Annotated in this window: 51 protein-coding genes and 1 pseudogene (1 of these 52 cut by a window edge); 19 read left to right on the top strand and 33 right to left on the bottom strand. The window is 66.3% G+C overall.

The features are described 5' to 3' along the window. The 3 genes in view from IOC61_RS10550 to pilM are tightly spaced (each overlapping or abutting the next) and all read right to left on the bottom strand, a layout consistent with a single transcriptional unit that may run on beyond the window. Window positions 1-267 carry the 5' end (the start) of a type 4a pilus biogenesis protein PilO gene (locus tag IOC61_RS10550; protein ID WP_195688765.1) on the bottom strand. It extends 357 nt beyond the left edge of the window, so only the first 267 of its 624 coding nucleotides appear in the window; its start codon is at window positions 265-267; its stop codon lies off the left edge, out of view. Then, the gene (locus IOC61_RS10545) at window positions 264-851 is read right to left on the bottom strand and encodes a PilN domain-containing protein (protein WP_195688764.1); all 588 of its coding nucleotides are present in this window, start codon (window positions 849-851) and stop codon (window positions 264-266) included. The genes IOC61_RS10550 and IOC61_RS10545 overlap by 4 nt, the downstream gene beginning before the upstream one ends. After that, complete coding sequence (gene pilM, locus IOC61_RS10540; RefSeq protein ID WP_195688763.1) at window positions 848-1,909, bottom strand: type IV pilus assembly protein PilM; 1,062 nt, start codon at window positions 1,907-1,909, stop codon at window positions 848-850. The genes IOC61_RS10545 and pilM overlap by 4 nt, the downstream gene beginning before the upstream one ends. Before the next feature lie 272 nt (window positions 1,910-2,181). Between pilM and IOC61_RS10535 the strand changes: the two genes are divergently transcribed. Together IOC61_RS10535 and IOC61_RS10530 are read left to right on the top strand one after the other, a co-directional pair. After that, window positions 2,182-4,698, top strand: coding sequence for a penicillin-binding protein 1A (locus tag IOC61_RS10535; protein ID WP_195688762.1), 2,517 nt, complete (start codon window positions 2,182-2,184; stop codon window positions 4,696-4,698). Between the two features lie 110 nt (window positions 4,699-4,808). Next, entirely contained in the window at window positions 4,809-5,573 is a 765-nt protein-coding gene (locus IOC61_RS10530; protein ID WP_195688883.1) for a DUF481 domain-containing protein, read from the top strand. Window positions 5,574-5,646: 73 nt separating this feature from the next. Here the strand turns inward: IOC61_RS10530 and IOC61_RS10525 are convergent, their stop codons facing one another. Continuing rightward, window positions 5,647-6,915: a malic enzyme-like NAD(P)-binding protein gene (locus IOC61_RS10525; protein ID WP_195688761.1), complete on the bottom strand. Its 1,269-nt coding sequence runs from the start codon at window positions 6,913-6,915 to the stop codon at window positions 5,647-5,649. 188 nt (window positions 6,916-7,103) lie between these two features. Continuing rightward, window positions 7,104-7,316, bottom strand: a complete 213-nt coding sequence (gene rpmE / locus IOC61_RS10520; protein ID WP_132042781.1) for a 50S ribosomal protein L31 — start codon at window positions 7,314-7,316, stop codon at window positions 7,104-7,106. Window positions 7,317-7,497: 181 nt separating this feature from the next. Between rpmE and IOC61_RS10515 the strand changes: the two genes are divergently transcribed. From IOC61_RS10515 to tatC, 13 genes are all read left to right on the top strand, one after another. Beyond that, complete coding sequence (locus IOC61_RS10515) at window positions 7,498-9,732, top strand: primosomal protein N' (RefSeq protein ID WP_195688760.1); 2,235 nt, start codon at window positions 7,498-7,500, stop codon at window positions 9,730-9,732. Window positions 9,733-10,007: 275 nt separating this feature from the next. Next, window positions 10,008-11,693, top strand: coding sequence for an arginine--tRNA ligase (gene argS / locus IOC61_RS10510; RefSeq protein ID WP_195688759.1), 1,686 nt, complete (start codon window positions 10,008-10,010; stop codon window positions 11,691-11,693). 3 nt (window positions 11,694-11,696) lie between these two features. Then, complete coding sequence (locus tag IOC61_RS10505; RefSeq protein ID WP_195688758.1) at window positions 11,697-12,443, top strand: SPOR domain-containing protein; 747 nt, start codon at window positions 11,697-11,699, stop codon at window positions 12,441-12,443. 147 nt (window positions 12,444-12,590) lie between these two features. Beyond that, window positions 12,591-13,124, top strand: coding sequence for an ATP-dependent protease subunit HslV (gene hslV, locus IOC61_RS10500; protein WP_195688757.1), 534 nt, complete (start codon window positions 12,591-12,593; stop codon window positions 13,122-13,124). A 10-nt stretch (window positions 13,125-13,134) separates the two neighbouring features. Next, window positions 13,135-14,457: an ATP-dependent protease ATPase subunit HslU gene (gene hslU / locus IOC61_RS10495; RefSeq protein ID WP_195688756.1), complete on the top strand. Its 1,323-nt coding sequence runs from the start codon at window positions 13,135-13,137 to the stop codon at window positions 14,455-14,457. A gap of 266 nt (window positions 14,458-14,723) precedes the next feature. Continuing rightward, the gene (locus IOC61_RS10490; protein WP_195688755.1) at window positions 14,724-15,107 is read left to right on the top strand and encodes a gamma-butyrobetaine hydroxylase-like domain-containing protein; all 384 of its coding nucleotides are present in this window, start codon (window positions 14,724-14,726) and stop codon (window positions 15,105-15,107) included. A gap of 93 nt (window positions 15,108-15,200) precedes the next feature. Beyond that, window positions 15,201-15,968: a bifunctional demethylmenaquinone methyltransferase/2-methoxy-6-polyprenyl-1,4-benzoquinol methylase UbiE gene (ubiE, locus tag IOC61_RS10485; protein WP_195688754.1), complete on the top strand. Its 768-nt coding sequence runs from the start codon at window positions 15,201-15,203 to the stop codon at window positions 15,966-15,968. 7 nt (window positions 15,969-15,975) lie between these two features. Beyond that, the gene (locus IOC61_RS10480; RefSeq protein WP_195688753.1) at window positions 15,976-16,614 is read left to right on the top strand and encodes a ubiquinone biosynthesis accessory factor UbiJ; all 639 of its coding nucleotides are present in this window, start codon (window positions 15,976-15,978) and stop codon (window positions 16,612-16,614) included. Beyond that, window positions 16,614-18,236: a ubiquinone biosynthesis regulatory protein kinase UbiB gene (gene ubiB / locus IOC61_RS10475; protein WP_195688882.1), complete on the top strand. Its 1,623-nt coding sequence runs from the start codon at window positions 16,614-16,616 to the stop codon at window positions 18,234-18,236. Before IOC61_RS10480 ends, ubiB begins: the two co-directional genes overlap by 1 nt. A 42-nt stretch (window positions 18,237-18,278) precedes the next feature. After that, complete coding sequence (locus tag IOC61_RS10470; RefSeq protein ID WP_195688752.1) at window positions 18,279-18,614, top strand: phosphoribosyl-ATP diphosphatase; 336 nt, start codon at window positions 18,279-18,281, stop codon at window positions 18,612-18,614. Window positions 18,615-18,679: 65 nt separating this feature from the next. Beyond that, window positions 18,680-18,952, top strand: a complete 273-nt coding sequence (tatA, locus tag IOC61_RS10465; protein WP_195688751.1) for a Sec-independent protein translocase subunit TatA — start codon at window positions 18,680-18,682, stop codon at window positions 18,950-18,952. A 6-nt stretch (window positions 18,953-18,958) separates the two neighbouring features. Continuing rightward, a complete protein-coding gene (gene tatB / locus IOC61_RS10460; protein ID WP_195688750.1) occupies window positions 18,959-19,381 on the top strand; it encodes a Sec-independent protein translocase protein TatB in 423 nt (140 codons plus the stop codon). Next, entirely contained in the window at window positions 19,378-20,145 is a 768-nt protein-coding gene (gene tatC / locus IOC61_RS10455) for a twin-arginine translocase subunit TatC (RefSeq protein ID WP_195688749.1), read from the top strand. Before tatB ends, tatC begins: the two co-directional genes overlap by 4 nt. Before the next feature lie 144 nt (window positions 20,146-20,289). On the opposite strand, the gene elbB is transcribed toward tatC, so the two are convergent. After that, window positions 20,290-20,952, bottom strand: coding sequence for an isoprenoid biosynthesis glyoxalase ElbB (elbB, locus tag IOC61_RS10450; RefSeq protein WP_195688748.1), 663 nt, complete (start codon window positions 20,950-20,952; stop codon window positions 20,290-20,292). Between the two features lie 203 nt (window positions 20,953-21,155). On the opposite strand from elbB, the gene hemB reads away from it, so the two are divergent. Beyond that, window positions 21,156-22,166, top strand: a complete 1,011-nt coding sequence (gene hemB, locus IOC61_RS10445) for a porphobilinogen synthase (RefSeq protein WP_195688747.1) — start codon at window positions 21,156-21,158, stop codon at window positions 22,164-22,166. A 67-nt stretch (window positions 22,167-22,233) separates the two neighbouring features. Here hemB and IOC61_RS10440 read toward each other — a convergent pair whose 3' ends face one another. The 9 genes from IOC61_RS10440 to rho form a co-directional block, all read right to left on the bottom strand. After that, entirely contained in the window at window positions 22,234-24,357 is a 2,124-nt protein-coding gene (locus IOC61_RS10440; RefSeq protein WP_195688746.1) for a PhoX family protein, read from the bottom strand. A 138-nt stretch (window positions 24,358-24,495) separates the two neighbouring features. Next, the gene (locus IOC61_RS10435; protein WP_195688745.1) at window positions 24,496-25,008 is read right to left on the bottom strand and encodes a DUF3087 family protein; all 513 of its coding nucleotides are present in this window, start codon (window positions 25,006-25,008) and stop codon (window positions 24,496-24,498) included. A 317-nt stretch (window positions 25,009-25,325) separates the two neighbouring features. Next, window positions 25,326-26,390 carry a 3-deoxy-7-phosphoheptulonate synthase gene (locus IOC61_RS10430; RefSeq protein ID WP_195688744.1) on the bottom strand — a complete coding sequence of 355 codons (1,065 nt, stop codon included), beginning with the start codon at window positions 26,388-26,390 and terminating at the stop codon, window positions 25,326-25,328. A gap of 322 nt (window positions 26,391-26,712) precedes the next feature. After that, the gene (locus IOC61_RS17800; protein ID WP_267491293.1) at window positions 26,713-26,841 is read right to left on the bottom strand and encodes a hypothetical protein; all 129 of its coding nucleotides are present in this window, start codon (window positions 26,839-26,841) and stop codon (window positions 26,713-26,715) included. An 80-nt stretch (window positions 26,842-26,921) separates the two neighbouring features. Beyond that, window positions 26,922-27,050, bottom strand: coding sequence for a hypothetical protein (locus IOC61_RS17795; RefSeq protein ID WP_267491292.1), 129 nt, complete (start codon window positions 27,048-27,050; stop codon window positions 26,922-26,924). A gap of 115 nt (window positions 27,051-27,165) precedes the next feature. Beyond that, complete coding sequence (gene folM, locus IOC61_RS10425; protein WP_195688743.1) at window positions 27,166-27,879, bottom strand: dihydromonapterin reductase; 714 nt, start codon at window positions 27,877-27,879, stop codon at window positions 27,166-27,168. Then, a complete protein-coding gene (locus tag IOC61_RS10420; RefSeq protein ID WP_195688742.1) occupies window positions 27,876-28,655 on the bottom strand; it encodes an NAD(P)H-flavin reductase in 780 nt (259 codons plus the stop codon). The genes folM and IOC61_RS10420 overlap by 4 nt, the downstream gene beginning before the upstream one ends. A gap of 18 nt (window positions 28,656-28,673) precedes the next feature. Then, window positions 28,674-30,161, bottom strand: a complete 1,488-nt coding sequence (gene ubiD / locus IOC61_RS10415) for a 4-hydroxy-3-polyprenylbenzoate decarboxylase (protein ID WP_195688741.1) — start codon at window positions 30,159-30,161, stop codon at window positions 28,674-28,676. Between the two features lie 202 nt (window positions 30,162-30,363). After that, window positions 30,364-31,623, bottom strand: a complete 1,260-nt coding sequence (gene rho, locus IOC61_RS10410; protein ID WP_132042821.1) for a transcription termination factor Rho — start codon at window positions 31,621-31,623, stop codon at window positions 30,364-30,366. A gap of 436 nt (window positions 31,624-32,059) precedes the next feature. Here rho and IOC61_RS10405 point away from each other — a divergent pair. Then, window positions 32,060-33,034: pseudogene (locus IOC61_RS10405) on the top strand (exopolyphosphatase); the annotation flags it as partial. An 8-nt stretch (window positions 33,035-33,042) separates the two neighbouring features. Here the strand turns inward: IOC61_RS10405 and tilS are convergent. The 18 genes from tilS to rpsB form a co-directional block, all read right to left on the bottom strand. Beyond that, on the bottom strand, window positions 33,043-34,320 hold the full coding sequence (gene tilS, locus IOC61_RS10400) for a tRNA lysidine(34) synthetase TilS (protein WP_195688739.1): 1,278 nt from the start codon (window positions 34,318-34,320) through the stop codon (window positions 33,043-33,045). A 22-nt stretch (window positions 34,321-34,342) separates the two neighbouring features. Then, entirely contained in the window at window positions 34,343-35,296 is a 954-nt protein-coding gene (gene accA, locus IOC61_RS10395; RefSeq protein ID WP_132042827.1) for an acetyl-CoA carboxylase carboxyl transferase subunit alpha, read from the bottom strand. Between the two features lie 163 nt (window positions 35,297-35,459). After that, a complete protein-coding gene (dnaE, locus tag IOC61_RS10390) occupies window positions 35,460-38,963 on the bottom strand; it encodes a DNA polymerase III subunit alpha (protein ID WP_195688738.1) in 3,504 nt (1,167 codons plus the stop codon). 175 nt (window positions 38,964-39,138) lie between these two features. Further along, the gene (gene rnhB, locus IOC61_RS10385; protein ID WP_195688737.1) at window positions 39,139-39,777 is read right to left on the bottom strand and encodes a ribonuclease HII; all 639 of its coding nucleotides are present in this window, start codon (window positions 39,775-39,777) and stop codon (window positions 39,139-39,141) included. After that, a complete protein-coding gene (gene lpxB / locus IOC61_RS10380) occupies window positions 39,774-40,988 on the bottom strand; it encodes a lipid-A-disaccharide synthase (protein ID WP_195688736.1) in 1,215 nt (404 codons plus the stop codon). Before lpxB ends, rnhB begins: the two co-directional genes overlap by 4 nt. A 2-nt stretch (window positions 40,989-40,990) precedes the next feature. Continuing rightward, window positions 40,991-41,758: an acyl-ACP--UDP-N-acetylglucosamine O-acyltransferase gene (gene lpxA / locus IOC61_RS10375; protein WP_195688735.1), complete on the bottom strand. Its 768-nt coding sequence runs from the start codon at window positions 41,756-41,758 to the stop codon at window positions 40,991-40,993. Further along, window positions 41,755-42,198: a 3-hydroxyacyl-ACP dehydratase FabZ gene (gene fabZ, locus IOC61_RS10370; RefSeq protein WP_132042837.1), complete on the bottom strand. Its 444-nt coding sequence runs from the start codon at window positions 42,196-42,198 to the stop codon at window positions 41,755-41,757. The genes lpxA and fabZ overlap by 4 nt, the downstream gene beginning before the upstream one ends. Before the next feature lie 100 nt (window positions 42,199-42,298). Beyond that, window positions 42,299-43,336, bottom strand: a complete 1,038-nt coding sequence (lpxD, locus tag IOC61_RS10365; protein WP_195688734.1) for a UDP-3-O-(3-hydroxymyristoyl)glucosamine N-acyltransferase — start codon at window positions 43,334-43,336, stop codon at window positions 42,299-42,301. A gap of 18 nt (window positions 43,337-43,354) precedes the next feature. Then, on the bottom strand, window positions 43,355-43,834 hold the full coding sequence (locus tag IOC61_RS10360; RefSeq protein WP_195688733.1) for an OmpH family outer membrane protein: 480 nt from the start codon (window positions 43,832-43,834) through the stop codon (window positions 43,355-43,357). A gap of 60 nt (window positions 43,835-43,894) precedes the next feature. Next, the gene (gene bamA / locus IOC61_RS10355) at window positions 43,895-46,240 is read right to left on the bottom strand and encodes an outer membrane protein assembly factor BamA (RefSeq protein ID WP_229333017.1); all 2,346 of its coding nucleotides are present in this window, start codon (window positions 46,238-46,240) and stop codon (window positions 43,895-43,897) included. 89 nt (window positions 46,241-46,329) lie between these two features. Then, window positions 46,330-47,688, bottom strand: coding sequence for an RIP metalloprotease RseP (rseP, locus tag IOC61_RS10350; protein ID WP_195688732.1), 1,359 nt, complete (start codon window positions 47,686-47,688; stop codon window positions 46,330-46,332). A 48-nt stretch (window positions 47,689-47,736) separates the two neighbouring features. Continuing rightward, complete coding sequence (ispC, locus tag IOC61_RS10345; RefSeq protein WP_195688731.1) at window positions 47,737-48,936, bottom strand: 1-deoxy-D-xylulose-5-phosphate reductoisomerase; 1,200 nt, start codon at window positions 48,934-48,936, stop codon at window positions 47,737-47,739. Window position 48,937: 1 nt separating this feature from the next. Beyond that, window positions 48,938-49,738 (bottom strand): phosphatidate cytidylyltransferase, encoded by an 801-nt coding sequence (locus IOC61_RS10340; RefSeq protein ID WP_195688730.1) that lies wholly within the window; start codon window positions 49,736-49,738, stop codon window positions 48,938-48,940. Continuing rightward, complete coding sequence (uppS, locus tag IOC61_RS10335) at window positions 49,731-50,519, bottom strand: polyprenyl diphosphate synthase (protein WP_195688729.1); 789 nt, start codon at window positions 50,517-50,519, stop codon at window positions 49,731-49,733. Before uppS ends, IOC61_RS10340 begins: the two co-directional genes overlap by 8 nt. A 58-nt stretch (window positions 50,520-50,577) precedes the next feature. Continuing rightward, window positions 50,578-51,135 (bottom strand): ribosome recycling factor, encoded by a 558-nt coding sequence (gene frr / locus IOC61_RS10330; RefSeq protein ID WP_195688728.1) that lies wholly within the window; start codon window positions 51,133-51,135, stop codon window positions 50,578-50,580. Between the two features lie 4 nt (window positions 51,136-51,139). Then, window positions 51,140-51,901, bottom strand: a complete 762-nt coding sequence (pyrH, locus tag IOC61_RS10325; protein ID WP_195688727.1) for a UMP kinase — start codon at window positions 51,899-51,901, stop codon at window positions 51,140-51,142. Window positions 51,902-52,013: 112 nt separating this feature from the next. After that, window positions 52,014-52,883, bottom strand: a complete 870-nt coding sequence (tsf, locus tag IOC61_RS10320; protein ID WP_132042855.1) for a translation elongation factor Ts — start codon at window positions 52,881-52,883, stop codon at window positions 52,014-52,016. Between the two features lie 162 nt (window positions 52,884-53,045). Further along, window positions 53,046-53,795, bottom strand: a complete 750-nt coding sequence (gene rpsB / locus IOC61_RS10315) for a 30S ribosomal protein S2 (protein ID WP_132042857.1) — start codon at window positions 53,793-53,795, stop codon at window positions 53,046-53,048. A gap of 318 nt (window positions 53,796-54,113) precedes the next feature. Here rpsB and map point away from each other — a divergent pair, with 318 nt between their 5' ends. Together map and IOC61_RS10305 are read left to right on the top strand one after the other, a co-directional pair. Beyond that, a complete protein-coding gene (gene map / locus IOC61_RS10310) occupies window positions 54,114-54,905 on the top strand; it encodes a type I methionyl aminopeptidase (RefSeq protein ID WP_195688726.1) in 792 nt (263 codons plus the stop codon). Window positions 54,906-54,909: 4 nt separating this feature from the next. Then, on the top strand, window positions 54,910-57,591 hold the full coding sequence (locus tag IOC61_RS10305) for a [protein-PII] uridylyltransferase (RefSeq protein ID WP_195688725.1): 2,682 nt from the start codon (window positions 54,910-54,912) through the stop codon (window positions 57,589-57,591). The last annotated feature ends 80 nt before the right edge of the window (window positions 57,592-57,671 follow it).

Here is a 57,671-nt window from a genome sequence, read left to right as displayed (position 1 = left end):
CACCTGCTCACGCAAGGGGTCGAGCCTTGAGGCCAGCGCCGCTTTGTTTCGGTAGGCGCGAATCAGCTGTGGCTCTTCGGCCTTGAGCTGCTCGAGCCGCTCCTTGGCGGGCGCGGCCAGATACCAGTGCATGGCGAACAGGGTCACGCCCAGCATCAACAGGCAGAGCAGTAGCTGCAGAGACCAGGGCCATACCCCGGCCTCCTTGATATCGAGCTCGCGCCAGTCGAGCTCGCGCAGCCGACGCATCTCGGCATTGAGGTTCATGGCCTCTCCTCCTCGGTTCCGCCGGATGACGTTTCCGCGTGCGTTGCGGGCATGCGCTGGCTCATGCTGAGACTGAAGCTTCTACGCTCCCCGCCGCCCTCGGCCTCGACTCCCGAGAGCACGGGCTCGGTAAAGGATGCCGCCGCTCCCAGGCGTCGCAGCTGATCGGACACCTGGCCATTATCCTCGGCTCGCCCCGAGAGACGCAGGCTATCACCCTGCCGGCTGAACTGGGTGTAATGCACTCCCTCCTCGAGACTGGTGATCAGGTCGCTCATCACATGAACCGTCTGGCTGCGTCCGTTCTGCAGCTCGGTAAAGACCCCAACCTTCTCGACCACCTGATCACGAATCTTCTCCAGATCGCTGACTCCACCGATCAACGAGTCGAACTGGCGAGTCTGAGTCTCGATATAAGCATTGCGCTGGCGCTGGACCTCGGCCTGCTGCTGGTAGTACCAGGTCATGGCGTAGCCTCCGGCTACTCCCAGCAGAGCCGCCACCCCCAGCGCCATATAGAAATGCTTGCTGCGCCGCGCCCGTTTTTCCTCTCGCCACGGCAGCAGATTGATCTCGATCGTCATGAGCGCGCCCTCAATGCCAGTCCACAGGCCGTCAGCATGGCCGACGCCTCTCCGGAAAGGGTCTGCACGTCGATGCGGCTGTGGACCTTCATGCGCGCCAACGGGTTGGCGATGGAGACCTCCATGCCGCTCTCCCGGGCCAGGCGCTCGGCCAGCCCCGGCAACACGCTGGCGCCTCCGGCCAGCACCATATGACGCACCTCCTGCTTGCGGCCGGCGGTATAGTAGAGTTGCAGCGAACGCCCGACCTGCTGGGCCAGGGTGTCGATGAAGGGGGTGAGGACACTGTGCTGATAGTCTTCCGGCAGGCCACCACGCTTCTTGGCCAGCCCCGCCTCGTCATAGCTCAGGCCGTAACGATTACGGATCTCCTCGGTCAGCTGACGGCCACCGAACACGGTGTCACGGCTGTAGACGATGCGCCCCTGACGCAATACATGGAAGGTATTCATGTTGGCCCCGATATCCACCAGCGCCACGCTGTCCTCCTCCCCGATATCCGCCGGCAGCTGGCGGCGCAACTCGGTGAAGGCTCGCTCCATGGCAAAGGTCTCGACATCCACGGCCGCCGGCGTCAGGCCTGCCTGTATCACGGCATCGGTCAGCTGGCTGACCTCCTGCTGCCGGCAGGCCACCAGCAGGATGTCCTGCTGGTCGGCATAGCGGGCATTGAGCCCCAGGCGCTGGAAATCGTAGGCGACATCACTGAACGGAAAGGGAATATGCTTGTCTGACTCAAGCTCGATGCGTGACTCGATCTCGTCACTGCTGAGCGATGCGGGCAGCGTCAGCGTCTTGGTGATCGCTGCGCTGGCAGGCACTGCCACCACTGCCTGGCGGGTATGCGGCTTCGCCTGATGAACGGCTCGGCCAAGGGCGTCAACCACTTCGTCCATATCCTGGATGCGACGCTCGATCACGGCGCCCTCGCGCAGCGGCCTGACTGCATAGCTCTCCACTTGATACGTGGACCCGGCTCGCCTGAGCTCCACGAGCTTGACCGTGGCCGAGGTGATATCGACGCCGATCAGTCCCTTGCTTGATGCCATCAGTCGCATCTCTGTCCTGCCCTTGCTGAGTCTGCGGCTTGCTCGCCTTGACATGGTGCCTGCCTTATTACACGGCGGCAGGTCTGGATTATTCACCTCAGTCTTGTCGCATGAGGTTACATGATCTTGCCATTACTAACACGGTAAACCTTGGGCTAGCATCGTCAACGCTGGTGACCCTCGTCCGGGCTTTCTATAATGGCCCCGCAACCAAGGTCGCAACCTATGCATCGTCATCGCTTCACATCCGCTCCAGTTCCCTGCATGGACACCGCCACTTCATGACGTTTATCAGAACCCTGCTCTTTTCCCTGGTCTGGCTGACCCTCTCGCTGATTGCCGCGGCCGGTCTGGGCGTGGTGGGCGCCGCCCTCTATTTTGCCCCCGGGCTCCCCGACGTACGCCAGCTCCAGGACTTCGAGCTGCACTCACCGCTGCGCATCTATACCCGCGACGACAAGCTGATCGGCGAATATGGCGAGGAGCGCCGCCTTCCGATCGACCATGATGAAATTCCCGTGGAGTTTATCCAGGCACTGCTGGCCGCCGAGGATGACGCCTTCTTCGAACATCGTGGCGTCGACCCCAAGGGCCTGCTGCGGGCGGCCGGAGAACTGGTGGTCAGTGGCGGTGAAATCCAGTCCGGCGGCTCCACCATTACCATGCAGGTAGCGCGTAACTACCTGCTGACCCTGGATCGTACCTTTACCCGCAAGATTCGCGAGATCCTGCTCGCCCTGCAGATGGAGCAGGTACTCAGCAAGGAGGAGATCCTCGAGCTCTACGTCAACAAGATCTTCCTGGGTCACCGTGCCTACGGCATCGCCGCCGCCGCCGAAATCTACTACAACCGCCCGCTGGCAGAGCTGACCCTGGCCGAGAAGGCGATGATTGCCGGCCTGCCCAAGGCCCCCTCCAGCTTCAATCCGTTGACCAACCCGGAGCGCGCGCTGATTCGCCGCAACTGGATCCTGTTCCGCATGCGGGAGCTGGGGCATATCGACCAGGCCACCTATGATGAAGCGGTGCAGGCCCCCATCACCGCCGAACGCAATATCGCCCAGGCGGAAGTCGATGCCGATTACGTCGCCGAGATGGCCCGCCAGTATGCCGTGGAGCGCTTCGGCGAGAGTGAGGTCTACACCGGTGGATACAAGATCACCACCAGCCTGGACAGCGAGCTCCAGCCCATGGCGCGCCGCGCCCTGGCCCGTGGCCTGATCGATTACGACACCCGTCACGGCTGGCGTGGCCCGGAGGAGAAGCAACTGCCGCCGAGCCTGGCAGAGGCTCAGGATCGCACCGAGCGCAGCGGCCTGGAGGAGGAGCTCGAGGAGTCCCCCGAAGTGCTGGAGACCGCCCGGCGCGCCGCCGAGCGCAGCGAGACCCGTGTCGAGGGAATCGACGGTGACGTCAGCAACTGGGTTCAGGTGCTGGAGCGCACTCCGCGCTATGGCCTTCTTCACCCCGCCATCGTGGTAGAGAGTGAAGGCCGCCAGATGCGCGTGCTGATGCGCGAAGGCAAGCTGCGGACCATCGAGTGGGACGGCCTCTCCTGGGCCCGCGAGTACAAGAGCGCGCGGTACCGCGGCCCCGAGCCGGGCTCGGCGGCCGAGATCGCCGGCCGTGGCGACCTGGTGCGCGTGATGGAGCGTGAAGATGGCAGCCTGCGCCTGGCCCAGCGCCCCGATGCGGAAGGCTCCTTGGTGGTAATGCACCCCGACACCGGAGCCATTCTCGCCCTGCAGGGCGGGTTCGACTTCAACGCCAGCAAGTTCAATCGTGCCGTACAGGCCCAGCGCCAGTCGGGCTCCATCTTCAAGCCCTTCATCTATCTGGCGGCACTCGAGAGCGGCATGATGACCGCCGCCAGCGTCGTCAACGACGCCCCGGTGGTGATCGACGACGGCAGCAACGAGATGTGGCGTCCGGTCAACTCCAGCGGAGACTTCCTCGGCCCGATGCGCCTGCGCAATGCCCTGGCGCGCTCTCGCAACCTGGTGACCATCCGTGTGCTTCGCGAAGTAGGCCTCAACGAGACCATCGAGTTTCTCAAGGGGTTCGGTTTCGACGAGGCGCGCCTGCCCCACGGCCTCTCCCTGGCACTGGGCAGCGCCAGCCTGACCCCGCTGGAGATGACCAGCGCCTACGCGATTCTGGCCAATGGCGGCTTCAAGGTCTCGCCCTGGTTTATCGAGCGCGTCACCAGAGGCGAAACGCTTGTTGAAGAGACGCAGGCGGCCGTGGCATGCCGCGAGTGCAGTGCCGATCAGGAGGAGGTAACGTTCGACGGTGAACGCCATGCCGTCGCCGAGCGCGTGGTCGATCCCATCAACCTCTATATCCTGCGTGACATGCTGCGTGACGTGATCGAGAACGGCACCGGTCGCCGTGCCCTGGAGCTGGGCCGCGAAGATATCGTTGGCAAGACCGGCACCACCAACGGCCAGCGCGACACCTGGTTCGCCGGCTTCAACAGCAACCTGGTGGCCACGGTCTGGCTGGGCAAGGATGACAACACCACCACCGCCGAATATGGCGCCAATGCTGCCCTGCCGATCTGGATAGCGTTCATGGGCCAGGCCCTCGACGGCAAGCCCTCGGCAATGCCTGAGGCGCCTGGCGAGCTGGTCACCGCACGTGTCGACCCCGAGACCGGGCGACGCGTATCGCGCGGCGGCATCAGCGAGCTCTTCCATCCCGAGCATCTGCCTGAGCAACAACCACGCCGCGTGGAGCGCGAGGTGGAGCAACAGAGCGGCTCCCAGGGCACGGGCGTCTATGAGGCGATCTTCTAGCGCTTCGACCAACCCCGGCATTCGCTGGAAGCGGCGTGAAGGCTCCCATCCCTTTACTGCCTTACACGCCGCTCAACCATCACGACACCTGGCAATCCGAGAGATCGACCATGCCGTATTCTGCGATTCGGCCCTGCACAGCTGTATGGCTGGTGCTTTTCGGCCTGTTAGCAATCGCGGGCAAGGTGCACTCCACCCCCTTTTATGCCCCGCCCTTGCCCACCGAGGACGACGAGGCCTTCAGCGGCAGCACCGAGCTGGGCTACACCCATATGTCCGGCAACACCGACAGCCAGACCCTGATCGCAAAAGGCCGACTCACCTGGTTGACCGACAGCTGGACTCATACCCTGCGCGGCGAGGTCCGCCATGTCAGTCGTGACGGTGACACCAGCGCCGAGCAGTACCTCGTCGCCGGCCGCGAGCGCTTTAATCTCGAAGGCCCCCACTACCTCTTTGGTTTCGCCCGCGGAGAGAGAGACCGCTTCAGCGGCTATGACCGACAATTCACCACCATAGCCGGCTATGGGCGAGACCTGCTCGACGACGAGTGTCACCGACTTTCACTGGAGGCGGGCCCGGGTTACCGCTACGACCGCATCGAAGGGAAGGAGAACGCCTCGCTGGGCGTGGCATACGGCGCGATGGCCTACGAGTGGGCTTTCTCGAAGACCGCCAGCCTGGAACAAGAGCTTTCAGTGGAAGCCACCGACGACAACACCACCTCGCGCTCACTTTCGTCACTCACCGCCCGACTCAACTCACATCTGGCATTGAAGCTGTCACACGAGATCAAGGATACCTCCCGACCGCCGGCAGACGCTGAGGCGCGCACCGACCATACCACCAGCGCTTCCATTCTCTACGACTGGTAAACCAGCAGCGCCCATAGACTGACGCCGGCTCGAGGGCCGGCGTCATCATGGGCAGCGTCTAGCACGCAGGGGCTCATGCTCCGTAGACATCGTCCACGGTCTTGAGTGGGTAGTGCGAGGGGTAGGGGCGGCGCGCCACACCGGAATCCACGGCCGCCTGGGCGACGGCGGAGGTCACTCGGTCCAGCAGGCGTACATCGACCGGCGTGGGAATGATGTAGTCGCGACCGAAACTCATGCTCTCCTTGCCATAGGCCTCGAGCACATCACCGGGCACCGGCTCCCGCGCCAGGTCCTTGAGCGCATGCACCGCCGCCACCTTCATCTCCTCGTTGATGCGCGTGGCCCGAACATCCAGGGCGCCGCGGAAGATGAACGGGAAACCCAGTACATTGTTGACCTGATTGGGGTAGTCGGAGCGACCGGTGGCCATGATCACGTCATCACGGGTCTCGTGAGCGACATCCGGATGGATTTCCGGGTCCGGGTTGGTGCACGCAAATACCACCGGATTGGAAGCCATCTTGAGCAGATGGTCGGCACTCATCAGCCCGGGACCGGAGAGCCCCACGAAGACGTCGGCGCCATCGATGGCATCATCGAGGGTGCGCTTGTCGGTCTCCACGGCAAACATCGCCTTGTACTGATTAAGATCCTCACGCCCGTTGTGGATCACGCCCTTGCGATCGAGCATCACGATATTCTCGGCACGTGCTCCACAGGAGACGAGCAGCTTCATGCAGGCGATGGCCGCCGCACCCGCCCCCATGCAGACAATTTTCGCCTCGGACAGACTCTTGCCGGCAATATCCAGGGCATTGAGCATGCCGGCAGCGGTGACGATGGCGGTGCCATGCTGGTCATCATGGAACACCGGGATGCTGCACTGTTCGATTAGCGTGCGCTCGATCTCGAAGCACTCGGGGGCCTTGATGTCCTCGAGGTTGATCCCCCCCCAGGTATCGGCGATGCGCGCCACGGTATCGATAAAGGCCTGTGGGCTCTCGGCATTGACCTCGATGTCAACGGAGTTGATACCGGCAAAGCGCTTGAACAGCACCCCCTTCCCTTCCATGACCGGCTTGCTGGCCAACGCCCCGAGATTACCCAGGCCAAGGATGGCAGTACCATCGGAGATCACGGCTACCAGGTTACCCTTGCCGGTGTAACGGTAGGCATTTTCAGGGTCCCGGGCGATCTCGCGCACCGGCTCGGCCACACCGGGGCTGTAGGCCAGTGCCAGGTCCTTGGCAGTGGCGGTGGGCTTGGTGAGCTCGATGGAGAGTTTTCCGGGAATGGGTTTCGCGTGGTAGTCCAGCGCCGCCTGTCTTGCGTCAGTCATGCTCGAAGTCCATCAGGAAGGGTGACTTGTCAAACAAGTATAGAAAATTATTCCACTACTGAACAGCGCCCCACGGAGCGCCTGCAGGACGCTCATTGAGGCCGTTGTCGGCCGGCAACTTGCCGCCAAAACGCGAGAACCCGCCGGAAAGGCGGGTTCTCGTGACGGCTGACCGATATCGGTCGCGATCAGCGCTTGAGCGCGGCGCCAAAGCGCTTGTTGAAGCGCTCGACGCGACCACCGGTGGTGGCCTGCTTCTGCTTGCCGGTATAGAAAGGGTGGCACTGCGAGCAGACGTCCAGCTCCAGATCGCGACCGGCGGTGGAGCCGACCTCGAAGGTGGCGCCGCAGGAACAGGTCGCGCTGATCGTCTTGTATTCGGGGTGGATACCTTGTTTCATCTTGAGCCTCGTTGCGCTGTATGCCGCCACCTGATCCGCTGCCAGGCACCGCACACGGTTGTCTATCGATTGACGAGCAACACTATCGATTGCCAAACAATCATGGGATCACCGGAACCCCGAGTCGCCGACCGGGCGCCGGGGAGCGCCGCATACTACCAGAGTCGCCGCCGGAGGCCAATTGCCAGATTCACCGATTCCGCGAGTGCTACGCGTCGCCATTCCCTCGCCGCTGCATCGCCTGTTCGACTACCGCCCGGCCCACGACGTGCCGGCCTGCGGCTGGCAGCCGGGGCTACGAGTGCGTGCGCCCTTCGGTCGCCGCGAGGTGGTCGGCATCGTGGTGGAGTGTCGCGAGCAGAGTGACCTGCCGCTGACCGCCCTCAAGCGAGTCACTGCCTGCCTGGACGACGCCCCGCTCCCCCCGGACTGGCTATGGCTGTGCCGCTTTACCGCACGCTACTATCAGCACCCGCTGGGCGACACCCTGCACCAGGCGCTGCCGGTCCTGCTGCGCCAGGGGCGTGCGCTAACCCCCCGCACACGCGAGCGCTGGGCGCTTACCCCCGCGGGGCACGCCTCGGGGAGCGATGCCCTGCCCCGCGCCCCACGCCAGGCGGCATTGCTGGAGATGCTGCGCCAGCACCCCCACGGTCTGGCCAGCCAGGCGATCCTCGCCCAGTCATTCAGCCGCGATCAGCTCAAGGCGCTCACCGCCAAGGGGTTGGTCGAGCGCCACGAGGAGCCCCTCACCGCCGCGTCTCTCCCCGACCCTGACCATCTGCTGGCCAGCCCAGCGCTGCCGCTCAACCGCGAGCAGGCCCACGCCCTTTCGGCCCTCCACGAGCGGCTCGATGGCTACCACCCCTGCTTGCTGGAGGGAGTCACCGGCAGCGGCAAGACCGAGGTCTACCTGCAGTTGATCGAGGCGGTCGTGGGACGCGGCCGCCAGGCGCTGATACTGGTACCGGAGATCGGCCTCACCCCCCAGACCCTGTCACGTTTCCGCAAGCGCTTCCGAGTCCCGGTGGTCGCCCTGCACTCGGGACTCACCGAGCATGAGCGGCTGGATGCCTGGGAGGCCGCCGCCAGCGGCCGGGCTCCCATCGTGGTCGGCACCCGTTCGGCGATCTTCACCCCACTGGCCCGCCCCGGCGCGCTTATCGTCGACGAGGAGCACGACGCCTCCTACAAGCAGCAGGATGGGCTGCGCTATCATGCCCGGGACCTCGCCGTGGCTCGTGCCCATCATCACCGCATCCCGCTACTGCTGGGCAGCGCCACGCCCTCGCTGGAGAGCCTGGCCCGGGCGCACCGCGGTGAGTGGCGCCACCTGCCCTTGACCCGGCGCGCCACCCGCCACGCCCCCGCGCGCCTGGAACTTCTCGACCTGCGGGGTCGTCCTCGCCTGGGTGGCCTGGCCCCACCGGCGCTGGAGGCGATCTCGGAGACCCTCGACGCGGGCCACCAGGTACTGGTCTTCATCAATCGCCGCGGCTTCGCTCCCACCCTGGCCTGCCATGCCTGCGGCTGGATGGCCGAGTGCGACGCCTGCGACGCACGCATGACCCTCCACCGCCAGCCGCCGCTGCTGGCCTGCCACCACTGCGATCGCCGCCGCGTCCTGCCCGACGCCTGCCCCGAGTGCCAGAGCATCGACCTGCGGCCGCTGGGCAGCGGCACCGAGCGCACCGAGGAGACGCTCGCCGAGCGCTTCCCCAGGGTGCCGGTGCACCGCATCGACCGCGACAGCACCCGCCGACGCGACGCCTTCGAGCAGACCCTGACCGAGGTTCGCCGCGGCGATCCCTGCCTGCTGGTGGGCACCCAGATGCTCGCCAAGGGGCACCACCTGCCTCATGTCACACTGGTCGTGGTGGTCAATGCCGATGCCGGCCTCTATGCCAGTGACTTCCGCGCCCTGGAGCAGGGGGCCCAGCTGCTGGTGCAGGTAGCCGGCCGCGCCGGTCGTGCCGCCCACCCCGGTCGAGTGCTGGTCCAGACCATGCATCCCGACGATCCTCACCTGCGCCTGCTGGCCGAGCGTGGCTATGCCGCCCTCGCCGAGCGCCTCCTGGAAGAGCGACGCGCCGCCGCACTGCCACCATTCCGCTTCCTGGCCCTCCTGCGCCTGGAGAGCGCGAAGGAAGAGGCCGCCGGCGACCTGGGTCGCCGCACCGCCACCGCACTGCGGGCCTGGCTGGCCGAACGCCAGCTGGCGGTGGACTGCCTGGGCCCGGTGCCGGCCCCCATGGAGCGGCGCCAGGGCCGCTATCACCTGCAGCTGATGCTCGGCGCCGAAAAGCGTAGCGCCCTTCACGAGGCCAGCGCCTGGCTCACCGCCTGGCTGGAGGCCACTCCCGAGGCGCGTCGAGTGCGCTGGTCGCTGGATATCGATCCGCAGACGCTGAGTTGAACATGGCCATTGCCGCCATACGCAGCAAGAAGTGCCGGGGGCAGATCGAAGAGGGGAGCCGGCGCTCCAGGACCTGTCGCCGGGCAAGCTTCGAGCGAGCCCGCAGCGATTGACTCGCCAGGCTTGAGCCCCGCCCTTTAAAGCCAGCGCGCAATTGCCGATAATGGCCGGCCATGCCCGATCAGGGCCCGTTTCCATGCCCACGCCGGGCCGAGCGCCTCTTTATCGCCGGTTCATCGGCCGCTTACCCCGACGCCACAGGACACCAACGCCCCATGAAAGAGACCATCGTTGCGCTGCTCGAGGACGCCCTCGACTCCCTCAAGCAGCAGGGTGTGCTGCCCGCCGACCTCGCTCCGACCATCAAGGTCGACCCTACCCGAGACAAGGCGCATGGCGATTACGCCACCAACCTGGCGCTGATGCTGGCCAAGCCGGCCGGCCGCAAGCCCCGCGAGCTGGCCGACACCCTGGTGGCCGCCCTGCCCGAGAGCCCGGCGGTCAGTCGGGTCGAAATCGCCGGCCCCGGCTTCGTCAACTTCTTCGCCGCCACCGACGCCGCCGCCCAGGTGGTCCGCCAGGTGCTCGATTCGGGCGATGCCTACGGACGCAGCCTCGCCGGCCAGGGGCAGAAGGTGCAGGTGGAGTTCGTCTCCGCCAACCCCACCGGACCGCTGCATGTCGGCCACGGTCGCGGGGCGGCCATCGGCGACTGCGTCTGTCGCCTGCTCGAAGCCACCGGCTACGATGTGACCCGCGAGTTCTACTACAACGACGCGGGCGCCCAGATCACCAACCTGGCGCTCTCGGTACAGGCCCGCGCCAAGGGGCTCAGTCCCGAGGATGAAGGCTGGCCGGCGGACGGTTACCGCGGCGGCTATATCATCGATGTGGCCAATGCCTACCTGGGTGGCGAGACCGTGCACGCCGACGACCGCCACGTTACCGCCAAGGCCGACCCGGACGACCTGGCGGCGATCCAGGAGTTTGCCGTGGCCTATCTGCGCCGCGAGCAGGACCTCGACCTCAAGGCCTTCGGCGTGAACTTCGACGTCTACTTCCTCGAGTCCTCGCTCTACCGCGACGGCAAGGTGGAGGCGACCGTCGAGCGCCTGGTCGAGAATGGACACACCTACGAGCAGGATGGCGCCCTGTGGCTGCGCACCACCGATTTCGGTGACGACAAGGACCGGGTGATGCGCAAGACCGACGGGCAGTACACCTATTTCCTGCCCGATGTGGCCTATCACCTCGACAAGTGGCAGCGTGGCTTCACCACCGTAATCAACGAACAGGGGGCCGACCACCACTCCACCGTGACCCGGGTGCGCGCCGGCCTGCAGGCCCTGGAAGCCGGCATCCCTCAGGGCTGGCCCGACTACGTGCTGCATCAGATGGTGATGGTGACCCGCTCCGGCGTGGAGGTGAAGCTCTCCAAGCGTGCCGGCAGCTACGTGACCGTCCGCGACCTGATCGACGAGGTGGGGCGCGATGCCACCCGCTTCTTCCTAGCCGCGCGACGGGCCGACTCCCAGCTCACCTTCGATATCGACCTGGCCCGCTCGCAGTCCAACGACAACCCGGTCTACTACGTGCAGTACGCCCACGCCCGGGTGTGCAGCGTCGAGCGTCGCGCAGCGAATGACGGCCTGCCCTTCGACCATGCCCTGGCCATGGACCATCTGGGCCGTCTGGAGGAGGACCAGGAGAAGGCGCTGCTGAACCGTCTGGCCCGCTTCCCCGAGGCGGTGTCACACGCGGCCGCCGCCCGCGAGCCTCAGCAGATCGCCCAGTACCTCCTCGATCTGGCCGCCGATTTCCACACCTGCTACAACGCGGTGAAGGTCATGGTCGAGGATGACGCCCTGCGCAACGCCCGTCTGGCCTTGGGCCTGGCCACCCGCCAGGTGCTGCGCAACGGCCTGGAGCTGATGGGAGTCGGCGCCCCGGAGGAAATGTAACCCATGGCGACTCGCAAGCAGCCTGCGAAGAAGCGCGGTGCCACCAACAGCCGGCGCCAGCCCAGCAAGAAGCCCCGCCGCGAATGGCGCCTTCCCGGCTGGGTATGGGGCCTGGCCGGCCTGGTGGCCGGCTTCCTGCTCTCCCAGCATCAGCACGGCGTGGCACCCTGGCAGGTCGAGGACTCACCGCTGGCCACGGTACTGCCGCGCAGTGCCTCGCCCGAAAGCGCACCGGCAGCACCCGCGGAGCCCAGCGAGCCGCCGATGCCGACCTTCGAGTTCTATACCCTGCTGCCGGAGTCCGAGGTGATCGCCCCCGGCGGTGAGATGCCCGCCTCCACGGCGACTCCGCCACCGGCAGAGGAGGTTGCAGCCGACGCTGACTCGGCTCCCGCGGACGACCCGATCGCCGAGGTGATCGCCGCCAACTTATCCAACGACCGCATGGCCAGTGGCCGCCAGGCGACGGAGCGGTCGACTCAGCAGGCCACGGCCGCCACCAGCGCCTCGGGGCAGCGCTATATGCTGCAGGCCGCCTCCTTCCGCGAGGCCGGCGATGCCCGGCAGCTGCGCAGCCGACTCCGGGACTTCGGCCTGCTGGCGCAGGTCAGCGAGGTCAAGGCAGGCGGCGGCCAGACCTGGCACCGCGTTCAGGTGGGACCCTACGAGGACCGTCGCGAGCTGTCGCGTGCCCAGGACCTGATGACCACCCAGGGCATCGAACCACTGCTTATCCAGCTCAACAACTGAGCCGGCACGCCGCATCTGCACGCTGACCGCTTGAATTTCGGGCGCCACGCCCACACCTACTCCCACCAGACAGATTCGTTACGGCGCCCCAAGGGCGCCGAAAGTCATCGGGAGCCGTTGACCCGCTCCCCCAAGGAGTCCCCCTCCATGACCACGATCGTATCCGTGCGCCGCGGTGACCAGGTGGCGTTGGCCGGCGACGGCCAGGTATCGCTGGGCAACACCGTGATGAAGGGCAACGCCAGCAAGGTGCGGCGCCTCTATCGCGGCGAGGTGCTGGCCGGTTTCGCCGGCGGCACCGCCGATGCCTTCACCCTCTTCGAGCGCTTCGAGGCTCAACTGGAAAAGTACCAGGGCAATCTGGTCAAGGCCGCCGTGGAGCTGGCCAAGGAGTGGCGCACCGACCGCGCCCTGCGCCGCCTGGAGGCGCTGCTCGCCGTGGCCAACAAGGACGCCTCGCTGATCATCACCGGCAACGGCGATGTGCTGGAGCCCGAGGGCGGCATCATCGCCATCGGCTCCGGTGGCAATTACGCCCTGGCCGCGGCGCGTGCCCTGATCGAGAACACCGACCTCGGGGCCCGCGAGATCACCGAGAAGTCGCTCGAGATCGCCGGCGACATCTGCGTGTTCACCAACCACAACGTCACCCTCGAGGAGCTGCCTGCCAAGGCGGGCTAAGGCCGACACCATGACCCAGATGACCCCCCGCGAGATCGTCCACGCCCTGGACCAGTTCATCATCGGCCAGCAGGATGCCAAGCGCGCCGTGGCCATCGCCCTGCGCAACCGCTGGCGGCGCATGCAGCTCGACGGCGACCTGCGCCAGGAAGTGACGCCCAAGAACATCCTGATGATCGGTCCCACCGGCGTCGGCAAGACCGAGATCGCCCGCCGCCTGGCCAAGCTGGCCCGCGCCCCCTTCATCAAGGTCGAGGCCACCAAGTTCACCGAGGTGGGTTACGTGGGCCGCGACGTGGAATCGATCGTGCGCGACCTGACCGAGGCGGCCATCAAGCTGGTTCGCGAACAGGGCAAGGAGGAGGTCGCGCACCGCGCTGAGGATGCCGCCGAAGAGCGCATCCTCGATGCCCTGCTGCCACCGCCCCGTGGCCAGGAGGATGAGCCCCGTCAGGACAGCTCCACCCGCCAGATCTTCCGCAAGAAGCTTCGCGAGGGGCAGCTCGACGACAAGGAGATCGATATCGAGGTCTCCCAGCAGGGCCCCAATGTCGACATCATGACCCCGCCGGGCATGGAGGAGATGACCAACCAGCTGCAGAGCCTCTTCTCGGGCATGGGCAAGCAGAAGACCGAGACGCGCCGCATCGCGGTCAAGGATGCCTTCGCCGTGCTGCGCGACGAGGAGGCCGGCAAGCTGGTCAACGAGGAGGAGATCAAGGCCCGCGCCATCGAATCGGTGGAACAGAATGGCATCGTCTTCCTCGACGAGATCGACAAGGTCTGCAAGGGCGGCGGCCAGTCCAGCGGTGGGGAGGTCTCCCGCGAGGGGGTGCAACGTGACCTGCTGCCGCTGATCGAGGGCTCCTCGGTCTCGACCAAGTACGGCATCGTGAAGACCGATCATGTGCTGTTTATCGCGTCCGGCGCCTTCCATCTATCGCGCCCCTCGGACCTGATTCCGGAGCTGCAGGGTCGCCTGCCGATCCGCGTCGAGCTCAACGCCCTCTCCCCGGATGACTTCAAGCGCATCCTCACCGAGCCCTCCGCGGCGCTGACTAAGCAGTACCAGGCGCTGCTGGCCACCGAGGGGCTGGAGGTCGCCTTCACCGATGACGGTATCGAGCGCATCGCCGAGATCGCCTGGAAGGTCAACGAGGGCACCGAGAACATCGGCGCACGCCGCCTGCACACGGTGATGGAGCGACTGCTGGAGGAGGCCTCCTTCCAGGGCAGCGATATCGGTACCCCGCTGACCATCGACGCCGCCTACGTCGACTCCCAGCTCGGCGAGCTGGCGATGGACGAGGACCTGTCTCGGTATATCCTGTAAACCCAGCCGTAAGCCTTAAGCGATAAGCCTTGAGGCAGCAGGCTGCGCGGCGCCAGGGACAGGCCGCAGAGGGAGTCCTATGCCGGGGGTGAGAAGCACTGCTTCGAACGGGCTGGCCATGGATGGCCAGCACCGGTCCTGCAAGCGGAGCAGGACGCGAGAGTGAAGCAGGGCATCTAGCGTCCAGGGACGGATTCACAGCGCCCCCTCGCAGGCCTGTCGCTGGAGTAGCCGCTCTTCCACCACGTCAGAAGCCGAGGCATGCCATGACCGCCCCAGTCCCGACCCGAGTGCACTACCACAAGCAGGCCCGCGAGCTGGAGCTCGGCTATGCCGATGGCCAGAGTTACCGGCTCGCCATCGAGTACCTCAGGGTCTTCTCCCCCTCCGCCGAGGTCCGCGGCCATGGCCGCGGCCAGGAGACCCTGCAGACGGGCAAGCAGTTCGTCGGCCTCAAGGACATCACGCCTGCCGGCCGCTACGCCCTCAAGCTGCACTTCGATGATGGTCACGACAGTGGCCTGTTCAGCTGGGACTACCTGTGGTGGCTGATCAACCACCGCGAGGCCAACTGGGCCGACTATCTCCAGCGTCTGGAGGCGGCCGGCGCCAGCCGCGCGCCACTGGGTATAGAAATCAAGCAGCTGTAACCCGCGTCAAGACAACCGCCGCTGCGGAAGGCTACAATGGCGCCCATCCGAGGCCTTGACCTCTCCCATGCAGCGATTCGGGAGCCCCATCGCATGAGCGCCAACTCCAGCTCCAGGGACCAGCAGACCACCGATTTCGGCTACCAGGAAGTGCCTCTCGACGAGAAGGCCTCGCGGGTCGCCGATGTATTTCACTCCGTGGCGGCTCGCTACGACGTCATGAACGACCTGATGTCGTTCGGCATCCACCGCCTCTGGAAGCGCCTGACCATCGAGCGTGCCGGCGTGCGTCCGGGGCACAGTGTGCTCGACATCGCCGGCGGCACCGGCGACCTGACGCTGAAGTTCTCGCGCACCGTGGGGCCACGCGGACGCGTCGTCCTGGCCGATATCAACGAGTCGATGCTGCGCGTCGGCCGCGACAAGCTGCTCGACCACGGCGTGGGCGGCAATGTCGAGTATGTTCAGGCCAATGCCGAGTGCCTGCCCTTTCCGGACAATACCTTCGACTGCATCACCATCGCCTTCGGCCTGCGCAACGTGACCGACAAGAATGCCGCCCTGCGCTCGATGACCCGGGTACTCAAGCCCGGCGGCCGACTGCTGGTGCTGGAGTTCTCCAAGCCGCGCAACCCCCTGCTGACCCGTGCCTATGACGAGTACTCCTTTCGTCTGCTGCCGAGGATCGGGCAGGTGGTGGCCAGCGATGCCGACAGCTACCGCTACCTGGCCGAGTCGATCCGCATGCATCCCGACCAGGAGACACTCAAGTCGATGATGGAAGCGGCCGGCCTCGAGCGGGTGGAGTACACCAACATGACCGGGGGCATCGTTGCCCTGCACCGCGGCATAAAGCTCTGAGGTGGGCATGGCCGTGACCCCGACCCTGCTGCTCGCCGCCGCCGAGAGAACCCTGAACGCCCTGCTGGCCCGTGACCCGGCGGCCTCCTCACGCCTCGCCCGCCTCGCGGGCCAGCGCCTGCTGCTGCGCCTCGAGAATCCCGAGCTGGCACTCGCCATCCACTTCCATCCCGGTGGCCTCGACCTGCTGCGCGCCGAAGGCGGCGCCGAGGAGGACCATGATGCCGTGGTCGAGCTTGATGCCGAGAGCCTCGGTGCCCTGCTCGGTGGCGCCTCCATGGAACGCCTGATGTTCCAGGGGCGGCTGGCGGTGCGTGGCCGCATCCCGCTGCTGGAGGCTACCCGCGACCTGCTGCTGGACCTCGACCTGGACTGGGAGGGGGAGCTGGCCCGCTGGCTCGGCGATATCCCGGCTCACAGCCTGGCCGAGGGTCTGCGCCGCCTGGGCCGCTTCGGGCTGCGCTCCCGCGACGAGTTCTATGCCGACCTCTCGGAGTACCTGGTCGAGGAGGCGCGCCTGCTGCCGGGCCGCCCCCAGCTCGAGGTGCTGCGCGACCACCTTACCGAGCTCGAGGTGGCCTCCGACCGCCTCGAGGCACGCCTGGCCCGCCTGCACCGGCGCCTGGCGGACAGGGTGACGGCATGATCCTGCTGCGTCTGCTGCGCATCCTGTGGGTGATCACCCGCTACCGTCTCGACACCCTGCTGCCCCTCGAGCGCCTCCCCTGGCCGCTGCGGATGCTGCTCAGGCTTTCGCCGCTGCGGCTGGTCCCCATCGGCGCGCGCTCCCGCGGAGAGCGCCTGCGCCTGGCCCTGGAGTCGCTGGGTCCCATCTTCGTCAAGTTCGGCCAGGTACTCTCCACCCGCCGCGACCTGCTGCCCGAGGACGTGGCCGACGAGCTCAAGCGGCTGCAGGACCAGGTTCCCCCCTTCCCCGGCCAACAGGCCCGTGAGGTGGTGGAAGCGGAGCTCGGGCTGCCGGTGACCGAGGCCTTCGCCCGCTTCGACACCGAGCCGTTGGCCTCGGCCTCGATCGCCCAGGTGCACGGTGCCCGGCTGCACGGCGGCGAGGAGGTCGTCGTCAAGATCATCCGCCCCGGCATCGAGCGGGTGATGCGCCAGGACATGGCCCTGCTCTACCGTTTCGCGCGACTGCTGAGCTGCGTGCCCGAGGCGCGACGCCTGCGTCCGGTGGAGGTGGTGCGCGACTACGAGACCACCCTGTTCGACGAGCTCGACCTGCACAAGGAGGCCGCCAACACCTCCCAGCTCAAGCGCAACTTCAAGGACTCTCCACTGCTCTATGTGCCCGCCATTCACTGGGAGCTGACCCGCCAGCGGGTCATGGTCCAGGAACGTATCTATGGCGTGCCGGTCGCCGATACCGACGCGCTCGAGGCCCAGGGCACCGACCTCAGGAAACTTGCCGAGCGCGGCGTGGAGATCTTCTTCACCCAGGTGTTCCGTGACAACTTCTTCCACGCCGACATGCATCCGGGGAATATCTTCGTCTCTCGCAAGCATCCCCACGACCCCCAGTACATCGCGATCGACTGTGGCATCGTCGGCAGCCTGACCCGCGAGGATCAGGACTACCTCGCCCGCAACCTGCTGGCCTTCTTCCACCAGGACTACTACGAGGTGGCGGCGCTGCATATCGAGTCGGGCTGGGTCGGCGAGCACACCCGCGCCAACGAGTTTGCCGCGGCGATTCGCACCGTGTGCGAGCCGATCCTCGAGAAGCCGCTCAAGGACATCTCCTTCGGCCAGGTGCTGCTGGGCCTGTTCCAGACCGCCCGTCGCTTCGACATGGAGGTACAGCCCCAGCTGGTCCTGCTGCAGAAGACCCTGCTCAATATCGAGGGCCTGGGGCGTCAGCTCTATCCCGAGCTGGACCTGTGGCAGACCGCCAAGCCCTACCTGGAGCGCTGGATGGAGGAGCGCGCCGGGGTAAAGGGGCTGTGGGCCTCTCTCAAGCGCCACGCCCCCGAGCTCAGCCACCAGTTGCCCGAGCTGCCAACCCTGGCCCACCAGGCGCTGGCTCAGGCCGAGCTGGAAAAGCGCCAGCGACGGCGCCAGGGCGAGGCACTGGGGGGCATCCAGTACCAGCTGGAACGCCAGGGGCGGCGCCATCGCCGGTTGCGACTGGGCCTGCTGCTGGTAGCGCTGGCCATGGCCTGGCAGCCTCTGGTCGAATGGGCCGATGGCCAACCCTGGCCGGCGCTGGTCGCCACCGTCATCGGGCTGTTGCTGCTGGCCTGGTACTGACCCCCGTTTCACGCTCGCCCTTTTTTCATGGAGACGTCATCGATGAGCGATATTCTTGAGCGGCTTCAGGTTGTCCTGGATCAACGCCGCGAGGCCAATCCGGCAGACTCCTACGTCGCTGCCTTGCATCACAAGGGCTTGAACAAGATACTCGAGAAGGTCGGCGAAGAGGCTACCGAGACCCTGCTCGCGGCGAAGGACGCCGAGGCCGGCGGTGATGCCGAACGTCAGGCATTGATCGCCGAAACGGCCGACCTGTGGTTTCATAGCCTGGTGATGCTGTCGCATCTCGGGCTCGAGCATGGTGCACTACTCGACGAACTGGCGCGTCGCTTCGGCATCTCCGGCCACGACGAGAAGGCCGCACGCGAGCCATAACCCGCTGAACACGACATCACTGGCCGTTCCGGGTGAGCCGGAACCCCCAACAAGAGGAAGCACTAATGTTAGGTGGCATCAGTATCTGGCAGCTGCTAATCGTACTCGGCATCATCATCCTGATCTTCGGCACCAAGAAGCTGCGCAACGTCGGCACCGATCTGGGTGGCGCCGTGAAGGGCTTCAAGAAGGCGATGAGCGAGGATGAGAAGGGCGAGCAGGACGAGAAGAACGGCGCCGAGAGCGAAGCGCAGGCCCGCGTCGACCACAAGGAAGAACCCAACACCTACGATGTTCAGGCCGAGCGAAAGCCCGAGGAACAAGAAGAGCGCAAATAAACTGCCATGTTCGATATCGGCTTTCTCGAACTCCTGCTGCTCGGCGTGGTAGGCCTGCTGGTGCTGGGACCGGAGCGGCTGCCCAAGGCGGCGCGCACCCTGGGCCTGTGGATCGGCAAGATCAAGCGAACCGTTTCCGGCATGCAGCGCGAGATCAGCGCCCAGCTGGAGGCGGAGGAGCTGCGCCAGAAGCTCGACGAGCAGCAGAAGAAGCTGGACGACAGCGTCTCCCGGGTGAAACACGGCGTCGAGGGCCTCGCCAAGCCCGAGGGTGGGACCCACGATGCCGAGAAGCCCCCTCGGCAGGGGCCCGAATCATCCCCGGAGCAGCGCCTGGATGATGCCCTGGCACGCGCTCGCGAGGGTGCCGCCGACGCTGACGCCGCCCCCCAGCCCTCCTCCGTCGACAAGGACGCCCCACAACGATGAGCAACCCCGGTGACGGCCCGGAACAGCACCAGGCCCCGCTGATCGAGCACCTGATCGAGCTGCGCTCGCGCCTGTTGCGCGCGGTGGTGGCGGTGCTGGTGATCTTCCTCGGCCTCTACGCCTTCGCCAACGACATCTATCTCTTCGTGGCCCAGCCGCTGATGGCGCTGCTGCCGGAAGGGTCACAGATGATCGCGACCGAAGTCGCATCGCCCTTCCTGGCCCCCTTCAAGCTGACCCTGGTGGCGGCCGTGTTTATCGCCGTGCCCTATGTCCTGCATCAGGCATGGGCCTTCGTGGCCCCGGGCCTCTACGACAACGAGAAGGCCCTGGCCATCCCGATCCTGGCCTCCAGCGTGCTGCTGTTCTACGCCGGTGCGGCCTTCGCCTATTACGCGGTCTTCCCGCTGCTGTTCGAGTTCTTCACCCAGACCGGGCCGGAGAACGTGACGGTGATGACCGATATCAACGCCTACCTCAACTTCGTCCTTAAGCTGTTCTTCGCCTTCGGCATGGCCTTCGAGATTCCCATCGCCACCTTCCTGCTGATCGCCTCGGGTGCCACCACGGTGGAGAGCCTGTCCAGGAAGCGTCCCTACATGGTGCTTGGCTGCTTCGTGGTCGGCATGCTGCTCACCCCGCCGGATGTGATCTCCCAGAGCCTGCTGGCGATCCCCATGTATCTGCTCTACGAGGTGGGGCTGCTGTTCGGCCGCCTGGCCCGACGCAAGAAGGAGCGCCGCGAGCTGGAGGACGACTCGTAAGCTGGAAGCTGGAAGCTGGAAGCTGGAAGCTGGTTCGCAGCCTGGAACAGATCGCCCCCATGGCAACGCCATGGGGGCGATTTTTCTTCCAGCTTCCAGGCGCGAAGCGCCGCTCTACAAGCTTACGGCTCCCGGCACGCCGGGTCAGAGATCCATCAGCTCATCGACCCTGTCGACCAGCTTGAAGATGCCGGTGGCGGCCTCGCTGATGCGGGTGGCGAGCATGTAGGCCGGTGTGGTGACCACCCGGTGCTCGAAGTCGACCACGATATCCTCGACGCCGCAGCTGCGGTGCAGGCCCCCCATGGCGCTGATGGCACCCGACACCCCGGGGTCCTGACCGATGGTGACGGCGATGCCTGTACCGAGCAGCTTGGGCACCATCACCGGGCTGATGCACATCAGCCCGATGGGCTTGCGCGCCTCATGGAAGCCCTGCAGCGTCTCCTTGAGCTCGTCGAGTACCCGCATCTCGGCGCCATCCACGGCGAAGCTGGAGAGGTTCTTGGCGGCACCGAAACCACCGGGCAGAATCACCGCATCGAACTCGTCGGCGTCCAGTTCGTCCAGTGCCTGGATATCACCCCGCGCCAGGCGAGCCGACTCACTGAGCACACTGCGCGTCTCCCCTTCAACCTCCTCGCCGCTTCGATGATCGATGACGTGGTGCTGGGGAATATCCGGGGCAAAACAGCGATAGCCGAGACCCAGCTGGTCGAGCCGCAGCAGCGTCAGGGTGGTCTCGTAGATCTCGGCGCCATCATGGACACCACAGCCCGAGAGGATCACCGCCACCTGTTTGCTCATGCCTATCTCCTTGCAGAAGTCGCCTGCCAACGAGCGACAGGACCAATAATCGAATATGACACTCTAGAGCCATCCCCCGGGTGCGACAAGGCGAGCCTTTCGGCACCAGGCCACACTGATATACTCATGGGCCGTCCATTCCCATCCAAGTCATCAAAGAGCGCCGGACTTCCGTCGGTGGCGCCAGAGCCGGAGAGACGATCTTGAGCTTCACGACCCCACGCCACTTTCCCGCCACTCGCATGCGGCGCATGCGCCGCGATGCCTTCTCGCGCCGCCTGATGAGCGAGAACGTGCTGACGCCGGCCGACCTGATCTGGCCGGTCTTCGTCCTGGAGGGCGAGGGTCAGCGCGAACCGGTGCCCTCCATGCCGGGGGTCGAGCGACTCTCGGTGGACCTGCTGATCGAGGAGGCCCGGGAAGCACTCGAGCTGGGCATTCCCGCCCTGGCCCTGTTCCCGGTCGTTGATGCCTCGCTGAAGAGCGAACTGGCCGAGGCCTCCTACAGCCCCGATGGCCTGGTGCAACGCAGCGTGCGGGCCCTCAAGGAGGCCCTCCCGGAGCTGGGCATCATCACCGATGTGGCCCTGGACCCCTACACCAGCCACGGCCAGGACGGCATCCTCGACGAGCAGGGCTATGTGCAGAATGACCGCACCGTGGAGACGCTGCTCAGGCAGGCACTCTCCCACGCCGAGGCCGGTGCCGACGTGGTGGCACCCTCGGACATGATGGATGGCCGCATCGGCGAGATTCGTCAGGTGCTCGAGCAGGAACAGCGGGTCAATACCCGCATCATGGCCTACAGCGCCAAGTATGCCTCGCGCTACTACGGCCCCTTCCGCGACGCGGTGGGCTCCGCCGCCAACCTGGGCAAGGCCGACAAGAGCACCTACCAGATGGACCCGGCCAACGGCGACGAGGCGCTGCATGAGGTGGCCATGGACCTGAGCGAGGGTGCCGACATGGTGATGATCAAGCCCGGCATGCCCTACCTCGACGTGGTGCGTCGGGTGAAGGATGAGCTGAAGGTACCCACCTATGCCTATCAGGTCAGCGGCGAGTACGCCATGCATATGGCGGCCTTCGAGAACGGCTGGCTGGATGCCGACAGCGTGATCCTCGAATCCCTGCTGTGCTTCAAGCGCGCCGGCGCCGATGGCGTGCTGACCTACTTCGCCAAGCGGGCCGCACGACTGCTCGCCGAGCAGTAGCGGCTTCAGGCGTCGGCCTCCGGGCAACAGGCGCCCCCGGCCGACGCCGATGACCTGCCGACTCGCGCTATACCGCGATCTGGCCGCCATCCTGCCTCTGAATCACCACGGTAGACGCCCGGGGCCGCACACTGCCCCGGGCCTGCTCGGTGGCATCCTCCGAGGCCGGCCAGTTGCCCGGGTGCTGGATATTGATAAACAGCGCCGTCCTATCCGGGGTGGCGAAAATCCCGGTGACCTCACAGCCATTGGGCCCCACCGCGAAGCGCTTGAGGTGCTGCTGGTTATCGGCAGTCACCACGGCCTGCTCGCCGCCCACCCCCAGGGCCCCCGGCACCACCGCCAGCAGCTGATCATTGGTGTGCTCGGCGACCCCCGCGTAGCCGTTATCGGTCTGGATCCACAGGATCCCCTGCCCATCACCACGGTCGTCGTACCAGAGGCCATCGGGGCTGGCGAACTGTTTCATCTCGGTCAGCCCTGAGGGGTTGTCGCTATCGGCGGCTGCCGCCCCGAAGACGAACACTTCCCATGCGAAGCGAGTCACTCCATCGCCTTCCCGCCAGCGGATGATATGTCCCGCACCGTTGTCGGGTCGCGGATTGGCGGGGTTGGTCGGAGCGGTGGCAAACCCCACACCCGGCTCCTCGACCGCACCGCCGCCATTGGTGAAGGTCGACTCGCTCCCCTCCCCGGTGCGCTGGCTGTTGTTGGTCAGGGTGATATAGACCTCGCCGGAGGCGGGATCCACGCTGGCCCACTCGGGACGATCCATGGGCGTGGCCCCCATCAGATCGGCGGCGTCGCAGGTATTGATGATGATGCCTGCCAGATCGTCGGCGGCCAGCCCCAGGGCCTGGTGGAGGCGGCGACCGTCAACGGTCTTCGCCTCCGGGGTCAGTGGCAACCACTCCCCTCGACCGTCGGCATCGAAGCGCGCGGCATACAGCACGCCGTGATCCAGGTACTTGGCCCCGATGGCCAGCCGGTCGTAGGCCTCCCCGGGGCGGTTGGCATCGGCCGGCTCCCAGGCGGCGGCGGAGACGAACTTGTAGATATACTCGTTGCGGGCGTCGTGCCCGGAGTAGAAGACCACCGGCCTGCCCGGCTCAAGCTTGCCGAGCCAGCAGCCCTCGTGACGAAAGCGCCCCATCGCGGTGCGCTTCATGGCTCGGCGAGAGCCGTCGTAGGGATCGACTTCCACCTGGTAACCGAAGGTGCGCGCCTCGTTGCGATAGTCCTCGCGGGCATCGGCGCCCCGCGGGGTGATATCGAAGCGGGCGAACTCGTCGTTCCGCTCGGTGGGGTCACCGGCCGAGGTCTCCCAGCCATAGCGGGAACGCCGGGTGGGGACCCCGATGCGAGCATCGTCCCGAAAGCGCTCGCCGCTATTGACGAAGATATTCGGCCAGTTCTCCTCGCAGGCCAGGTAGGTGCCCCAGGGAGTGAAGCCGTTGCCGCAATTATTGTTGGTGCCGCGGGCAAGCCTGCCCTCCGGCGAGAAGCGCGTACGCACATAGTCGCTGCCGGCGACCGGTCCGGCGATATCCATCACGGACGCACTGGTAAGCCGACGGTTATAGGGGGAGCCTGGCACATGGCGCCAGTGGCCATCGGCGGACGCCTCCACCTCCACCAGTGTCACGCCATGGGCATTGATCTCGGTGCGCGACTCCTCGGCGGGGCGGACACCCTCCTCAGCATTGGTCGGGCCTCCCTCAGGCGCCCACAGCGCCTGCTGGTCGATATACTCGTTGTTCAGCGCCAGCACGAAGCGCCGGGAGGCCGTCGACTCATCCAGCGCAAAGCCATGCATGCCATCATGGTGCATGCCCACGCTGGTGGCCTGACGCTCCGCGGTCATGGGCAGCCCGTCATGCCACCCCTGGGTCTCCTCGGCGAGCGATGTGCCCCAGGGCACCAGCACCTGGGCGGTATAGCCCGGCGGCACCACCACGGCGTCGGTGCACGAGCCGCGTACCGATTCGAAGGCCAGGGCCAGTGGCGTTTTCTGGTCGACACTCGAAGCCAGCACCCGAGCGGCCCCACCGAAACCCAGCATCGAGGCGGCCGCCAGCCCCAGGCCGCCACGCATCACGCTGCGCCGCGAGACATGACGCTCGAGAACGGAGGCGAAGGGCTCGTTGGTGCCGGGATTCAGGACGCGGTGATCCTCGATTTCCTTGCTCATGCTGCTCTCCTCGTCGGGTGGGGGGAGCGTCAGTCGCTTCCAGCTAACGAGGTCAGGCTAGGCGATAGAGGTGACAGTACGATGAACCACCGGAAGGGAGGCGACACCCTGGCCGCCTGTCAGGCGGCCACGCTCGAGCTATCCCTTGCGGAAGGCCGCGAGGTCGTGGGGGTCGAACCCCTCGACGCGCTCGGGCAGGCCCCGCTCCTCCCGGGCCTGACGCACCCTCAGGCGCTCGGCAACGGCTTCGCCATCATCATCCAGGGTGCGACCGTTGAGGTCGGCTAGCTGCAGCATGCCCTGGTGGTAGAACGCGAGCAGGTCCAGGGCGGTATCATTGCCCTCCTCGGAGGCACGCCGCAGCCCCGGCAGGTAGCCGCTGACCCGTGCGAGGTGATGCTTGAGCTGCCACGCATAACGCACCTCCGCCATCCAGGGGCGCTCACGCACCACGGCAAATACCAGGCTGGTCGATATCAGGCCCAGCACCACCCCCAACACATTGAGCCAGAAGCCGCCGTCGAAGGCGGCCTGCAGCAACTGGGAAAACAGCAGTCCGAAGACCACCAGCTGGGCCGCCATGGCCAGGCTGATCAGGCGACCCTTGCGGCGGTAAGTCTCGGGGTCGTGCTCCTCGAAGTGAAACGACATGGCGCTCTCCTGGGTAACGAGTCGGGAATCGGGCGCATTATCCCGGCATCGCCACCCAGGGTACAGTGCGGACGATGTACCACCACGCAGTGCCACTACAGGTGAGTGGCGCCGGGGGACAGGCCGAAGAGGGGGGCCTATGCCAGGGGTGAGAAGCACTGCTTCGAACGGGCTGGCCATGGATGGTCAGCACAGGTCCTGCAAGCGGAGCAGGACGCGAGAGCGAAGCAGGGCATCGGTAGCGCCCAGGGATGGGGTTACAGCGCCCCCTCGATGGTCCGGCACCCCGGGGCCTGTCGCCGGATCAGCCTCGTGTGCTACCTCAAGCGCTCGGCGGCGGAGAGCAGCAGATGCTCGGTGGTCTCCCAGCCAATGCAGGCGTCGGTGACCGACACCCCGTGGCGTAAGCGCCCCGGCTCCAGCGCCTGCTTGCCCTCGTGAAGATGACTCTCCAGCATCACTCCGGTGATCGCCGTCTCGCCGGCCTGGCGCTGTGCCAGCACGTCGAGCAGCACCTCGCTCTGGCGGCGATGATCCTTGCGGGCGTTGGCGTGGCTGCAGTCCACCATCAGCCGCGGGGAGAGGCCACCCTCTTCCAGGGCGCGACGAGCCGCCTGAACATGGTGCGCCTGGTAGTTGGGCTCGCCGTGACCGCCGCGCAGCACCAGCTGGGTGTAAGGATTGCCCGCGGTATCGCGGATCACCGGCCGCCCCTCGCTATCCATGCCGAAATGGCTATGGGGATGAGCCGCGGCACGCATGGCATCCAGGGCCACGCCGATATCACCGCCGGTGGCATTCTTGAAGCCCACCGCCGCCGCGAGACCACTGGCCAGCTCACGGTGCAGCTGGGACTCGGTGGTACGGGCGCCGATCGCCACCCAGGAGAGCAGATCCTCCAGATAGGGCGCCAGCATCGGCTGCAGAAGTTCGGTGGCCACCGGCAGGCCCAGTGCCGTCACATCGTGCATCAGCCGGCGCGAGACCTCGAGGCCGCGAGCCATGTCCCCCGTGCCGTCGAGGCCGGGGTCATAGGCCAGCCCCTTCCATCCCACGGTAGTGCGCGGCTTCTCGACATAGACCCGCATCACAAGCAGCAGGCGGTCTTCCACTCGTGCCGATAGTTCTGCCAGCCGCTGGGCATACTCCAGGGCTGCCCGGGGGTCGTGGATGGAGCAGGGGCCGACCACCACCAGCAGGCGATCATCGTGGCCGGCAAGAATATTGTGCACGGCTCGGCGCTGGCTCTCGACGCGGCGCTTCAGACCAGCGGCGAGCGGTAGCTCACGGCACAGATCGCCGGGCGTGGGCAACACTCGAGCGGGATGGACGGCGGGGCGCAGGGAATCGTTCAGGGGGGCGGCGGCAAGGGTCGCATTCATGGCGTCATCAACTCCGGGTAGCGGTCATACATCGTGTTTGTCGGATGCCACCGATCTCGCTACGGTCGGATGTGGCGGAGTGAGCCGACCGCAGCTCGCTAAATCGCCAGTAGCCGTAATAGCCCACGCAGCAGAGGGTCTGGCGGATGGCGATGGATGCGGTCATGGTTCTCTCCTCGATGTCTACTATGCTGTCGGGCGACGTGGCCGTGATGGTGTCGGGTAGCCTGGAACGCAGAACCCCCGGGCGGGGCTGCCGTCCGGGGGTTCTGGTGGAGGCGGCCCTGGGGGTGTGCCTCCGGCGATGTCGTCTCTTGCGCGTTCAGGACATGGCCGCCGGCACACCGGTCATAAAATAGCCATACCAGAAACCGCCCGTAGCCGCGCACAGCGATACCACACGCTCGCTGGCGGCGTGATGGTGAAAGCGGTGGGTGGCGGATGCGGTCATGGGTCTCTCCTGTGCAGTCGCTTTATCGTGCCGCATCGCGGCAGGGCTGACAAGGCCCATCACGCTAAAGGCCGAATGGTTCAGCCGGCGAACAGCTGGTACCAGCCGATGGTGGCCGGCAGGCAGCTCATGGCCACCAGCACGATCAGGCCCATGATGATGGACAGCAGGCCGCTGTTGTCGCTGAAATTCTCGTCATGTCCCGCCATGTGTCGCTCCTTCGATTGCGTCAGGATATTGGATCAGGGTAAGGCACTATTCTAGCGAAGATGACGCCCCCCGGCACGGCGCCGATGGTCGCACTCTGCTGATCTTTTTGCAGGCTCAGCGCAGATGGCGACCGCCATCCACCGGCAGGGTAGCGCCGGTGACATAGCGGTTGTCGAGCAGGTAGCGCAGGGTCTGATAGATGACCCCGGGGCCGGGCACCTTCTGCATCACCGACTTGGCACGCGCCTTCTCGGCATAGGCCTCGTCATCATCCTCACCCAGCATGATCAGCGCCGGGGCGATGGCGTTGACCTGAATATCGGGGGCGTACATGGCGGCGAACGAGAGGGTCAGGTTATCGAGCCCCGCCTTGCTGGCGGCGTAGGCCGCGTGCTTCCGGGAGCCCTTCTGCACCACGTAGTCGGTCATATGCACGATATCGCGCTGGGGCTCGCTGCACGCCTCGAGCAACCCCCGGGCGTGCAGGTTGATCAGATAGGGGGCCTGCATATGCACCCGGAACAGCCGCTCGAAGGTCGCCCCCGCCTCCTCCCCACAGGAGTCTGGCGCCCAGTCGCTGGCGTTATGCACGATGGCACGCAGCGACGCCGTCTCGCGCTTGAGCCGCGCCAGGAAGTCGAGAATACCCGCCTCGCTGGCGAAGTCGGCCTGCAGGGTGACGATACCTCGCTCGCGCAGCGCCTCGAGCTCGGGTCGCTCGCGACGATAGCTGATGATCACCGGATGGCCGTCGTTGATCAGCTGCTCGGCGCAGTGGCGACCCAACCGCTGAGCGCCGCCGGTGATCAGGATCGGCGAAGCGCTCATGCACCGGCCTCATGCCGCAGGCTTCCCGCGGTGGGCACGATGGGGTCGCGGGGCGCATAGGCGAACACGTCGGAGAACACCCGCGAGGGCGACAGGCCCAACGAGGCCAGCACATCGACGCAGGCGTAGACCATGCCCGGTGAACCGGAGAGGTAGACATCCTGCTCCGAGACATCCTCGAGCCCATTGGCCAGCGCCTGGTCGATGCGGCCGTGATGCCCAACCACCCGTTCGCCGGCCCAGGGCAGCGCCGGGGCCACCTCGGTGACCGGGTGGAAGTGGAAGTGGCGATGCGACTCGGCCCACTCCCGGGGCAGGCTCTCCAGATAGAGATCGCGCTCCTCCCGCGCCGCCCACCACAGGGCGATCTCGCGCTCGGGGTCGGCGGCCAGCGCCCCCTCGACCAGCGCCTTCAACTGGGCGAAGCCGGTACCGGCGGCGATCAGCAGCAACGGCCGCCGACTGTCGGGGTCGAGCACGCAGTCACCGCCAGGCAGGCGCAGGGTCAGGTGGTTGGCCACCTTGACCAGCTCGCGCAGCCGCACGGAGTTGCCGCGCTCCGGCCAGTGCTGGATATGCAGCTCGATCTCGCCGTCGCCACGCCAGGCATTGGCGATGGAGAACGGCACCCAGACCTCTTCGGCGAGCTTGAGCTCCAGATATTGGCCGGGGTCGTGGGCGGCCGCCTCGGCGCGTCCGTCGAGTCGGACGCGGAAGACGTCCTGGCTGAGGTCCTCGACCTCGGTGACCGGGCAGGTCAGGATCCTTGGGGTCATGAAATCCTCGTACGCATGTCAGGGGGTCGTGTTGTCGGGGAGTTCGATGCCCAGCTCGTTCCAGCGCTCGCTGACGCGGGCCTTGACGGCCTCGTCCATGACGATGGGCTCGCCCCACTCGCGGTCGGTTTCGCCGGGCCACTTGCTGGTGGCATCCAGGCCCATCTTGGAGCCCAGGCCCGAGACGGGCGAGGCGAAGTCCAGATAGTCGATGGGCGTGTTCTCCACCATCACGGTATCGCGGGCCGGGTCCATGCGCGTGGTGATGGCCCAGATCACATCCTTCCAGTCCCGGGCATCGACGTCGTCATCGAGCACCACCACGAACTTGGTGTACATGAACTGGCGCAGGAAGCTCCAGACACCCATCATCACCCGCTTGGCGTGACCGGGATACTGCTTCTTCATGGTCACCACGGCCATGCGGTAGGAGCACCCCTCCGGCGGCAGATAGAAGTCGACGATCTCCGGGAACTGTCGACGCAGGATCGGCACGAACACCTCGTTCAGCGCCAGGCCCAGGATCGCCGGCTCATCGGGGGGGCGTCCGGTATAGGTGGAGTGATAGATGGCATTCTCGCGCATGGTCATGCGCGTCACCGTGAATACCGGGAAGCTGTCGACCTCGTTGTAGTAGCCGGTATGGTCGCCATAGGGGCCTTCCGGCGCCATGTCATCGGGGTAGATGAAGCCCTCGAGGATGATCTCCGCCGAGGCCGGCACCTCCAGGTCGACATGGCCACACTTGACCAGCTCGGTGCGCGAGCCGCGCAGCAGCCCCGCGAAGGCGTATTCGGAGAGCGAGTCGGGCACCGGGGTCACCGCACCCAGGATGGTGGCCGGGTCGGCCCCCAGCGCCACCGCCACCGGGAAGGGCTCGCCGGGGTGTGCCTGCTGGAACTCCTGGAAGTCCAGCGCCCCGCCACGATGGGAGAGCCAGCGCATTATCAGCCGGTTCCGGCCGAGCTTCTGCTGCCGATAGATGCCCAGGTTCTGGCGCTTCTTGTGGGGCCCCCGGGTGATCACCAGCGGCCAGGTGACCAGTGGTGCGGCATCACCGGGCCAGCAGTGCTGGATCGGCAGGCGGTCGAGATCGACCTCCTCTCCCTCGTAGACCAGCGCCTGCACCGGGGCCGAGCGCACGCTCTTGGGCCCCATGCTCATCACCTGCTTGAAGATCGGCAGCTTGTCCCAGGCATCACGAAAGCCCTTGGGAGGCTCCGGCTCCTTGAGGAAGGCGAGCAGCTCACCCACCTCACGCAGGGCGGCAACCGAGTCCTGGCCCATGCCCAGGGCCACCCGGCGCGGCGTGCCGAAGAGGTTGCCCAGCAGCGGCATATCATGGCCCTTGACGTTCTCGAACAGCAGGGCCGGACCTCCCGCGCGCAGGGTGCGGTCGCAGATCTCGGTGATCTCGAGGTAGGGGTCCACCTCGGCGCTGATGCGCTTGAGCTCTCCCTGAGCCTCCAGGGCAGCGATAAACTCGCGCAGATCCTTGTACTTCATTCGGACTTCCCGATCCCAGAATGACGAAAGGGGCAGCATAGCACGCCCCTTGAATAGGTCTGATGAGTTGCCAGTGTAAGCGGCGCCGGGGACAGGTCGAAGAGGGGGTCCTATGCCAGGGACGGCATCGGTAGCGCCCAGGGAGGGGTTTACAGCGCCCCCTCGCAGGCCTGTCGCCGGGTTAGCCGCGCCATGGCCAGAATCAACGTCGTTTCATCGCCTCGAAGAACTCGATGTTGGTCTTGGTATCCTTGAGGCGGTCGATCAGGAACTCGGTGGCCGCGGTATCCTCCATGGGATTGAGCAGCTTGCGCAGGATCCACATGCGCTGCATCTCGTCCTCGGAGGCCAGCAGATCCTCGCGACGGGTACCGGAACGGCGGATATTGATCGCCGGATAGACGCGACGCTCGGCCAGCTTGCGATCGAGGTGCGCCTCCATGTTGCCGGTGCCCTTGAACTCCTCGAAGATCACCTCGTCCATCTTGGAGCCGGTGTCGACCAGCGCGGTGGCGATGATGGTCAGGCTGCCGCCCTCCTCGATATTGCGCGCCGCACCGAAGAAGCGCTTGGGCTTCTCGAGGGCGTGGGCATCGACACCACCGGTGAGCACCTTGCCGGAGCTCGGCACCACGGTATTGTAGGCACGCGCCAGACGGGTGATGGAGTCGAGCAGGATCACCACGTCCTTCTTGTGCTCCACCAGGCGCTTGGCCTTCTCGATCACCATCTCGGCGACCTGCACATGGCGTGCCGGTGGCTCATCGAAGGTCGAGGCCACCACCTCGCCGCGCACGGTGCGTGACATCTCGGTCACCTCCTCCGGGCGCTCGTCGATCAGCAGCACGATCAGGTGACACTCGGGGTTGTTGCGGGTGATCGAGGTGGCGATATTCTGCAGCATCAGCGTCTTGCCCGCCTTGGGCGGAGAGACCAGCAGGCCGCGCTGCCCCTTGCCGATGGGGGCCACCAGATCGATGATCCGCGCCGTGAGATCCTCGGTGGAGCCGTTGCCGATCTCCGTGCGCAGCCGCTCCTGAGGGAACAGCGGCGTGAGGTTCTCGAACAGGATCTTGTGCTTGGCGTTCTCCGGCCGATCGAAGTTGATCTGGCTGACCTTGAGCAGGGCGAAGTAGCGCTCTCCCTCCTTGGGCGGGCGAATCTTGCCGGAGATGGAGTCGCCCTTGCGCAGGTTGAAGCGGCGAATCTGTGACGGCGAGACATAGATGTCATCGGGCCCGGCCAGGTAGGAACTGTCGGCGCTGCGCAGGAAGCCGAAGCCATCCTGAAGGATCTCCAGCACGCCATCGCCATAGATCGGCTCGCCGCTCTTGGCGTGCTTCTTGAGGATGGCAAAGATGATGTCCTGCTTGCGAGAACGTGCCAGGTTGTCGATGCCCATCTCGCGGGCCATCTCCAGCAGTTCCGGCACGGGCTTTTGCTTGAGTTCGGTAAGATTCATCGGTGTGTTCAGACGTTGCTCTTGGTAAGCCGGGCGGCATGCGCCGTGAGGAAAAGCGACAGGAGGCGAGAAGTAGACGCCCTGTAGGTGCGTTCAGAGCCCGGACAGGCTACCTCTGGACATGATGCGTCGTATGGCCATGGGCGGTCGGCCGCACGGGGCTGCCGAACCGATAGCGAGAGCGAGGAAGCAGGTTCATTTCGCCTGATCAGGGGTTCGGGGCCGCTAGGCCGGGAACACGATCTGATGCAGTGGGCTGTCTGACGACTTGGAAGTGACCGAGACGAATCGCCGGTTCGGTCGGAAAGCATTTGGAACAGGCGAACGCCTCGATACTAGACAAGCCCGCCGATGAACGCAAGCCCTGCCATTCGTGGCGATTGACAGCGCCGCGGCTTGGCAGCACCCTTTTTCGAGACCCGTCGAAGGAAGATTCATGACCTCGCCACAGGACCCGGCTCCCCTCGCCCAGGATGGCACCAGCGCCCCCCGCCTGGCCGCCATCGACCTGGGCTCCAACAGCTTTCATCTGCTGGTGGCCGGCTACCGGAACCACCGCCTGCAGATTATCTCGCGCCTCGGCGAGAAGGTGCAGCTCGCCGCGGGTCTCGACGATAGCGGCACCCTCGACGACGCCAGTATGGCAAGGGGCCTGCGGTGCCTGGAACACTTTGCCCCCCTGTTGGAGGGCGTCACGCCGCGCCACCTGCGCATCGTGGGTACCAGCGCGCTGCGCGAAGCCACCAACAGCGGGACCTTTATCGAGCTTGCCAGGACCCGCCTGGGGCACCGGGTCGAGATCATCTCCGGCCGCGAGGAGGCACGCCTGATCTACCTGGGCGCCGCCCATGCCCTCGCCGACCGTAACCTCGCCGACCAGACTCTCGGACCAGCCAACAGGCGACTGGTCACCGACATCGGTGGCGGCTCCACCGAGGTCATCATCGGCGAAGGCTTCGCGCCGCTGGCGCTGGAGAGTCTGAGCATGGGCTGCGTGACCTTTTCTCGCCGCTTCTTCGCCGACGGCGAGATCACCGAGCAGCGCATGCGTCGGGCCGAGCTGGCCGCCCTCTCCGAGCTGGCCGCGATCTGTCCGGCCTATCGAGAACTGGGGTGGCAGCGGGCGATTGGCACCAGTGGCACCCTCCAGGCCGCCGCCGCGGTGCTGGCGAAGAGTGGTGACTGCCGGGAGGGGCAGATCACCCGTGGGGGCTTGACCGAACTGCGCCGCCGGCTGATCAAGTTCAAGCATCTGGACAGGGTCTCCCTGGAGGGGCTGAAGCCCGATCGTGCACGGGTCTTCCCGGCGGGCATGGCGATACTTGGTGCCATCTTCGAGGCCTTCGGGCTCGAGCAGATGGACTACACCGATGGCGCCCTGCGCGAAGGTGTGCTCTACGACCTGGTGGGGCTGCACGGCTAGGGCGCGGCCGCCTGCCACCCCTCGGCCAGCGCCAGCCAGCGCCCGGCGTCCGGCGCGAGGACCGCCACCGGCGTTTCCCCCGCCAGGATCACCACCAGCCGCGCGCGCTCCCAGGGCGGCACTCCCAGCTCCTGAAGCAACCGTTTGAGATCGCGCCGTCCACGCCCGGCCAGGCGCAGGCGTTCGCCACCGCGGCGCGGCATGGCCCTCAATCGCTGCTCGCCCCCCTCCGGCCCCGCCAGCGCGACCTCACAGTGACCGTAGGGCGTGACGAGCGGCGAGGCGCCATCCCACTCCACCTGCCATGAAGTCGAGAGAGGGGGCATCGGCGCCATCAGATACAGATGACCTCGCCATATTCGCGCCTCGCCACCACGCCAGGTGATTCGCGTCTCGGCGTCCCGGCGCGCATGCAGCTGCGCCAGCAGGCTCTCCAGGCGACGCGCCGGCGGTAGCACCAGCCCCAACCGCCCACAACAGTGACGCACCAGCAGGCGACGACGCGGCGACGACAGCCGGGCCAGGCCATCGAGGGGCAGGCAGCCCGGATCGCCGTTCAGGGAGGCCAGATCAAGCTCCGCCAGCTCCCCCAACAAGCCATCGGCCTCGGCACAGAGCGCCGCACTGCGCCCCAGCGATCGAGTGGCCTGGGGCCAGCGCTCGGCGAGACGCGGCAGGATGGCATGGCGCAGATAGTTGCGATCCTGATCGCTAACCGCGTTGCTGGGATCTTCCGTCCAGGCGAGGCCACGGCGAGCCGCCTCGGCCTCGAGTCGCGCTCGGGAGGTCTCCAGCAACGGGCGCAGCAGACGCCGACCCCGCCAGTCTCGCTCGGCAGGCATGCCGGCCAGGCCGCGAACCCCGCTCCCGCGCAGGGCGGCGAGCAGAAGCGTTTCCGCCTGATCATCGCGATGCTGGGCCAGCATCAGGCTCTCGCCTGGCGCCACATGCCGATGGAAGGCCGCGTAGCGCGCCTCTCGGGCGGCGCCCTCGAGCCCCTGGCCGGTGGCAAGGTCGACATCGACCCGCGCCACGCTGAGCGGCACCTCAAGGCGCTCGCACAGCACCCGGCAGTGTGCCTCGAAATCATCGGCGGCGGCCTGCAGGCCATGGTGAACATGAATCGCGCGAAGGGGACGGGGATGACGCCGACAGGCATCGGCGGCCAGGGTCAGCAGCAGGGAGGAGTCCAGGCCACCGGAGAGGGCTACCCATACACAACGCCCCGGCGCAGTCTGCGCCAGGGCGTTGTCGATCAAGATCTGCAGGTCCATGCCGGCACCCGGAGGCGAGCCGTTACGCCGGCGCTCCATAACTCATCAGGCGCTGATAGCGACGCTCCAGCAGGGCATCGGTATCCATGGCATCGAGACGCTCCAGGCTAGCCAGCAAGGCCTCCTTGACGCGCTCGGCGGTGGCTTCCGGCTGGCGGTGGGCGCCGCCCAGGGGCTCGGGGATCAGGGTATCGACCAGTCCCAGCTCCTTGAGGCGTTCGGCGGTGATCCCCATGGCCTGGGCCGCATCGGACGCCTTGTCGGCGCTCTTCCACAGGATCGAGGCGCAGCCCTCGGGGGAGATCACCGAGTAGGTGGAGTACTGCAGCATGGCCAGCTCGTCGCAGACGCCGATGGCGAGCGCCCCGCCGGAGCCACCCTCGCCCACCACGGTGGCCAGCACCGGCGTGCGCAGGCGCGACATCACGCCCAGGTTGTAGGCGATGGCCTCCGACTGGCCCCGCTCCTCGGCGTCGATGCCGGGGTAGGCGCCGGGGGTGTCGATAAAGGTCAGCACCGGCATGCCGAAGCGCTCGGCCATCTCCATCAGTCGACACGCCTTGCGATACCCCTCGGGACGCGGCATCCCGAAGTTGCGACGTACCTTCTCGTGGACATCACGCCCCTTCTGGTGGCCGATCACCATGACCGGGCGGTCGTCGAGGCGTGCCACCCCGCCGACGATGGCGGCATCATCGGCGAAACGACGATCGCCGTGAAGCTCGTCGAAATCGCTGAAGACGTGCTCCAGGTAGTCCAGGGTGTAGGGACGCTGGGGATGCCGAGAGAGCTGCGAGACCTGCCACGGGGTGAGGTCCTTGAAGATCGACTCGGTGAGCTTGCGGCTCTTCTCCTCGAGGCGCTCGATCTCGTCACTGAGGCTGACCTGGCTGTCGTTGCCGACCAGCCTGAGCTCCTCGATCTTGGCCTGGAGCTCGGCGATGGGCTGTTCGAAGTCGAGATAGTTGGGATTCATTGGCGGCTGGCCTTATGGTGTTCTGCCGGCCGCCACAAGCGGCACGACCGGCACGTATAAAGGAAAGTGACAGGCATTATCGCACCCTCAACGCGACACGCAAGGCGGCAGGAACAGGGGCGAGAAGCGCCGTGGATAGCTGCGAGCCCGGCACCTTGCGGCGTCAGCGATACTTCAGTCGCACCCCATCCTGGCCCTGGACCTCGCGCAGGCCGATCAGCAGCTCGTCGGTCGGGGAGACCCTCCACTCCTCGGCAAGCTCCAGCCAGCCGGTGGCCTGGGCATTGCGATAGCGTAGCCGAACCGGCAGCCCCTCGGCATCGCGGTGAGGGTCGAGGCTCGCACGTAGCGAGTCGACCAACCGCCCGTTGACCGCCGAGCCATCCAGGGAGAGCTCCACCGCCTGACCGTAGCGGGTTCGTGCGGCGACCATGGGAGTGACCTCCTTGCCACGCAGGCGAAGTCCTCCCGAGTAGTCGTCACTGGAGACCTCGCCCTCGACGATCAGCACCTGTTCGGTCTCGAGCTGGCCACGCATCTGGTCGAAGAGTTCGCCGAACAGCGACGCCTCGATGCGACCGGTGCGATCGTCCAGGGTCAGGAAGGCCATGGTGTCACCACGCTTGGACTTCATGGTCCTCACCCCCACGACCAGCCCCGCGACGCGCTGGGGCTCCCGGGAGGGCTTGAGGTCGGCGATACGGGTGGAGACGAAGCGCTCCAGCTCCTTCTCATACTCATCGATGGGGTGGCCGGTCAGGTAGAGACCCAGCGTGTCCTTCTCACCGGAGAGACGCTGCTTGTCGCTCCATTCGCGCACTCCGCGATACTCCGCGTAGGCGTCGCCCTCCTCGGTGGGCTCGGCAAAGGCCTCCCCGAACATGTCGATCATGCCCAGGCTCTGGTTGGTCTGGGTCTGGGCGGCGGCCTTGAGGGCATCGTCCAGGGCGGCGGTGAGCACCGCACGATTGGGCCCCAGGGTATCCAGGGCGCCGGAGCGAATCAGCGCCTCGAGCGTGCGCTTGTTCATGCGCTTGGGATCGATACGGCGGCAGAAGTCGAAGAGGTCCGTGAAGGGGCCGCCGGCCTCGCGAGCCTCGACGATGGCGCCGATCGGCCCCTCGCCCACACCGCGAATCGCTCCCAGGCCATAGATCACCCGCGCCTGTTCATCGACGCTGAACTTGTAGCTGCCGACATTGACGTCCGGTGGCGTCACGGTCAGCCCGAGGTTGCGACACTCCTCGATCAGCGGCACCACCTTGTCGAGATTATCCATCTCGGTGGAGATCACCGCCGCCATGAAGGGGCCGGGATAGTGCGCCTTCAGCCACGCCGTCTGGTAGGAGACCAGTGCATAGGCCGCCGAGTGAGACTTGTTGAAGCCATAACCGGCAAACTTCTCCACCAGATCGAAGATATTGCCGGCAAGGTCGGCATCGATACCGTTGGCCTCGCACCCCTCCATGAAGCCGGCGCGCTGCTTGGCCATCTCCTCGGGCTTCTTCTTGCCCATGGCCCGGCGCAGCATGTCGGCCTGCCCCAGGCTGTAGCCGGCCATCACCTGGGCGATCTGCATCACCTGCTCCTGATAGAGGATGATGCCGTAGGTGGGGGCAAGCACCGGCTCGAGCAGTTCATGCTGGTAGTCCGGGTGAGGGTAGGAGATCTCGGCCCGGCCATGCTTGCGGTTGATGAAGTCGTCGACCATGCCGGACTGCAGGGGCCCCGGACGGAACAGCGCCACCAGGGCGATCATGTCCTCAAGGGAGTCAGGCAGCAGGCGCTTGATCAGCTCCTTCATGCCGCGGGATTCGAGCTGGAACACCGCCGTGGTCTCGGCGCGCTTGAGCATCTCGAAGGTGGGCGCATCGTCCAGCGGAATGGTATCGATGTTCAGCGGCCCCTGCCCCTCGACGGCCCGCACCTTGTCGACCATCTCCAGCGCCCAGTCGATGATGGTCAGGGTGCGCAGGCCGAGGAAGTCGAACTTGACCAGGCCGGCATCCTCGATGTCGTTCTTGTCGAACTGCACCACCAGGCCGGAGCCGTCCTCGTCGCAGAGCAGTGGCGAGAAGTCGGTGAGCTTGGTCGGTGCGATCACCACGCCACCGGCATGCTTGCCGGTGCCCCGGGTGATGCCCTCCAGCTTGAGGGCCATCTCCCAGATCTCGGCGGCCTCCTCGTCGTTGTCGAGGAACTCCTTGAGCGCCGGCTCGGCCTCGATCGCCTTGGCCAGCGTCATGCCGACCTCGAAGGGGATCAGCTTGGAGAGCTTGTCGCCCAGCGAGTAGGGCTTGCCCTGGGCACGCGCCACATCACGCACCACCGCCTTGGCCGCCATGGTGCCGAAGGTGACGATCTGGGAGACGGCGTCGCGCCCGTAACGGTCCGCCACATAGTCGATCACCCGGTCGCGCTTCTCCATGCAGAAGTCGACGTCGAAGTCGGGCATCGAGACCCGCTCGGGGTTGAGGAAGCGCTCGAAGAGCAGGTCGTAACCGATGGGGTCGAGATCGGTGATCTTCTGGGCGTAGGCGACCAGCGAGCCGGCACCGGAGCCGCGTCCGGGGCCCACCGGCACGTCGTTGTCCTTGGCCCACTGGATGAAGTCCATCACGATCAGGAAGTAGCCGGGGAAGCCCATCTGAATGATGATCTCGAGCTCGAAGTCGAGCCGCTGGCGATAGCGGGCATCGATCTCGGCGTACTCGGCACCATCCCGTGGGTACTGCTCGGGCGGAAAGAGGAAGTCCAGGCGCTCGGTGAGGCCGTCGTGGGAGACCTTGCGAAAATAGTCGTCCTGGGTCAGCCCGTCGGGGATCTCGAACTCGGGCAGGAAGATCTCGCCCAGGCGCACCTCGACACTGCAGCGGGCGGCGATCATCACGCTGTTGGTCAGCGCCTCGGGGACGTCGGCAAACAGCGCCGCCATCTCCTCGGGGCTCTTCAGGTACTGCTCCTCGGTATACTTCTTCTCGCGACGCCGGTCATCCAGCGCCTTGCCTTCGCCGATGGCCACGCGTGTCTCGTGGGCCCAGAAGTCCTCCTTCTCGAGGAAGCGCACGTCATTGGTGGCGACCACCGGGGTACCGGTCTCGGCGGCCAGCTCCACCGAAAGGTGCAGGCACTCCTCTTCGCCCGGGCGACCGGTGCGCATCAGCTCCAGATAGAAGCGACCGGGGAAGGCCTCATTCCACTGCGCCAGGATCTCTCGAGCCTCATCGGGATGGTCGCTTAGCAGGTGGCGTCCCACCTCCCCCTCTCGCCCACCGGAGAGCGCGATCAGCCCCTCGCTGCGCTCCAGCACCCAGTCACGCTGGAGCAACGCCTGGCCCAGCCGCTGCCCCTCCATCCAGCCCCGGGAGATCAGCTCGGTCAGATGCCGGTAGCCCACCTCGTTCATGGCCAGCAGGGTCACCCGATAGGGGTGAGCGTCATCATGAGGGTTGGTCAGCCACAGGTCGGCCCCGATGATCGGCTTGAGACCGGCACCCTGGGCGGCCGTATAGAACTTGACCAGCCCGAAGAGGTTGGCCTCGTCGGTAACGGCCAGTGCCGGCATGCCCAGCCCGGCCGCCTGCTTGACCAGCGGCTTGAGGCGCAGCAGGCCGTCGACCAGGGAGTATTCGGTATGGACGCGCAGATGAACAAAGGGCGTGGTCATAGGGGGCTCGGGCTTGGCGGTGAATAGTCAATACAGGAAGCTCGAGGCTAATCCCGGCAGCAGGTCGATGAGGAGGCGCTGTGAACCCCTCCCTGGGCGCTACCGATGCCATCCATGGCATAGGACCTCCTCTACGACCTGCTCCCGGCGCCTCTCGTGGTGTTGCTTGAAAGGCCTAGAACAGCGCCAGCTGGCGCTTGACCGGGCCAAAGGAGCGGCGGTGCTCGGGCAGCGGCCCCAGGCGCTCCAGGGCGGCCAGGTGCTCGCGGGTCGGATAGCCCTTGTGGCGGGCGAAGCCGTAGTCGGGGTGGCGGGTATCGAGGGCCAGCATCTGGGCGTCGCGCGCGACCTTGGCCAGTATCGAGGCCGCGCCGATCGCCGGATGACGGGCGTCGCCCTTGACCACCGCCTGGCCGGGCACATGATGCCCGGGCAGACGATTGCCGTCCACCAGCAGATATTCGGCCGCCGGGGCCAGGGCATCGATGGCGCGACGCATGGCCAGATGCGTGGCGTGGAAGATATTGAGTTCATCCACTTCGGTGGCGGAAGCCTCTGCCACCGCGAAGGCCAGGGCCTGCTCGCGAATCTCGGCGTCCAGTGCCTCCCGGCGTTTCGCCGTCAGCGCCTTGGAATCGCTCAGCCCCTTGATCGGCCGCGCCGGATCGAGGATCACCGCGGCGGCCACGACGCTGCCGACCAGGGGGCCACGGCCTACCTCATCGACCCCGGCCAGCCGCTCCCCGCGGTAGTCGACCACCAGCGGCGGCAGGTCACTCTTCGCCCTGGCCCTCGCCGTTTTCGAGCGGGTCAAGACGCCACCTCCTCGCCGCGTGCGGGAGCGACACTGGCCGGCAACGGCTTCCCCGCCACCAGCGCCTCGATGGTCTCCGCGGCACGGCGGCTGGCATCGCGCTGCAGGCCGGCATGCATCGCGGCGAAGCGCGCCTCCAGGGCTGCACGCCCCGGTGGGTCGTCGAGCATCTCGCCTAGCCGCTCGGCGATCGTCTCCGGGTTCGCCGCCTCCTGGATCAGTTCCGGCACCAGGCTCTCCCGGGCAATCAGGTTGGGCAACGAGACCCACTCGGTCTTGACCAGCTTCCTCGCCAGCCAGTGAGTGGCCGGCGCCATGCGGTAGGCCACCAGCATCGGCCGGTGGCAGAGCATCGCCTCCAGGGCCGCGGTACCCGAGGCCAGCAGCACGGCATCCGCGGCCACCATGGCTTCCCGGGCCTTGCCGTCGAGCAGCGTCAGGCGCCCGGCGAGGGCGGGATAGGCGGTGAGCAGCGCCTCGAGTTCGTCGCGGCGCTGGGGGGTCGCGGCCGGGATCACCACGCGCAGCTCGGGCCGCGCGGCACATAGCCGTTCGGCGGCGGCGAGGAAGGTCTCGCCCAGGAAGCGAATCTCGCTCGCCCGGGAGCCGGGCAACACGGCGAGCAGCGGGGCGGTGGCCGACACCTCGAGTGCCGCGCGAGCGGCGGCGCGATCGTTCTCCAGCGGCAGCTCATCGGCCAGCGGGTGGCCGACGAAGGCCACCGGGACGCGGTGGCGGGCGTAGAAGGCGGCCTCGAAGGGCAGGAAGGTAAGCATGGCGTCGACGGAGCGCGCGATCCCCTTGACTCGCCCCTGGCGCCACGCCCACACGGAGGGGCTGACATAATGGGCGGTGGTCACCCCGGCCTCGCGCAGCTGACGCTCCAGACCCAGATTGAAGTCGGGGGCATCGATGCCGATCATGATATCGGGCTGCCAGGCCAGGGCATCGCGCCTGAGCTCGCGGCGCACACCGACCAGTCGAGGCAGGTGCCTGAGCACCTCGACCAGCCCCATGACCGACAGGGTCTCAAGGGGAAAGCGGCTCTCGATGCCCTCCTTGATCATGCGCGGCCCGCCGATACCGCGGAACTCGACATCGGGATGACGCGCCTTGAGCGCGCGCATCAGGCCGGCGCCGAGGATATCGCCGGAGAGCTCGCCGGCCACCAGATAGATACGCTGCACGGCGCTTTCCGCGTCGCCGTCCATGACTAGCGGACGATGCCGCGGGTCGAGGCCTCGATGGAGGCGGCGAAGGCCTCGGTCTCGACGGCCCGAAAGCGGCGACGAATCTCGACCAGCGCCTGATCGACGGTAAGCCCCTGGCGATAGACCAGCTTGTAGGCCTCGCCCAGCGCCTTGAGGGCGTCACGGGAGAAGCCGCGGCGCTTGAGCCCGACCAGGTTGAGGCCGTGTACCTGGGCGGGGTTGCCGTTGATCATCACGTAGGCCGGCGTGTCCTTGGTGATGATGGAGCCGCCGCCGGCCATGGCGTGAGTGCCGAAGTGGCAGAACTGGTGCACCGCGGAGAGCCCGCCGATAATCGCGAAGTCACCCATCTTGACGTGGCCGGCCAGGGTCACCTGGTTGGCCAGGATGCAGTCGCTGCCGATCACGCAGTCGTGGCCCACATGCACGTAGGCCATGAACAGGTTGCGCGAGCCGATGGTCGTCTCGCCACGATCCTGAACGGTGCCGCGATGCAGGGTGACGCCCTCGCGAACCACATTGTCATCGCCCATCACCAGGCGTGTCGGCTCACCGTTATATTTCTTGTCCTGGCAATCCTCGCCCACCGAGGCGAACTGGAAGATACGCGTGCGTGCGCCGAGTACCGTCGGCCCCTTGATCACGACATGGGGGCCGATGCGCGAGCCCGGCCCGATCTCGACATCGGGACCGACCACCGTAAAGGGGCCGATCTCGACGTCATCGGCCAGCCTGGCGGCGGGGTCAATAAGGGCGGTGGGATGAATCAAGCAACCTTCCTCTCGGCGCAGATGATATCGGCCTCGCAGGCCAGTTCACCGGCCACGCTGGCCTTGCAGGCAAACTTCCAGATCCCGCGCTTCTCGCGCACCACATCGGCACGCAGGTCGAGCTTGTCTCCGGGCATGACCGGGCGCTTGAAGCGCACGTTGTCACTGCCCACCAAGTAGTAGACATAGCCATCGGCCGGCAGCTTGTTGACGGTCTTGAAGCCGAGGATGCCACACGCCTGGGCCAGCGCCTCGATCACCAGCACTCCCGGCATGATCGGGTGGTGGGGAAAGTGGCCATTGAAGAAGGGCTCATTGATGCTGACATTCTTGTAGGCAACGATGGTCTCGCCCAGGGCCAGCTCGGTGACCCGGTCCACCAGCAGAAAAGGATACCGGTGGGGCAGATACTCACGGATCTCGTTGATGTCCATTACCATCGTCACAACCTCTGAAGTCTCGGGGTGCCTGCCGTCCCGGCAGGCGAGAGCCGGCGATCATGCCGGTCAGGCGGGGATTATAGCGTCCCTCGCGGAGCCCTCAAGCGCCACGCCCCTTCTCGAGTCGGGCGAGCCGCTTGGCCATATCATCCAGGTGCTTGAAACGCACTGCATTCTTTCGCCACTGAGCATTGCTCATGGCGCCGGTACCCGATGAGTAGACCCCCGGCTCATGAATCGAGTTGGTGACCAGGCTCATGCCCGTCACCTGGACGCCATCGCAGAGGGTCAGGTGACCGGCCAGCCCCACGCCACCTCCCAGCATGCAGTGGCGTCCCACCTTCGTCGAGCCGGCGATGCCCACGCAACCGGCCAGCGCACTATGCTCGCCGATCTGCACGTTGTGGGCGATCTGTACCTGGCTGTCGATCTTGACGTCATTTCCGATCAGGGTGTCGCCCAGCGCGCCACGATCGATGCTCGAGCAGCTGCCTACCTCGACGTCGTCTCCCAGCACCACCCCGCCGAGCTGGGCGATCTTGTGCCAGCGACTGCCATCGTGGGCGAAGCCAAAGCCGTCGCCGCCTACCACGCAACCACTGTGCAGGACCGCACGCCGACCGATCACCACGCCGTGATAGACCGTGACATTGGCATGCAGGCGGGACTCGGCACCGATGGTGGTGTCGGCTCCCACCACCGAGCCGGGGCCGACGATGACATCGTCGCCCAGGCAGGCGCCGGCCTCGACCACCGCCAGCGGCCCGATCTCGACCCGGGCGCCCAGGGTGGCCGTGGGATCCACCACCGCCGAGGGGTGAATACCGGCCGGCTCACGGCCGACCAGCGGGTCGAACAGTCGCGACGCCGCGGCATAGCCCAGATAGGGGTTGTCGAGCTCGAGACGATCCACCGGGCAGCTCTCGGCATGCTGGGGGTGCAGCAGCACCGCCGCGGCGCGTGTGCCGGGAAGGTCCTTGAGATAGGCTCGGTTGGCCAGAAAGGCCACCTGCCCCGGCTCGGCGGCGTTGAGCGTCGCCAGGCCACTGACCTCTCGCCCGGCATCGCCGACCAGGCGCGCCCCGAGTCGTTCGGCCAGGTCGCCCAGGGTCATCTTGGGGGTAGCGCTTCGCGTCATGGCAAGGTTCCGCCGCGGTTACAGCATGCTGTTAAGGATCTCGGTCACCTCGGCGGTGACGTTCTGCAGGTCGCTCTCGGCATGCAGCACTCCCTGGGGCTCCACCAGCACCTGAATGCTGTGGCGGGCGATGATCTGCTCCACCGCCTGCTGCAGCTTGGGTTCGGCACGCTGCAGCAAAGCCTGCTCCGACTCCTGCCGCGCCTGCATGACCTCTCCCATCAGACGATTGAGCTCGGCGACCTTCTGGTTGGCCTGCTGGCGCTCGCTGTCAGTCAGGCTGTCGGCGCGCTGCTGCAGCTGGTTGAGCTCCTGCTCGAGGGCCTGGGCCTGCTGCTGCTGGCTGCCGACACGACTCTCCAGGTCGCTCATGGAGCGCTGGGCCGCGTCGGTTTCCATCAGGGCACGGCGCCAGTCCAGCACCGCCACGTCGTCGGCCAGGGCCGGCAGGGCAGCGGTGGACAGCAGCAGGATGAGGGCAATGGTCAACTTGCGCATGGTGGGACTCCTGTTGGGGCCGCCGATGGCGGCCAGGGGTAAAGGGAGCATGTCTCCGGATCAGAAGGTCTGCCCGAGGGAGAACTGGAAGAACTGGGTATCATCACCGCTCTTGTCGTTGAGCGGTTCGGCGACACTGAAGGTCAAGGGGCCCACCGGGGTCAGCCAGGAGAGGCCCAGGCCGACGCTGTAGCGCAGATCACCGAGGTCGACCCCCGAGTTGCAGCTGGAGGTGACGCCCGCCTCCACGGGGTAGCAGTCGGTCAGGAAGGTATTGCCGCCGTCGATGAACAGCGAGCTCTGCACCGAGCGTTGATCGCTCACGAAGGGGGTCGGGAAGATCAGCTCGGCGCTGCCCTGAACCAGCACGTTACCCCCCAGGGTGCGATCACGGGTGGAATTGCCCGACGGCGTGGTGGGCTGGCCCAGGGTATTGCCGGTGAAGCCGCGCACCGAGCCCAGGCCGCCGGCGTAGAAGTTCTCGTAGAAGGGATAGGGGTCGCTGCCCCCCAGGGTATCGGCATAGCCCAGCTCGCCGGCGAACTTCAGTGCCCAGTCATGGTTGTCATCCAGCGCGAAGAGCTGGCGAGCCTGGGCGCGCACCTTGGCATACTCCGCATCGCTGCCCGGCACCGCGGTCTCCAGCGACAGGCGCTGGTAGCTGCCGTCGGTGGGCATGATGCCGCGGTTGAGGTTGTTGCGGGTCCAGCTGGCGGTCAGCTTCAACGCCTGGGCATCGCGACCCTGATCATCGACGTAGCGCTTGATCTCGGACGCCGTGTCGTTGTAGGTCTTGATGCTCAGGTCTTCCACCGCGGTGCCGAAGTTCAGGCGTGTGATCTCGTTGATCGGATAACCGAAGTTGATCCCCGCCCCGTAGGCGTCGGTGGAGTAGGTCGAGATATCGGAGTCCTCGTAGTCAGACTCGCGATAGTAGAGGTTATAGCCCCGGGAGATGCCATCCATGGTCCAGTAGGGGTCGGTGAAGCCGAAGTTGAGGCTGGTGAAGGTATCACTGCGCTGGGCGCCGATATTCACCCGGTTGCCGGTACCCAGGAAGTTGCTCTGGGAGAGGCCCACACCGTAGATCACCCCGGCACTCTGGGAGAAGCCGATGCTCGCCGAGATCGACCCGGAGGGCTGCTCCTCGACGCTGTAGGTAACGTCGAGCTTGTCGGGCTCGCCGGCCACCGGCTGGGTCTCGACCTCGACCTGCTTGAAGAAGCCCAGGCGCTCGAGGCGCTGCTGGGACTTGCTGATCGCCTCGGTGGAGGCCGGCGCCCCCTCCATCTGGACCATCTCGCGGCGCAGCACCTCATCCATGGTGGTGGTATTGCCGACGAACTCGATGCGCCGCACATAGGCGCGACGGCCCGGGTCGACCCGGAACACCAGGTCGACGGTCTCGCCGTCGGCGCCTGTCTCGGGAATGCCATCGACGCTGGCGAAGGCGAAGCCGTCGGCGCCCAGGCGTGCACGCAGCGCCTCGCTGGAGGCGGTCACGTCGCTGCGCGAGAAGGTCTCCCCGGGCGTGACCTTCAGCAGCTCACGCGCCTCACGCTCGCTGATCGTCAGGTCGCCCACGAAGCGCACGTCGCCCAGGCGGTACTCGGCGCCTTCGTCGACATTGATGGTGACGAAGATCTCGGACTTGTCGGGGCTGATCGAGACCTGGGTCGACTCGATGTTGAAGTTGACATAGCCGCGATCCAGATAGAACGAGCGCAGGCGCTCGAGGTCACCGGCCAGGGCCTCCCGCGAATACTCATCCTTGGAGAACCAGCCGAAGATGCGACCGGGGCGATCGTTGAGCTCGAACACCTCACGCAGGGTCGCGTCATCGAAGGCCCGATTGCCGACGATATTGATCTGGCGGATCTTGGCCACCGCCCCTTCATTGATCTCGATATCGACCTGCACCCGCCCCTCGTCGACCTCGCGCACGCTGGTCTCGATACTGGCGCTGTAGCGGCCCTGGGCCTGATAGACGCCCTCGAGCTCACGCTCGATCTCCTCCAGGGTGGAGAGCTGCAGGACCTGACCCTCGTCGAGGCCCGCCTCGCGCAGGCCCTGACGTAGCTGGTCATCGTCGAGCTGGCGGTTGCCGTCGATGTTGAGGCGGCTGATGGTGGGGCGCTCGACCACCTGAATGATCAGGACATCGCCCTCGCGGGCCAGCCTGACATCCTCGAACAGGCCGGTGGCGAAGAGTTCGCGAGCGGCCTCGGCGAGTTCATTCTCGTCGACGCGATCACGGGCGGTGACAGGAAAGGCGTTGAAGACGGAGGCAGCAGAGATGCGCTGCAGACCCTCTACCCGAATGTCGGCAACGTCGAAAGGTTCCGCCTGGGCCACGCTGGCCCCGGCGAGCAGCAGCGCCGCCAGTCCGATGGTCTTGATTTTCATGCAATCGATTCGCTCGCGTTGATCTGCCAAACCTGTCCAGACAGGCACCTTATACATTTGTGCAGTCTACTGACAAGGCGAGGGAGTGCCTACCAGAGCCGCATCAGATCGAAATAGATCGCCATCAACATCAGGCCACCCACCAGGGCCAGGCCGATGCGCAGCCCAATGGCCTGAGTGCGCTCCGAGACCGGCCGGCCGCGCACCAGTTCCATGGCATAGTAGAGCAGGTGGCCGCCATCCAGCACCGGAATCGGCAACAGATTGAGCACACCCAGGCTGATCGACAGGTAGGCCATGAAGCTGACGAAGCTCTCCAGGCCGGCACGCGCCGAGTCGCCGGAGATCTGGGCGATGGTGATCGGCCCCGAGAGGTTGGAGGGTGAGATCAGCCCCACCAGCATCTTGCGCACCGCATCGAAGGTGAGCAGGATCATCTCGCCGGTGCGCGAGAATGCTTCGCCCACCGCGGCCACCGGTCCGTAGCGGATCTCGCGACGGTACTCCTCGGGCCACTCCACCGGCACCACCCCGGCACCGACATAACCGATGCTGACGCCCCCATCCAGCTCGCGGCGGCCCGGCGTGACGGTCAGCGTCAGCCGCCGCCCCTCCCGACTCACCTCGAGCTCGAGCGGCTCACCGGGGTGGGCGCGCACGCTCTCGACGAAGTCGCGCCAGCCCTCCACCGGCTGGCCGTCCACACGGAGGATCTCGTCCCCCGCCTCGAGGCCCGCCAGCGCCGCGGCCTCGCCCGCAACCACCTGGTCCAGCACCGCCGGTATCGGCGGCCGCCAGGGTGTCACGCCAAGCGTGGCCAGCGGCTGAGGCGGATCCTGTCGCACCAGCCAGTTGTCTACCGGCACCCGGTGCTCGCGCGGCTCGGCGGTGGCATTCGCCCGGGTGGCGATGGAGAGTGCCTCGGGCTCGCCGATGGCCGCCACCAGCTTGAGATTGATCTCCTCCCAGGAGCGCACGGCCTCGCCCTGAACGGCGGTGATCTCATGGTCGACCCTCAACCCGCCCCGCTCGGCGGGTGAGCCGGGCGCCACCTCGCCGATCACCGGCGCCACCGTTACCGTGCCGGCAACGAACAGCATCCAGTACGCCACCAGGGCCAGCAGGAAGTTGGCCAGAGGCCCGGCGGCCACGATGGCGATACGCTGCCAGACACTCTTGCGATTGAAGGCACGGTCGAGCTCGTCGGGGGGCACATCGCCCTCGCGCTCGTCGAGCATCTTGACGTAGCCACCCAGCGGGATGGCGGCGATGGCGTACTCGGTGCCGTGGCGATCATGCCACGACCAGATCGGCGCGCCGAAGCCCACCGAAAAACGCAGCACCTTCACACCACAGCGCCGTGCCACCCAGAAGTGGCCGAACTCGTGAAAGGTCACCAGCAGGCCCAGCACCACGACCACGGCCAGGATATTCTGGATCACGCCCAAGTCACTCTCCTCCTGACATCGTAGACGCCATGACGTTACGGCCTCGCCTCACAGGCGTGCCAGATGCCTCTCGGCGGCACGCCGCGCCTGGGCATCGGCCGCGAGAATCGTTTCAAGCTCGGTGGCCGGCTGCACCGGTTCGGCATCGCGCACCCTCGCCACCAGCTCGGCGATGCCGGTGAAGGGCAGCCTGCCGGCCAGAAAGGCCGCCACCGCCATTTCGTTGGCGGCATTGAGCACCGCCGGCGCCGTCCCTCCCGCCGCCATGGCGTCACGCGCCAGGCGCAGGCAGGGAAAGGCCGCCTCGTCGGGCGGCTCGAAATCGAGTCGCGCCACGGAGAACAGGTCCAGCGACTGGACGCCGGCATCGATGCGCTCGGGCCAGGCCAGCCCATAGGCGATGGGCGTGCGCATATCGGGGTTACCGAGCTGGGCGATGACCGAGCCATCGCTGTAGGCTGCCATGGAGTGGATCACGCTCTGCGGATGCACCACCACCTGAACCTGGTCGGGGGAGGCATCGAACAGCCAGCACGCCTCGATCAGCTCTAGCCCCTTGTTCATCAGGGTGGCGCTGTCCACCGAGATCTTCTGCCCCATGCTCCAGTTGGGGTGAGCACAGGCCTGGGCCGGGGTGACCTCGGCCAGAGCTTCGGCCGCCCACCCCCGAAAGGGGCCTCCGGAGGCGGTCAGCAGCAGCTGAGTCACCCCATGACGAGACAGGCCGCCGCGATGCTCCTGAGGTAGACACTGGTAGATGGCATTATGTTCGGAATCGATGGGCAGCAGAGTGGCGCCATGCTGCGCTACCGCCTCCATGAACAGCGCCCCGGACATCACCAGGGCCTCCTTGTTGGCCAGCAGCACCCGCTTTCCGGACCGCACCGCGGCGAGCGTCGGCAGCAGACCCGCGGCGCCGACGATGGCCGACATCACCACGTCGGCCTCGCCGGCCTCGGCGACCTCCACCAGGGCTTCGGGTCCGCTGCGCACCTCGGTGGAGAGGCCCGCCTCGGCCAGGCGCTCACGGAGCCAGCAGGCATCGCTTTCGCGTTCGAGCACCGCCACCGCCGGCCGATGGTGCCGGCATAGCGCCAGCATCGGCTCCCGGGAACGGTGGGCGGTCAGGGCATGGACCCGGTATCGCTCCGGGTGCCTCGCGATCACATCCAGGGTGCTGGTGCCGATGGAGCCGGTGGCGCCCAGCACGGTAACCCCCTGGCGACGCTGGCGGGTGTCGCTGCCCATGCTAGATCACCCCCGGTGCAAGAAGGGCGAACAGCGGCAGGGCCGCGGTCAGGCTGTCGATACGGTCGAGCACGCCACCATGGCCGGGCAGCAGCGCGCTGGAATCCTTGATGCCACGCTGGCGCTTGAGCATGCTCTCGAGCAGGTCTCCCAGCACCGAGACAAGCGTCACCGCCAGGGTGGTCAGCACCAGCAGGACGGCGTCGACCGGCGCCAGCGCCTGAGCGAAGGCGAATATCAGGGCCAGCACCAGCGTGGCCGCCATGCCCCCCAGCACGCCCTCCCAGCTCTTGCCGGGGCTGACCCGCGGCGCCAGCTTCTGTCGGCCGAAGGCGCGGCCGGCGAAGTAGGCACCGATATCCGCACTCCACACCAGCAGCATCACGAACAGCAGCCAGATGCCACCGGTCTCGCGCAGCACATTGAGCCCCACCCAGGCCGGCAGCAGCACCCACAGGCCCATGGCCAGCCGCCGAGCAGACGAGGCCCACTGACGCGTACGATCGGGATAGTGGGTGACCCAGTAGAGATTGAGCCCCCAGCCGGCCAGGCCCAGCCAGAGCGGCCAGGCGGCCTGGGTGCCGCCACTGCTCCACAGCAGCGCCATGGCCAGGGCCAGGAGCCCGACCACGCCCAGCCGCCGAGCACGCCCGGCGATACCGGCCAGGTTGGTCCACTCCCAGCCCCCCAGCAGCACGATGGCCGCGGTGAAGCCCGCGAAGGCGCCCCCCGAGAGGCCGAACAGGCCAGCCAGCATCAGCGGTGCCAGCCAGGCGGCGGTAATAATGCGCTGTCTAAGCACCCCGGGCCTCGTCGATCTGGTCATCGGTCATGCCGAAGCGCCGCTTGCGCCGCCGGAAGTCCTCCAGCGCGGCATCGAAGGCATCGGCGTCGAAATCGGGCCACAGGCGCTGCGTGAAATGGAGCTCAGCATAGGCCAGCTCCCAGAGCACGAAGTTGGAGATACGCTGCTCACCACTGGTACGGATGCAGAGATCCACCGGCGTCACGCCGGCGAGGTTCAGCTCTGAGGCCAGGGCCGCCTCGTCGATGGCATCCGGGGCGAGCTCGCCGGCGGCGACCCGCTCGCCCAGGCGGCGCGCCGCCTGAGCGAGGTCCCACTGACCACCATAGTTGGCGGCGATCACCAGGTGCAGGCGAGTATTGTCGCGGGTCTTGGCCTCGGCGCGGGCGATGTACGCCTGAATCGTCTCGGAGAAACCACTGCGATCACCGATGACCGTAAGGCGGATGCCGTTGGCATGGAGCTTGTTAACCTCGCGCTTGAGCGCCAGCAGGAACAGCTCCATCAACGCGCTCACCTCGGCCTTGGGGCGCTTCCAGTTCTCGCTGGAGAAGGCGAACAGGGTGAGGACCTCGACCCCACGCTCGGCGGCACGTCGAATCGTGGCCCGCACGGCCTCGACGCCGGCGTGGTGGCCGCGTACGCCGGAGAGGCCACGGGCCTTCGCCCAGCGGTTGTTGCCATCCATGATGATCGCCACGTGGCGCGGCAGACCGGGCTCGGTGGCGGTGGAAGTGCCGACAGGGGTGCCGGCGCTGGGGGGGAGCGGTGACGTCATGGGGTCTCGCTTTGGGTGTGTCGCCACGCCCGGCCGCGAGCGGGCCGGGCGGATGTCCTCAGACCTGCATCAGGTCGCGTTCCTTGGACTCCAGGGTCTTGTCGATCTCGGCGATGTACTTGTCGGTCAGCTTCTGGATCGCCTCCTCGGCCTGGCGCTGCTCGTCCTCGCTGATCTCCTTCTCCTTGAGCAGGGACTTGATATCACCGTTGGCATCACGCCGCACGTTGCGCACGGCCACCCGGGAGTTCTCGGCCTCGTGGCGCGCCTGCTTGATGTAGCCCTTGCGGGTCTCCTCGGTAAGCATGGGCAGCGGCACGCGGATATTGTTGCCGGCGGTCGACGGGTTCAGCCCCAGGTCGGAGGTCATGATCGCCTTCTCGACCTTGGGCACCATGCTCTGCTCCCAGGGCACGACCGAGAGGGTACGAGCATCTTCGATATTGATGTTCGCCACCTGGTTCAGGGGCACCTGGCTGCCGTAGTACTCGACGGTGACCGAATCCAGGATGCTGGCGTGGGCCCGCCCGGTACGAATCTTGTTCAGGTTGCCGTGGAGCGCCTCGACGCTCTTCTTCATGCGGCTCTCTGCGTCCTTCTTGATGTCATTGATCACGATATCAGCCTCTGTCTATCAGCGTGCCTTCCTCGCCGCCCACCACCAGGTTGAGCAGGGCGCCAGGCTTGTTCATGTTGAAGACGCGTACCGGCATGTCATGGTCCCGCACCAGGCAGATGGCGGTCAAATCCATGACACCGAGCTTCTGGTCCAGCGCATCATCGTAGCTGAGCTGGTCATACTTCACCGCGTCCGAATGCTTGACCGGGTCCTTGTCATACACCCCGTCCACCTTGGTGGCCTTGACCACCACATCGGCATCGATCTCGATGCCGCGCAGGCAGGCCGCCGAGTCGGTGGTGAAGAACGGATTGCCCGTCCCCGCGGAGAACAGCACCACGTCGCCGGAGGTCAGGTAGCGAATGGCGGTACGCCGATCATAGTGCTCCACCACGCCGCTCATGGGAATCGCCGACATCACCCGCGAACGGATATTGGAACGCTCCAGGGCGTCACGCATGGCCAGGGCATTCATCACCGTGGCCAACATGCCCATATGGTCACCGGTGACTCGCTCCATGCCGGCCTCGTGCAGGGCGGCACCTCGGAACAGGTTGCCACCTCCGACCACGATGCCCACCTGGACGCCGATGCCGACCAGCTGCCCGATCTCCAGCGCCATGCGGTCGAGTACCTTGGGATCGATACCGAACTCGGCATCCCCGGTCAGCGCCTCACCGGAGAGCTTGAGCAGGATACGCTTGTACTTCGACTTCTGAGAGCGTGGCTTGGCGGGGGCTTCGAGGTGTTCGGCGGTGGACATGGCAACATCTCCTGGCATCTGGGGTGGCATGACGGGGCGGCCGGTTCGACCGGCCGGATACGCGAAGGCGTGCGCTCGCGCGCACGCCATCACGGTAGCGGAACTTCTGACCTCAGCTGCGCTTGGCCTGTTCCATCACTTCCTTGGCGAAGTCGACCTCCTCCTTCTCGATGCCCTCACCCACCTCGAAGCGGGTAAAGCCGATCACCTCGCCGCCGGCGGCCTTGACGAACTCGGCCACGGACTGGTCCGGGTTCTTGACGAAGGGCTGCTCGGTCAGGCTGTTCTCGGCCAGGTACTTCTTGAGGCGACCCTGGACCATCTTCTCGGCAATCTGCTCGGGCTTGCCGGCCATGTCGGGCTGCGCCAGGATGATCGCCTTCTCGGCGTCCAGCTGCTCCTGGGGCATGTCCTCGGGGCGTGCCACGGCCGGGTTGATGGCGGCGACGTGCATGGCAACGTCCTTGGCCGCCTCGGCGCTGCCGCCCTTGAGCTTGGTCAGCACGCCGATACGGCCACCGTGGACGTACTCACCGACCAGGTTGCCGTCGCCGGCCTCGACCACCACGCTGCGACGCACATCGATGTTTTCACCGATCTTCTGGACCAGCTGCTCGCGAGCGGTCTCCAGGTCGCCTGCCATCACGGCGGCCACGTCCTCGCTCTTGGCGGCGAAGAAGGCGTCGGCGATCTTCGCGGCGAAAGCCGTGAAGTTGTCGTCACGAGCGACGAAGTCGGTCTCGGAGTTGATCTCGATCATCACGCCGTAGCTGCCGTCTTCGGCCACGCGAGTCACCACGACGCCTTCGGCGGCGGTGCGGTCGGCCTTCTTGGCGGCCTTGAGGCCTGAGTTCTTGCGCAGGTTCTCGATCGCCTGCTCGATATCACCGCCGGTCTCGGTGAGGGCCTTCTTGCACTCCATCATGCCGAGCCCGGTACGCTCGCGCAGTTCCTTGACCTGTGAGGCGCTGATAGCTGCCATGGGTGTCACCTCTGAATATCTCGGGTAGTGGGCCGAAACCCCCGGGGCGGAGATTTCGAAAATTCGGAGAAGAAAGGGGGCCGCGGCCCCCTTCTCGTCCAACCAACAGCGTTGTCAGCAGCATGACTGGCCGACGGCCGCCGTCGATCAGACGGGCCGCGATCACTCGGCGGCGCTGTCGCTTTCCTGAGCGGCGGCCTCTTCGGTCACCTCGACGAACTCGTCGGGACGACCTTCCTTGGCACGCGCGCAGGCATCGGCGATGGACTTGACGTAGATCTGGATGGCGCGGATGGAGTCATCGTTGCCGGGGATCACATAGTCGACGCCATCCGGGTCGGAGTTGGTATCCACCACACCGATGACCGGGATGCCCAGCTTGTTCGCCTCGTTGATGGCGATGCGCTCATGGTCGACATCGATCACGAACAGGGCGTCGGGCAGACCACCCATCTCCTTGATACCACCCACGGACCGCTCGAGCTTCTCCTGCTCGCGGGTCGCCATCAGCACTTCCTTCTTGGTCAGCTTGTCGAAGGTGCCGTCCTCGTGCATGGCCTCGAGGTCACGCAGACGCTTGATGGAGACGCGAATGGTCTTGTAGTTGGTCAGCATGCCGCCAAGCCAGCGATGGTTGACGAACGGCTGGCCGGCGCGAGTGGCCTCTTCCTTGATGATCTTGCTCGCGCTGCGCTTGGTGCCGACGAACAGGATCTTGTTGTTCGCCGCCGCCATCTTCTCGACCACATCGATGGCCTCGTTGAGGGCCGGCAGAGTGTGCTCGAGGTTGATGATGTGGATCTTGTTGCGTGCACCGAAGATGAACTTGCTCATCTTCGGGTTCCAGTACTTGGTCTGGTGACCGAAGTGGGCACCTGCCTTGAGCAGGTCACGCATATTGACGTGTGCCATGGATGACTCCTGAAATATCGGGTTAGGCCTCCATGCACCCCATGGATCCGACCGCTACCCCTCCGGGAGGAGACGCTGCGGCACCCGGGACCATGTGCCGGTGCATGTGTGTTTTCAAGGCGTTATGTTGATTGCACCCTCGCTATCGAAGGCTTCCGGCACGGCTGGGCGACCCGAGGATCACACGACACGCAGCCATGAAGGCTCGACGATTGCAGGAAGGCGCGCAGCTTTATACCATGGAATAAGCCCGAGATGAAGCAGTCCGCGCGCGTGACGGCTATCGCGGACGCCCTCCACCCCCAAATCCGAGACCCCATGAACGTACCCATCAAGACGCCCGACGAGATCGAGAAGATGCGTGAGGCGGGCCGCCAGGCTGCCCGTGTGATCGAGATGATCACCCCCCATATCAAGGCCGGCATCTCCACGGGCGAGATCGACCGCCTGTGTCACGACTTTATCGTCGAGGAGCTGGGCTCGACCCCCGCCCCTCTCGATTACCATGGCTTCCCCAAGTCGGTGTGCACCTCGATCAACCACGTGGTGTGTCACGGCATCCCCGACGACGCCAAGAAGCTCAAGAACGGCGACATCATGAACCTGGACATCACCGTGAAGACCGCCGATGGCTACCATGGCGACTCCAGCGTGATGTACGTGGTCGGCGAGAATATCCAGGGCGAGCGCCTGTGCCGCATCACCCAGGAGTGCCTCTACAAGAGCATGGCGCTGATGCGCCCCGGCGTGCGCCTCTCCGAGCTTGCCCGCGCCATCCAGAAGCATGCCGAAGCCAACGGCTACTCCGTGGTGCGCGACTTCTGCGGCCACGGCATCGGCGCCAGCTTCCACGAGGACCCGCAGGTGCTGCACTACGATGGCTATGCCCCCGAGGCCGATATCGAACTCGCCGCCGGCATGTGCCTGACCGTCGAGCCGATGATCAACGTGGGAGGCTACCGCACCAAGGTGTTGCGCGATGGCTGGACCGCCGTGACCCGCGACCGCAGCCTCTCCGCCCAGTGGGAGCACACCCTGCTGGTCACCGAGTCCGGCGTCGAGGTGCTCACCGCGCGCAGCGACGAAGACCTCTCCTTCCTCGAGCCCTGAGCCGATGCTGCTCCACCACTACCGCTTCACGCCGGACGAGTCTCTGTTCGACGTCGACGGTTTCCGGGCGGAGCTCTCCGCCAGTCACTCGCTGATCGCGCCCTTCAAGGCCGCTCTGCGCGAGATCCAGGCGCGCCTCGACGAGCGGTTTCGCGCCGGAGCCGATATTCGCGACCTCGTCCATGGTCGCGCCTGGTGCCTGGATCGGCTGCTGGCGGTGGCCTGGGAGCACCACGCCTGGCCCGATGACGGCGTGGCCCTGCTCGCCGTGGGTGGCTATGGCCGCGGCGAGCTGCACCCCTACTCCGATGTCGACCTCCTGCTGCTGCTCCAGCACGACGACGACGCGCCCTATCGCGAGCCGCTGACGGCCTTTATCACCTTCCTGTGGGACATCGGCCTGGAGATCGGGCACAGCGTGCGCTCGCTGGCCGACTGCGAACGCGAGGCCAGGGCCGACCTCACGGTCATCACCAACCTGCTCGAGAGCCGCACCGTCGCCGGCCCCGAACGGCTGCGCGAGTCGATGAAGGCACGCCTGGCCGCCGATCGCGTATGGCCGGCGAAGCACTTCTTCGAGGCCAAGTGGCAGGAGCAGATCAACCGCCACCAGCGCCACAACAACTCCGAGTACCATCTGGAGCCCAATATCAAGAGCGCCCCCGGCGGGCTGCGCGATATCCAGATGATCGGCTGGGTCGCAAAGCGTCACTTCGGCAGCGAGCGCTACAGCGACCTGGTGGCCGCCGGCTTCATGAACGACGCCGAGCTGCGCATCCTGAGCCAGGGTCAGGCCTTCCTGTGGCAGGTTCGCTACGCCCTGCACATGCTTGCCGGCCGGGCCGAGGACCGCCTGCTGTTCGACCATCAGCGTACCATCGCCGAACTGTTCGGCTTTCGTGACACGCCGGAGCGTCTCGCCGTCGAGCAGTTCATGAAGCGCTACTACCGCCATATCACGGCCCTGGCGGGCCTCAACGACATGCTGCTGCAGCATTTCGACGAGGCGATCCTGCATGCCGGCGAGGTGCTGCCGGTCGAACCTCTCAATGAACGCTTCGAGGTCAAGGATGGCTTTATTCAGGCGCGCTCGCGAACCGTCTTCCGCGACCGCCCCTCGGCCCTGCTCGAGCTCTTCCTGCTGATGGCCGAGCACCCGGGCATCGAAGGGGTACGTGCCGACACCATCCGCCAGATCCGCGATCACCGCCACCTGATCGACGATCTCTACCGCGATGACGTGCGCCACCAGAGCCTGTTCATGGAGCTGCTGCGCTCCGGTGGCAACGTGGCGCGTCAGCTACGGCGCATGAACCGTTACGGCGTGCTGGGCAAGTACCTGCCGGAGTTCGGCCGTGCCATCGGCCTGATGCAGCATGATCTGTTCCATATCTACACCGTGGACGCCCACACCCTGCACCTGCTGAAGTTCATCCACGGCTTCCGCAAGCCCGAGGCCCGCGAGACCTTCCCGGTGGCCGCCAATATCATCCACCAGCTGCCCAAGCTGGAGCTGCTGTGGATCGCCGGGCTCTACCACGATATCGGCAAGGGCCGTGGCGGCGACCACTCGCTCCTCGGCGCCCGGGACGTGGAGGCCTTCGCCGAACGCCATGGCCTCTCCCCCCGGGATACCCGCCTGGTGAGCTGGCTGGTGGAGCAACATCTGACCATGTCGATGGTGGCCCAGAAGCGCGATATCACCGACCCGGACGTGATCGCCGACTTCGCCCGCCTGGTCGGCGACGAGACGCGCCTCGACTACCTGTACGTGCTGACCGTTGCCGACATCAATGCCACCAACCCCAGCCTCTGGAACGGCTGGCGCGCCTCGCTGCTGCGCCAGCTTCATGCCGAGACCAAGCGCGCCCTGCGCCGCGGCCTGGAGAACCCCCTGGAGCGCAACGACTGGGTCAACGAGACCCGCGACGAGGCCCTCTCGCTGCTCGCCGCGGTCGGCGCCGACATGGAGCGGGTGCAGCGACTGTGGAAATCTCTGGGCGAGGAGTACTTCCTGCAGTACGCCCCCAGCGAGATCGCCTGGCAGACCCAGGGCATCCTCGCCCACGGGGCGAGCCAGCTGCCGCTGATCCTGCTCAGCGCCCCGGCCGAGGGGATGGTCGAGGGCGGCACCAAGGTGTTTATTCACACCCGCTCGGTGGATGACCTCTTCGCCGCCACCGCCGCCGCCCTCGACCAGCTCGGCCTCTCCATCCACGATGCGCGCATCGCCACCTCCAGCAACGACTGGACACTGAACACCTTTATCGTGCTCGACGACCAGGGGCGCCCCATCCGCGACCCGGTCCGCCTGGAGGAGATCCGCGCCCACCTGGTCGAGGAGCTCGACGACCCCGACGACTACCCGCAGATCGTCACCCGTCACACCCCGCGCCAGCTCAGGCACTTCAAGGTCCCTACCCAGGTGACCATCGAGCAGGACCCGGCCAACGAGCGCACCCTGCTGGAGCTGATCGCCCCGGACCGCCCCGGCCTGCTGGCCAGGGTCGGCCGCATCTTCATGGAACAGGATATCGCCCTCTCCGCGGCCAAGATCGCCACCCTGGGCGAGAAGGTGGAGGACGTCTTCTTCATCACCGACAAGACCGGCCGCCCCCTCACCGACCCCGAGCGCCAGGCGCGCCTGCGCGAGCGCCTGGTGGAGGTGCTGGATGTGTCTGGTTGAGATCGTAAACCACATGCAGAGGCACTCGGGGCTGATCCGTCGACAGGTCTGCGAGGAGGCGCTGTGAATACTTCCCTGTA

It is taken from the genome of Halomonas sp. KAO, assembly GCF_015595025.1.
In the GTDB taxonomy this organism is placed as follows: Bacteria; Pseudomonadota; Gammaproteobacteria; order Pseudomonadales; family Halomonadaceae; genus Halomonas.
This window is presented reverse-complemented; position numbering and strand designations above follow the sequence as displayed.

Bases quoted from the DNA above. Each gene is read 5' to 3' on its own strand.
- tatA (WP_195688751.1), top strand. From the start codon at position 18,680: ATGTTAGGTGGCATCAGTATCTGGCAGCTGCTAATCGTACTCGGCATC.
- argS (WP_195688759.1), top strand. From the start codon at position 10,008: ATGAAAGAGACCATCGTTGCGCTGCTCGAGGACGCCCTCGACTCCCTC.
- IOC61_RS10435 (WP_195688745.1), bottom strand. From the start codon at position 25,008: ATGTCGTTTCACTTCGAGGAGCACGACCCCGAGACTTACCGCCGCAAG.
- pyrH (WP_195688727.1), bottom strand. From the start codon at position 51,901: ATGTCCACCGCCGAACACCTCGAAGCCCCCGCCAAGCCACGCTCTCAG.
- IOC61_RS10535 (WP_195688762.1), top strand. From the start codon at position 2,182: ATGACGTTTATCAGAACCCTGCTCTTTTCCCTGGTCTGGCTGACCCTC.
- IOC61_RS10505 (WP_195688758.1), top strand. From the start codon at position 11,697: ATGGCGACTCGCAAGCAGCCTGCGAAGAAGCGCGGTGCCACCAACAGC.
- IOC61_RS10305 (WP_195688725.1), top strand. From the start codon at position 54,910: ATGCTGCTCCACCACTACCGCTTCACGCCGGACGAGTCTCTGTTCGAC.
- tilS (WP_195688739.1), bottom strand. From the start codon at position 34,320: ATGGACCTGCAGATCTTGATCGACAACGCCCTGGCGCAGACTGCGCCG.
- folM (WP_195688743.1), bottom strand. From the start codon at position 27,879: ATGAGCGCTTCGCCGATCCTGATCACCGGCGGCGCTCAGCGGTTGGGT.
- dnaE (WP_195688738.1), bottom strand. From the start codon at position 38,963: ATGACCACGCCCTTTGTTCATCTGCGCGTCCATACCGAATACTCCCTG.
- IOC61_RS17800 (WP_267491293.1), bottom strand. From the start codon at position 26,841: ATGACCGCATCCGCCACCCACCGCTTTCACCATCACGCCGCCAGCGAG.
- map (WP_195688726.1), top strand. From the start codon at position 54,114: ATGAACGTACCCATCAAGACGCCCGACGAGATCGAGAAGATGCGTGAG.
- ubiE (WP_195688754.1), top strand. From the start codon at position 15,201: ATGAGCGCCAACTCCAGCTCCAGGGACCAGCAGACCACCGATTTCGGC.
- hslV (WP_195688757.1), top strand. From the start codon at position 12,591: ATGACCACGATCGTATCCGTGCGCCGCGGTGACCAGGTGGCGTTGGCC.
- accA (WP_132042827.1), bottom strand. From the start codon at position 35,296: ATGAATCCCAACTATCTCGACTTCGAACAGCCCATCGCCGAGCTCCAG.
- hslU (WP_195688756.1), top strand. From the start codon at position 13,135: ATGACCCAGATGACCCCCCGCGAGATCGTCCACGCCCTGGACCAGTTC.
- IOC61_RS10430 (WP_195688744.1), bottom strand. From the start codon at position 26,390: ATGAATGCGACCCTTGCCGCCGCCCCCCTGAACGATTCCCTGCGCCCC.
- rpmE (WP_132042781.1), bottom strand. From the start codon at position 7,316: ATGAAACAAGGTATCCACCCCGAATACAAGACGATCAGCGCGACCTGT.
- rpsB (WP_132042857.1), bottom strand. From the start codon at position 53,795: ATGGCACACGTCAATATGCGTGACCTGCTCAAGGCAGGTGCCCACTTC.
- tatB (WP_195688750.1), top strand. From the start codon at position 18,959: ATGTTCGATATCGGCTTTCTCGAACTCCTGCTGCTCGGCGTGGTAGGC.
- IOC61_RS10360 (WP_195688733.1), bottom strand. From the start codon at position 43,834: ATGCGCAAGTTGACCATTGCCCTCATCCTGCTGCTGTCCACCGCTGCC.
- IOC61_RS10525 (WP_195688761.1), bottom strand. From the start codon at position 6,915: ATGACTGACGCAAGACAGGCGGCGCTGGACTACCACGCGAAACCCATT.
- rho (WP_132042821.1), bottom strand. From the start codon at position 31,623: ATGAATCTTACCGAACTCAAGCAAAAGCCCGTGCCGGAACTGCTGGAG.
- IOC61_RS10440 (WP_195688746.1), bottom strand. From the start codon at position 24,357: ATGAGCAAGGAAATCGAGGATCACCGCGTCCTGAATCCCGGCACCAAC.
- IOC61_RS10545 (WP_195688764.1), bottom strand. From the start codon at position 851: ATGACGATCGAGATCAATCTGCTGCCGTGGCGAGAGGAAAAACGGGCG.
- IOC61_RS10530 (WP_195688883.1), top strand. From the start codon at position 4,809: ATGCCGTATTCTGCGATTCGGCCCTGCACAGCTGTATGGCTGGTGCTT.
- pilM (WP_195688763.1), bottom strand. From the start codon at position 1,909: ATGCGACTGATGGCATCAAGCAAGGGACTGATCGGCGTCGATATCACC.
- IOC61_RS17795 (WP_267491292.1), bottom strand. From the start codon at position 27,050: ATGGCGGGACATGACGAGAATTTCAGCGACAACAGCGGCCTGCTGTCC.
- tsf (WP_132042855.1), bottom strand. From the start codon at position 52,883: ATGGCAGCTATCAGCGCCTCACAGGTCAAGGAACTGCGCGAGCGTACC.
- ispC (WP_195688731.1), bottom strand. From the start codon at position 48,936: ATGGGCAGCGACACCCGCCAGCGTCGCCAGGGGGTTACCGTGCTGGGC.
- tatC (WP_195688749.1), top strand. From the start codon at position 19,378: ATGAGCAACCCCGGTGACGGCCCGGAACAGCACCAGGCCCCGCTGATC.
- bamA (WP_229333017.1), bottom strand. From the start codon at position 46,240: ATGAAAATCAAGACCATCGGACTGGCGGCGCTGCTGCTCGCCGGGGCC.
- fabZ (WP_132042837.1), bottom strand. From the start codon at position 42,198: ATGGTAATGGACATCAACGAGATCCGTGAGTATCTGCCCCACCGGTAT.
- elbB (WP_195688748.1), bottom strand. From the start codon at position 20,952: ATGAGCAAACAGGTGGCGGTGATCCTCTCGGGCTGTGGTGTCCATGAT.
- IOC61_RS10420 (WP_195688742.1), bottom strand. From the start codon at position 28,655: ATGACCCCAAGGATCCTGACCTGCCCGGTCACCGAGGTCGAGGACCTC.
- ubiD (WP_195688741.1), bottom strand. From the start codon at position 30,161: ATGAAGTACAAGGATCTGCGCGAGTTTATCGCTGCCCTGGAGGCTCAG.
- IOC61_RS10480 (WP_195688753.1), top strand. From the start codon at position 15,976: ATGGCCGTGACCCCGACCCTGCTGCTCGCCGCCGCCGAGAGAACCCTG.
- lpxB (WP_195688736.1), bottom strand. From the start codon at position 40,988: ATGGACGGCGACGCGGAAAGCGCCGTGCAGCGTATCTATCTGGTGGCC.
- IOC61_RS10490 (WP_195688755.1), top strand. From the start codon at position 14,724: ATGACCGCCCCAGTCCCGACCCGAGTGCACTACCACAAGCAGGCCCGC.
- lpxD (WP_195688734.1), bottom strand. From the start codon at position 43,336: ATGACGCGAAGCGCTACCCCCAAGATGACCCTGGGCGACCTGGCCGAA.
- IOC61_RS10470 (WP_195688752.1), top strand. From the start codon at position 18,279: ATGAGCGATATTCTTGAGCGGCTTCAGGTTGTCCTGGATCAACGCCGC.
- uppS (WP_195688729.1), bottom strand. From the start codon at position 50,519: ATGACGTCACCGCTCCCCCCCAGCGCCGGCACCCCTGTCGGCACTTCC.